54 protein-coding genes, 3 tRNA genes, 2 pseudogenes and 1 riboswitch (1 of these 60 running past the window's edge) are annotated in these 55,703 nt (G+C 64.4%); of the genes and pseudogenes, 30 read left to right on the forward strand and 29 right to left on the reverse strand.

The genetic code is table 11. The annotated features are described in order from the left end of the window. From LV82_RS00005 to gcvT, 8 genes and pseudogenes are all read right to left on the reverse strand, one after another. Positions 1-269: pseudogene (locus LV82_RS00005) on the reverse strand (IS110 family transposase); the annotation flags it as partial. A gap of 84 nt (positions 270-353) precedes the next feature. Continuing rightward, positions 354-1,244: pseudogene (locus LV82_RS00010) on the reverse strand (IS3 family transposase); the annotation flags it as partial. A gap of 279 nt (positions 1,245-1,523) precedes the next feature. Then, a tRNA-Ala gene (locus LV82_RS00015) sits at positions 1,524-1,599 on the reverse strand. A gap of 139 nt (positions 1,600-1,738) precedes the next feature. After that, positions 1,739-2,185: a thioredoxin family protein gene (locus LV82_RS00020; RefSeq protein WP_104068684.1), complete on the reverse strand. Its 447-nt coding sequence runs from the start codon at positions 2,183-2,185 to the stop codon at positions 1,739-1,741. Between the two features lie 64 nt (positions 2,186-2,249). Beyond that, the gene (locus LV82_RS00025) at positions 2,250-2,567 is read right to left on the reverse strand and encodes a DUF3775 domain-containing protein (protein ID WP_104069240.1); all 318 of its coding nucleotides are present in this window, start codon (positions 2,565-2,567) and stop codon (positions 2,250-2,252) included. A 104-nt stretch (positions 2,568-2,671) separates the two neighbouring features. Further along, on the reverse strand, positions 2,672-5,521 hold the full coding sequence (gene gcvP, locus LV82_RS00030; RefSeq protein WP_104068685.1) for an aminomethyl-transferring glycine dehydrogenase: 2,850 nt from the start codon (positions 5,519-5,521) through the stop codon (positions 2,672-2,674). Positions 5,522-5,531: 10 nt separating this feature from the next. Further along, a complete protein-coding gene (gcvH, locus tag LV82_RS00035) occupies positions 5,532-5,891 on the reverse strand; it encodes a glycine cleavage system protein GcvH (RefSeq protein ID WP_104068686.1) in 360 nt (119 codons plus the stop codon). A 17-nt stretch (positions 5,892-5,908) separates the two neighbouring features. Continuing rightward, positions 5,909-7,036, reverse strand: coding sequence for a glycine cleavage system aminomethyltransferase GcvT (gene gcvT, locus LV82_RS00040; protein ID WP_104068687.1), 1,128 nt, complete (start codon positions 7,034-7,036; stop codon positions 5,909-5,911). Positions 7,037-7,181: 145 nt separating this feature from the next. Beyond that, positions 7,182-7,280, reverse strand: a riboswitch (glycine riboswitch). 99 nt (positions 7,281-7,379) lie between these two features. On the opposite strand from gcvT, the gene LV82_RS00045 reads away from it, so the two are divergent. Beyond that, positions 7,380-7,967, forward strand: a complete 588-nt coding sequence (locus tag LV82_RS00045) for a gamma-glutamylcyclotransferase family protein (RefSeq protein ID WP_104068688.1) — start codon at positions 7,380-7,382, stop codon at positions 7,965-7,967. Here LV82_RS00045 and gltX read toward each other — a convergent pair. Beyond that, positions 7,957-9,279, reverse strand: a complete 1,323-nt coding sequence (gene gltX / locus LV82_RS00050; RefSeq protein WP_104068689.1) for a glutamate--tRNA ligase — start codon at positions 9,277-9,279, stop codon at positions 7,957-7,959. The two genes, LV82_RS00045 and gltX, sit on opposite strands and share 11 nt — an antisense overlap. 74 nt (positions 9,280-9,353) lie before the next feature. Here gltX and LV82_RS00055 point away from each other — a divergent pair, with 74 nt between their 5' ends. From LV82_RS00055 to LV82_RS00075, 5 genes are all read left to right on the forward strand, one after another. Next, positions 9,354-9,761 carry a metallopeptidase family protein gene (locus tag LV82_RS00055; RefSeq protein ID WP_104068690.1) on the forward strand — a complete coding sequence of 136 codons (408 nt, stop codon included), beginning with the start codon at positions 9,354-9,356 and terminating at the stop codon, positions 9,759-9,761. Between the two features lie 25 nt (positions 9,762-9,786). Next, a complete protein-coding gene (locus tag LV82_RS00060) occupies positions 9,787-10,152 on the forward strand; it encodes a CidA/LrgA family protein (RefSeq protein WP_104068691.1) in 366 nt (121 codons plus the stop codon). Continuing rightward, positions 10,145-10,861: an LrgB family protein gene (locus LV82_RS00065; RefSeq protein WP_104068692.1), complete on the forward strand. Its 717-nt coding sequence runs from the start codon at positions 10,145-10,147 to the stop codon at positions 10,859-10,861. The genes LV82_RS00060 and LV82_RS00065 overlap by 8 nt, the downstream gene beginning before the upstream one ends. Before the next feature lie 75 nt (positions 10,862-10,936). After that, complete coding sequence (locus LV82_RS00070) at positions 10,937-11,869, forward strand: MBL fold metallo-hydrolase (RefSeq protein WP_104069241.1); 933 nt, start codon at positions 10,937-10,939, stop codon at positions 11,867-11,869. Between the two features lie 50 nt (positions 11,870-11,919). Continuing rightward, positions 11,920-12,864 (forward strand): 1-phosphofructokinase family hexose kinase, encoded by a 945-nt coding sequence (locus tag LV82_RS00075; protein WP_104068693.1) that lies wholly within the window; start codon positions 11,920-11,922, stop codon positions 12,862-12,864. Here the strand turns inward: LV82_RS00075 and wrbA are convergent, their stop codons facing one another. Beyond that, entirely contained in the window at positions 12,865-13,458 is a 594-nt protein-coding gene (gene wrbA / locus LV82_RS00080) for an NAD(P)H:quinone oxidoreductase (protein ID WP_104069242.1), read from the reverse strand. It abuts the gene before it with no gap. Between the two features lie 102 nt (positions 13,459-13,560). Then, on the reverse strand, positions 13,561-15,219 hold the full coding sequence (locus tag LV82_RS00085) for an NAD+ synthase (RefSeq protein WP_104068694.1): 1,659 nt from the start codon (positions 15,217-15,219) through the stop codon (positions 13,561-13,563). A 190-nt stretch (positions 15,220-15,409) separates the two neighbouring features. Between LV82_RS00085 and LV82_RS00090 the strand changes: the two genes are divergently transcribed. From LV82_RS00090 to LV82_RS00125, 8 genes are all read left to right on the forward strand, one after another. Next, a complete protein-coding gene (locus LV82_RS00090; protein ID WP_170063322.1) occupies positions 15,410-16,855 on the forward strand; it encodes an MORN repeat-containing protein in 1,446 nt (481 codons plus the stop codon). Positions 16,856-17,138: 283 nt separating this feature from the next. Continuing rightward, positions 17,139-18,698: a 2-isopropylmalate synthase gene (locus LV82_RS00095; RefSeq protein ID WP_104068696.1), complete on the forward strand. Its 1,560-nt coding sequence runs from the start codon at positions 17,139-17,141 to the stop codon at positions 18,696-18,698. A gap of 182 nt (positions 18,699-18,880) precedes the next feature. Then, positions 18,881-19,915, forward strand: coding sequence for a rod shape-determining protein (locus LV82_RS00100; protein ID WP_104068697.1), 1,035 nt, complete (start codon positions 18,881-18,883; stop codon positions 19,913-19,915). Between the two features lie 34 nt (positions 19,916-19,949). Continuing rightward, positions 19,950-20,885 (forward strand): rod shape-determining protein MreC, encoded by a 936-nt coding sequence (gene mreC / locus LV82_RS00105; protein WP_104068698.1) that lies wholly within the window; start codon positions 19,950-19,952, stop codon positions 20,883-20,885. Further along, a complete protein-coding gene (locus LV82_RS00110; protein WP_104068699.1) occupies positions 20,878-21,417 on the forward strand; it encodes a rod shape-determining protein MreD in 540 nt (179 codons plus the stop codon). The genes mreC and LV82_RS00110 overlap by 8 nt, the downstream gene beginning before the upstream one ends. Further along, positions 21,414-23,357: a penicillin-binding protein 2 gene (gene mrdA, locus LV82_RS00115; RefSeq protein ID WP_104068700.1), complete on the forward strand. Its 1,944-nt coding sequence runs from the start codon at positions 21,414-21,416 to the stop codon at positions 23,355-23,357. Before LV82_RS00110 ends, mrdA begins: the two co-directional genes overlap by 4 nt. Next, the gene (rodA, locus tag LV82_RS00120; protein ID WP_104068701.1) at positions 23,354-24,493 is read left to right on the forward strand and encodes a rod shape-determining protein RodA; all 1,140 of its coding nucleotides are present in this window, start codon (positions 23,354-23,356) and stop codon (positions 24,491-24,493) included. The genes mrdA and rodA overlap by 4 nt, the downstream gene beginning before the upstream one ends. 3 nt (positions 24,494-24,496) lie before the next feature. Then, positions 24,497-25,435, forward strand: coding sequence for a 2-hydroxyacid dehydrogenase (locus tag LV82_RS00125; protein ID WP_104068702.1), 939 nt, complete (start codon positions 24,497-24,499; stop codon positions 25,433-25,435). Between the two features lie 5 nt (positions 25,436-25,440). Here the strand turns inward: LV82_RS00125 and LV82_RS00130 are convergent, their stop codons facing one another. Continuing rightward, positions 25,441-26,235: an SseB family protein gene (locus LV82_RS00130; protein ID WP_104068703.1), complete on the reverse strand. Its 795-nt coding sequence runs from the start codon at positions 26,233-26,235 to the stop codon at positions 25,441-25,443. After that, positions 26,216-26,836, reverse strand: a complete 621-nt coding sequence (locus tag LV82_RS00135) for a uracil-DNA glycosylase family protein (RefSeq protein ID WP_104068704.1) — start codon at positions 26,834-26,836, stop codon at positions 26,216-26,218. The genes LV82_RS00130 and LV82_RS00135 overlap by 20 nt, the downstream gene beginning before the upstream one ends. 181 nt (positions 26,837-27,017) lie before the next feature. On the opposite strand from LV82_RS00135, the gene LV82_RS00140 reads away from it, so the two are divergent. The 5 genes from LV82_RS00140 (at position 27,018) to LV82_RS00160 (ending at position 31,737) form a co-directional block, all read left to right on the forward strand. After that, positions 27,018-28,271 carry a Na+/H+ antiporter NhaA gene (locus LV82_RS00140; protein ID WP_104068705.1) on the forward strand — a complete coding sequence of 418 codons (1,254 nt, stop codon included), beginning with the start codon at positions 27,018-27,020 and terminating at the stop codon, positions 28,269-28,271. 136 nt (positions 28,272-28,407) lie between these two features. Continuing rightward, a complete protein-coding gene (locus LV82_RS00145) occupies positions 28,408-29,061 on the forward strand; it encodes an ABC transporter ATP-binding protein (RefSeq protein ID WP_104068706.1) in 654 nt (217 codons plus the stop codon). Beyond that, entirely contained in the window at positions 29,045-30,601 is a 1,557-nt protein-coding gene (locus LV82_RS00150; RefSeq protein WP_104068707.1) for a KpsE/RkpR family capsule polysaccharide export protein, read from the forward strand. The genes LV82_RS00145 and LV82_RS00150 overlap by 17 nt, the downstream gene beginning before the upstream one ends. 19 nt (positions 30,602-30,620) lie before the next feature. Next, positions 30,621-31,454, forward strand: a complete 834-nt coding sequence (kdsA, locus tag LV82_RS00155; protein WP_104069243.1) for a 3-deoxy-8-phosphooctulonate synthase — start codon at positions 30,621-30,623, stop codon at positions 31,452-31,454. A 208-nt stretch (positions 31,455-31,662) separates the two neighbouring features. Beyond that, positions 31,663-31,737 (forward strand) — tRNA-Gln (locus LV82_RS00160). Positions 31,738-32,234: 497 nt separating this feature from the next. Here LV82_RS00160 and LV82_RS00165 read toward each other — a convergent pair. Together LV82_RS00165 and LV82_RS00170 are read right to left on the reverse strand one after the other, a co-directional pair. After that, a tRNA-Pro gene (locus LV82_RS00165) sits at positions 32,235-32,311 on the reverse strand. Between the two features lie 57 nt (positions 32,312-32,368). After that, complete coding sequence (locus LV82_RS00170; protein ID WP_104068708.1) at positions 32,369-33,340, reverse strand: DMT family transporter; 972 nt, start codon at positions 33,338-33,340, stop codon at positions 32,369-32,371. A 127-nt stretch (positions 33,341-33,467) separates the two neighbouring features. Between LV82_RS00170 and LV82_RS00175 the strand changes: the two genes are divergently transcribed. Next, the gene (locus tag LV82_RS00175) at positions 33,468-33,917 is read left to right on the forward strand and encodes a lytic transglycosylase domain-containing protein (protein ID WP_104068709.1); all 450 of its coding nucleotides are present in this window, start codon (positions 33,468-33,470) and stop codon (positions 33,915-33,917) included. Between the two features lie 76 nt (positions 33,918-33,993). On the opposite strand, the gene LV82_RS00180 is transcribed toward LV82_RS00175, so the two are convergent. Next, entirely contained in the window at positions 33,994-34,452 is a 459-nt protein-coding gene (locus LV82_RS00180; protein ID WP_104068710.1) for an Lrp/AsnC family transcriptional regulator, read from the reverse strand. A 138-nt stretch (positions 34,453-34,590) separates the two neighbouring features. Between LV82_RS00180 and ald the strand changes: the two genes are divergently transcribed. After that, positions 34,591-35,703, forward strand: coding sequence for an alanine dehydrogenase (gene ald / locus LV82_RS00185; RefSeq protein ID WP_104068711.1), 1,113 nt, complete (start codon positions 34,591-34,593; stop codon positions 35,701-35,703). 70 nt (positions 35,704-35,773) lie between these two features. Here the strand turns inward: ald and mscL are convergent, their stop codons facing one another. From mscL to pyk, 6 genes are all read right to left on the reverse strand, one after another. After that, positions 35,774-36,172 carry a large-conductance mechanosensitive channel protein MscL gene (mscL, locus tag LV82_RS00190; RefSeq protein ID WP_104068712.1) on the reverse strand — a complete coding sequence of 133 codons (399 nt, stop codon included), beginning with the start codon at positions 36,170-36,172 and terminating at the stop codon, positions 35,774-35,776. Positions 36,173-36,368: 196 nt separating this feature from the next. Next, positions 36,369-38,777 carry a phenylalanine--tRNA ligase subunit beta gene (gene pheT, locus LV82_RS00195; RefSeq protein ID WP_104068713.1) on the reverse strand — a complete coding sequence of 803 codons (2,409 nt, stop codon included), beginning with the start codon at positions 38,775-38,777 and terminating at the stop codon, positions 36,369-36,371. A gap of 106 nt (positions 38,778-38,883) precedes the next feature. Then, on the reverse strand, positions 38,884-39,966 hold the full coding sequence (gene pheS, locus LV82_RS00200; protein ID WP_104068714.1) for a phenylalanine--tRNA ligase subunit alpha: 1,083 nt from the start codon (positions 39,964-39,966) through the stop codon (positions 38,884-38,886). Positions 39,967-40,125: 159 nt separating this feature from the next. Beyond that, positions 40,126-40,488, reverse strand: a complete 363-nt coding sequence (gene rplT, locus LV82_RS00205) for a 50S ribosomal protein L20 (protein ID WP_104068715.1) — start codon at positions 40,486-40,488, stop codon at positions 40,126-40,128. Positions 40,489-40,499: 11 nt separating this feature from the next. Continuing rightward, positions 40,500-40,700, reverse strand: coding sequence for a 50S ribosomal protein L35 (gene rpmI / locus LV82_RS00210; RefSeq protein ID WP_104069244.1), 201 nt, complete (start codon positions 40,698-40,700; stop codon positions 40,500-40,502). Positions 40,701-40,811: 111 nt separating this feature from the next. Then, positions 40,812-42,257, reverse strand: coding sequence for a pyruvate kinase (gene pyk, locus LV82_RS00215; RefSeq protein ID WP_104069245.1), 1,446 nt, complete (start codon positions 42,255-42,257; stop codon positions 40,812-40,814). Positions 42,258-42,390: 133 nt separating this feature from the next. On the opposite strand from pyk, the gene LV82_RS00220 reads away from it, so the two are divergent. The 3 genes from LV82_RS00220 to trhA all read left to right on the forward strand — a co-directional run bounded on the left by LV82_RS00220 (position 42,391) and on the right by trhA (position 44,199). After that, complete coding sequence (locus tag LV82_RS00220) at positions 42,391-43,134, forward strand: N-formylglutamate amidohydrolase (protein ID WP_104068716.1); 744 nt, start codon at positions 42,391-42,393, stop codon at positions 43,132-43,134. A 19-nt stretch (positions 43,135-43,153) separates the two neighbouring features. Further along, complete coding sequence (locus LV82_RS00225; RefSeq protein WP_104068717.1) at positions 43,154-43,474, forward strand: DUF1244 domain-containing protein; 321 nt, start codon at positions 43,154-43,156, stop codon at positions 43,472-43,474. A gap of 74 nt (positions 43,475-43,548) precedes the next feature. After that, on the forward strand, positions 43,549-44,199 hold the full coding sequence (gene trhA, locus LV82_RS00230) for a PAQR family membrane homeostasis protein TrhA (protein WP_104068718.1): 651 nt from the start codon (positions 43,549-43,551) through the stop codon (positions 44,197-44,199). 9 nt (positions 44,200-44,208) lie between these two features. Here the strand turns inward: trhA and LV82_RS00235 are convergent, their stop codons facing one another. From LV82_RS00235 to dgcA, 3 genes are read right to left on the reverse strand one after another with little or no spacing between them, the layout of a single operon-like run. After that, entirely contained in the window at positions 44,209-45,072 is an 864-nt protein-coding gene (locus tag LV82_RS00235) for a D-amino-acid transaminase (RefSeq protein WP_104068719.1), read from the reverse strand. A gap of 58 nt (positions 45,073-45,130) precedes the next feature. Then, complete coding sequence (locus tag LV82_RS00240) at positions 45,131-45,763, reverse strand: glutathione S-transferase family protein (RefSeq protein WP_104068720.1); 633 nt, start codon at positions 45,761-45,763, stop codon at positions 45,131-45,133. Between the two features lie 4 nt (positions 45,764-45,767). Then, complete coding sequence (gene dgcA, locus LV82_RS00245) at positions 45,768-46,733, reverse strand: N-acetyl-D-Glu racemase DgcA (RefSeq protein WP_104068721.1); 966 nt, start codon at positions 46,731-46,733, stop codon at positions 45,768-45,770. Positions 46,734-46,907: 174 nt separating this feature from the next. Here dgcA and LV82_RS00250 point away from each other — a divergent pair, with 174 nt between their 5' ends. Then, positions 46,908-47,864, forward strand: coding sequence for an L-malyl-CoA/beta-methylmalyl-CoA lyase (locus tag LV82_RS00250; protein WP_104068722.1), 957 nt, complete (start codon positions 46,908-46,910; stop codon positions 47,862-47,864). An 82-nt stretch (positions 47,865-47,946) separates the two neighbouring features. Next, positions 47,947-48,906: an acetyl-CoA carboxylase carboxyltransferase subunit alpha gene (locus LV82_RS00255; RefSeq protein ID WP_104068723.1), complete on the forward strand. Its 960-nt coding sequence runs from the start codon at positions 47,947-47,949 to the stop codon at positions 48,904-48,906. A 58-nt stretch (positions 48,907-48,964) separates the two neighbouring features. Here the strand turns inward: LV82_RS00255 and LV82_RS00260 are convergent, their stop codons facing one another. Next, complete coding sequence (locus LV82_RS00260) at positions 48,965-49,711, reverse strand: DUF1013 domain-containing protein (RefSeq protein ID WP_104068724.1); 747 nt, start codon at positions 49,709-49,711, stop codon at positions 48,965-48,967. A 126-nt stretch (positions 49,712-49,837) separates the two neighbouring features. Here LV82_RS00260 and LV82_RS00265 point away from each other — a divergent pair, with 126 nt between their 5' ends. Further along, positions 49,838-50,467: a ribonuclease T2 family protein gene (locus tag LV82_RS00265; protein ID WP_104068725.1), complete on the forward strand. Its 630-nt coding sequence runs from the start codon at positions 49,838-49,840 to the stop codon at positions 50,465-50,467. Positions 50,468-50,556: 89 nt separating this feature from the next. Beyond that, positions 50,557-51,549, forward strand: coding sequence for a type I glyceraldehyde-3-phosphate dehydrogenase (locus LV82_RS00270; RefSeq protein WP_104068726.1), 993 nt, complete (start codon positions 50,557-50,559; stop codon positions 51,547-51,549). 3 nt (positions 51,550-51,552) lie between these two features. Here the strand turns inward: LV82_RS00270 and LV82_RS00275 are convergent, their stop codons facing one another. Genes LV82_RS00275 through puuE form a run of 3 tightly spaced genes read right to left on the reverse strand, consistent with a single transcriptional unit; the run spans position 51,553 to position 54,298 of the window. Then, positions 51,553-52,038, reverse strand: coding sequence for an ureidoglycolate lyase (locus LV82_RS00275; RefSeq protein ID WP_104068727.1), 486 nt, complete (start codon positions 52,036-52,038; stop codon positions 51,553-51,555). Next, a complete protein-coding gene (locus tag LV82_RS00280; RefSeq protein ID WP_104068728.1) occupies positions 52,035-52,886 on the reverse strand; it encodes a bifunctional allantoicase/(S)-ureidoglycine aminohydrolase in 852 nt (283 codons plus the stop codon). The genes LV82_RS00275 and LV82_RS00280 overlap by 4 nt, the downstream gene beginning before the upstream one ends. Beyond that, the gene (puuE, locus tag LV82_RS00285; RefSeq protein WP_104068729.1) at positions 52,883-54,298 is read right to left on the reverse strand and encodes an allantoinase PuuE; all 1,416 of its coding nucleotides are present in this window, start codon (positions 54,296-54,298) and stop codon (positions 52,883-52,885) included. The genes LV82_RS00280 and puuE overlap by 4 nt, the downstream gene beginning before the upstream one ends. Before the next feature lie 152 nt (positions 54,299-54,450). Between puuE and uraH the strand changes: the two genes are divergently transcribed. After that, a complete protein-coding gene (uraH, locus tag LV82_RS00290; RefSeq protein ID WP_104068730.1) occupies positions 54,451-54,810 on the forward strand; it encodes a hydroxyisourate hydrolase in 360 nt (119 codons plus the stop codon). 116 nt (positions 54,811-54,926) lie between these two features. Continuing rightward, positions 54,927-55,703, forward strand: partial view of a deoxyribose-phosphate aldolase gene (gene deoC, locus LV82_RS00295; RefSeq protein ID WP_104069246.1) — the 5' portion only. 189 nt of this gene lie beyond the right edge of the window; 777 of the gene's 966 nt are visible here — the first part of the coding sequence; the start codon lies at positions 54,927-54,929; the stop codon falls past the right edge of the window.

Here is a 55,703-nt window from a genome sequence, read left to right on the forward strand (position 1 = left end):
TTCTTCTGACGCTTGACGAACGGTTTTACATAGGTTGCCGGCACAAGCCGCACCTCGTGGCCATGTCGTTGCGCCACCCGGCCCCAGTGATGGGAAGTTGCGCAAGCCTCCATGGCCACGATGCAGGTTGGCTGTTCGGTCAAAAGCGCGGCCAACCGTGTCCGCGATAGCGCCCGATTGTATAGAACCGTCCCATCCGGCCCGACCGCACAGACCTGAAAACTGCCCTTCGCCAAGTCGATCGCCAGCATGCTGATCTTCGTCGCCATCGATGTGCCCTCCAAAATTGGTTCCTATAGAACCGTCATGGCATACAAGATGCCGTTGGTGGGGGCATCCACCGCATCAGTTCAGCCAGGCCGCGAGACGTCCAATGTGGCGTCGTTGGTATAGGCCCAGAGATCGAGGTCACGAGAGATGAATTCGCTGCCGTTGTCGATCCTGATCGTTCTCGGATAACCGATCTTTCCACAGACCCGTTCGAGCGTCTGCACGACATCTTCGCCCCGATAGCTGAACCGCGGATCAGCCGTACGACAAAGGCGCGCGTGCGTGTCGACAACGGTCAGGATACGCAGCTTCTTGCCCAAGTCGAGCTGGTCGTAAACGAAGTCCATCGCCCAGACATCGTTTGGTCCAACGGCTTCCTGACGGTCTTCGCGCAGCTTCGCCTTCACCCGCCGTTTCGGGTGCTTGTTCTAGAGCTTCAGGCCCAACTCATTGTAAATCCTGCGGATCTTCTTCATGTTGATCACCCGGCCCTCGCGTCTCATCAGCACGTGGACGTGCCTGCAACCACAGCGCACACGCGTTTCTGCAATCTCCTTGATCCGCCTCTCGACGGCAGCCTGGTCCGTGCGCCGGGACTTGTAGTGGTAGGTGGATGTGTCGAAACAAATGCCCCACAAGCCTTCCGGATCGACACGCCCCAATCAACGCACATCCCGATCACGATCTCGCGCAAACGGCCAGGCTTCAGAGCTTTCGCCGAATGACATCCTGCAACACCTCGCGGTCCAAGGTGAGGTCGGCCACTATCTTTTTCGGCCGGGCATTCTCGTCCTCAAGCGCTTTCAGCCGGCGCATCTCGTCCGGCAACAAGCCGCCGTACTTCTTCTTCCAATTGAAGTAGGTCGCCTGACTTATCCCAGCCTTGCGACAAATCTCCGCGATGGGCGTGCCTTGCTCGCCCTGCTTCAGGATGAAGGCCTGTCTCGCGCCTCTGTGAACCTCAATGCTTTCATGCGACTCCGCTCTTTTCCCAGCCAGGAAAGCTTAGCGGAAAACTCCAGCTTCAAACGATCCAGTTTTCAGGGGGCAGAGCAACCCAAGGATCAACCAGCGAATCAGCCCCTGCCGGCAGAGCCACACCCAAGCCAACGCCTTCCGGAACCGTCACGCAGACGCAGCCATCCAAGCGATTTCTGAAGCAAAAGTTGTAGCAAAAATTGTAGCAAAGACGGCCCAAAACGGACGCATTTTCTGCTAAGCCATTAATTTTTAGAGATATTTTTCAACATGCATGGTGGAGCAGAGGGGAATCGAACCCCTGACCTCGTCATTGCGAACGACGCGCTCTCCCAACTGAGCTACTGCCCCGCACCGGCGCCCATTTGCCCAACGGCGCGGGCAATGTCAAGCGGGTCTGGATGATGACAAACAGAAATCTGGCGGAAAAATCGACAGCGCCCCGGCCGCGAACGGCCGGGGCTGTCTCGGGTGTTGCAATCCCGCGTCGTCAGACTTTTGCCGGGGCATGCGACCGTACGAAGGCTTCGATATCCGCCGCGGGGCGCGCACCGGGCAGCCGCGCGATCTCGCGCCCCTTGTGCCACAGAATCAGCAACGGGATACCCCGGATGCCCAGCTTCTGGCCGATCTGCGGAAAGTCCTGGGTATTGATCTTTGCGAAACGAACCTGGCCCTCCAGCGCCTGGGCAGCCTTGGCGAATTCCGGGGCCATCATGCGACATGGACCGCACCAGGGTGCCCAGTAATCGATCAGGATCGGCAGGTCGTCGGTCGCAGTCGCCTTTTCGTGGATCACCGGGTCGATCTCGGCAACGCGTCCGCTGACCAGGCTTTCACCGCAGACGGCGCATTTGGGACCCTCTGCCAAACGCTCTGCGGGGAAACGGTTTGCCTGCCCGCAGGCCGTACAGGTCAGTCTGATGTTCTCGGCCATGGCCTTGCTCCTTCATATTCGTGTTGACGAATATATTTGGCCCCGAGGTCCGCTTTGCAAGATGTCACAACAAATCCTCTTCGGCCCCGCCGACATCCACGCCCAGCGCTTCCAGCCCCGCCTCGAGATTCTCGGGCAGATGGGGCATTCCCATCAGATAGTCGGCGGTCGGCGTCGTGGCCTCGGTACGCGCGGTTGCAATCGCCTCGGCAAGGTCTTCGGGTTCGAAACTGCCCCGGCCGATCCAGGCGATCGCTGTCAGCTCGGCCTGTTCGTCCTCATTCAGCGCGCTGATGAACGCGATCAGCTCGGCGCGCCCCGCCCGACCCTCGCGGGCCAAAAGGATCACCTGCGCAACCTTGTCGATGGAAATATCAATCATTCCGACGCCCTTTCCTGTTCGGCCCGACCAGGAAAACAGCATACACGCCGCGGCGCCTTGTCCGGGATCAAATGAAAGGGCCGCCAAGCAGGCGGCCCGAACGATCATTCCGCGGCTTCGGAATAGCTTTCCAGCGGCGGACAGGTGCACACCAGGTTGCGGTCGCCATAGACATTGTCCACGCGCCCGACCGGTGGCCAATACTTGTCAACGCGGAAGGCGCCGGGCGGGAAGCAGCCGCGCTCGCGGCTATAGGGCCGGTCCCAATCGCCGATCAGCGCATTGACCGTATGCGGCGCATGTTTCAGCGGATTGTTCTGCCGATCCATCTCGCCACGCTCGATCGCGGCGATTTCCTCGCGGATATCCAGCATCGCGGTGATGAAGCGGTCCAGCTCGGCCTTGGTTTCGGACTCGGTCGGCTCGATCATCAGCGTTCCGGGCACCGGCCAGCTCATCGTCGGGGCGTGGAAGCCGTGGTCGATCAGGCGCTTGGCGATGTCCTCGACCGTGATCCCGGCCGTTTCGGCGAATGCGCGCGTGTCCAGAATGCATTCATGCGCCACCCGGCCATTGCGTCCCTTGAAGAGGATCGGATAGGCCCCCTCCAGCCGCTTGGCGATGTAATTGGCGTTCAGGATCGCGACCTTCGTCGCCTGGGCCAGCCCTTCGCCCCCCATCAGCAGGATATAGGCCCAGGAGATCGGCAGGATCGAGGCCGAACCCCATGGCGCGGCACTGACAGTTCCCGGCGCATCCTCGGCCAGTGGGTGCCCAGGCAGATACGGCGCCAGATGCGCCTTGACCCCGATCGGCCCCATGCCCGGACCGCCCCCGCCATGCGGAATGGCAAAGGTCTTGTGCAGGTTCAGATGGCTGACATCCCCGCCCAGATCGCCCGGCCGCACAAGGCCGACCATGGCGTTCAGGTTGGCCCCGTCGATATAGACCTGCCCGCCGTATTCATGCGTGATGTCGCAGATCTCGCGCACGGTTTCCTCGAACACGCCATGGGTCGAGGGATAGGTGATCATGCAGGCGGCCAGATTCTGGCCCGCCGCGGCGGCCTTGGCGCGAAAATCCTCGACATCGATATCACCATTCGGCGCCGACTTGACGACGACGACCTTCATGCCGGCCATCTGGGCCGAAGCCGGGTTGGTTCCGTGCGCCGAGACCGGGATCAGGCAGATGTTCCGATGCCCTTCACCCCGCGCGCGGTGGTAGGCCTGGATCGTCAGCAGACCGGCATATTCCCCCTGCGCGCCCGAATTGGGCTGCAGACTCATCGCGTCATAGCCCGTGATCTCGCACAGCTTCTGCGACAGGTCGCGGAACAGCTCGGCATAGCCCTCGGCCTGATCGGCGGGCGCAAATGGATGCAGGTTGGCAAATTCCGGCCAGGTCATCGGCATCATCTCGGCCGCCGCGTTCAGCTTCATCGTGCACGAACCCAGCGGGATCATGGCACGATCCAGCGCCAGATCGCGGTCGGCAAGGCGACGCATGTAGCGCATCATCTCGGTCTCGGCCCGGTTCATGTGAAAGACCGGGTGGGTCAGATAAGCGCTTTCCCGCAACAGGCTGTCAGGCACGCGCCAGGGAACGTCGAATTCGTTGTCCGCACGCTCGATCCCGAAGGCGCGCCACAGGCGTTCGATCGTCATCCGCCGCGTCGTTTCGTCGACCGAGATCCCGACCTTCGTCTTGCCCACCTTGCGCAGGTTGATGCGCTGGTCACGCGCGGCCTTCAGGACGACCTCCTGCAAGGGGCCGACATCGACGGTGATCGTGTCGAAGAAATGTTCGGGTTCGACCTTGAACCCCGCGGCCTCGAGCCCGCGCGCCACGCGCACCGTCTTGCGATGGATACGCTGCCCGATGGCCTTGAGCCCTTCAGGCCCGTGATAGACCGCGTAGAAGGACGCGACATTGGCCAGCAATGCCTGCGCGGTGCAGACATTCGATGTGGCCTTTTCACGCCGGATATGCTGTTCGCGCGCCTGAAGCGAGAGCCTGTAGGCCCGGTTGCCCTGGGCGTCGATCGAAACGCCAACGATACGGCCCGGCATCTGCCGTTTGTAGGCATCGCGACATGCCATGTAGGCCGCATGCGGCCCGCCATAGCCCATGGGAACGCCAAAACGCTGGGTCGAGCCGACGGCGATGTCGGCCCCCATGGCTCCGGGCTCCTTCAGGACCGTCAGCGCCATGATGTCGGCGATCATGATGCCGATCGCGCCGGCCGCGTGCAGACGTTCGATATGCGGCGTGAAATCCGTCAGATGCCCATAGGTCCCGGGATACTGGAAGATCGCGGCAAAGACCTTTTCGGGATCCAGATCGGCCGGATCGCCGATGATGACCTCTATGCCCAGCGGCGCTGCCCGGGTCTTCATGACGGCAATGTTCTGCGGGTGGCAGTTTTCGTCGATGAAGAAGGCACTGGCCCTGGACTTGGCGACCCGCTGGGCCATGGTCATGGCCTCGGCCGCGGCAGTCGCCTCATCCAGCAGCGAGGCATTCGCCACTTCCAGCCCGGTCAGATCGCAGACCATGGTCTGGAAGTTCAACAGCGCCTCCAGCCGGCCTTGGCTGATTTCGGGCTGATAGGGGGTATAGGCCGTGTACCACGCGGGATTTTCAAGGATGTTCCGCTGGATCGCCGGCGGGCAGACCGTGCCGTAATAGCCCTGCCCGATCATCGAGGTGAAGACCTGGTTCTTCCTGGCCACCTGCCGCATGAACCACAGAAGCTCACGCTCGGACTTGGGCTTGCCGAAATCCAGCGGCTTTTCCTGACGCAGGCTTTTCGGAATCGTCTGGTCGATCAGCTCGTCCAGATCCTTCACCCCGAGCACTTCGAACATCTCCTCCATCTCGGAGGGCGACGGCCCGATATGCCGGCGGTTGGCAAAGTCATAGGGCTTGTAGTCGGTCGGGGCAAAGGCCATGGGCTGTCTCCTATCCGATCATCGCCTTGTAGGCGTCCTCGTCCATGAACCCGTCCAGCTTCGACGGATCGGCGGGGCGCATCTTGAAGAACCACGCCTTGCCCAGCGGGTCTTCGTTGACCAGCGCCGGGTTGTCGACGATCTCCTGATTGATCTCGACGATCTCGCCGTCCAGCGGCGCGCGAATGTCTGATGCGGCCTTGACGCTTTCGATCACGACGATCTCATCGCCTTCGGATACGGCGCGTCCTGCTTCCGGCAATTCGACATAGACGACATCGCCCAGCTGTTCCGAGGCGTGCTGGGTAATGCCGACGACGACCAGATCGCCCTCGGGCCGCAGCCATTCATGATCTTCGGTGAATTTCATGGGTCCGTTCCTTCTGGTTAACGCTTGTAGCTGGGTTGGTGGAATGGCAGTGCCGCGATGCGGGCGGGCACGCGGCGACCGCGCAGCTCGGCATGGATAATATCGCCTTCGCACAGGTCCGCCGGCAGATAGGCCATGGCGATCGGCGCGCCGACCGATGGACCGAATCCACCCGAGGTCACCTGCCCGATGGGCTCGCCCCCGCTGTCGGCGGCAAAGAGCTGCGTGCCTTCCCGAATGGGCGCACGCCCCTCGGGCCGCAGGCCGACACGGCGGCGCGCAGGCCCGGTCTCCAGCTCGGACAGGATCCGTTCCGCCCCCGGGAATCCGCCCTCGCGCGCGCCGCCCCTGCGACGCGCCTTCTGGATCGCCCAGGCAAGACTGGCCTCGACCGGGCTGGTGGTTTCGTCGATGTCGTGCCCATACAGGCACATCCCGGCCTCGAGCCGCAGCGAGTCCCGCGCGCCCAGCCCGATCGGGGCCACTTCGTCCATGTCCAGCAGTTTCCGGGCAAGTTTTTCGGCGAACCCCTCGGGAACCGAAATCTCGAACCCGTCTTCGCCCGTATAGCCCGAGCGCGAGATCCACAGCTCGACCCCGTCCCAGCGACGGATCGCAACGTCCATGAAGCGCAGATCGACCACGTCGGGCACAAGCCGCGCCATTGCCGTTTCGGCCGCGGGACCCTGCAAGGCCAGAAGAGCACGTTCGGTCACCGCCGCGATATCGCATGTATCCGAAAGATGCGCGCGAAGATGGGCAAGATCGGCATCCTTGCATGCCGCGTTCACCACGACGAAAAGATGATCACCACGATTGGCGACCATGAGGTCATCCAGGATGCCGCCCGTCTCGTTGGTGAACAGCGCATAACGCTGCCGCCCCTCGGCCAGGCCCAGCAGATCGACCGGCACCAGTCGTTCAAGCGCCAGCGCGGCGTCCTCGATACGGCCCGATTTCGGCGCCAGCAGGATCTGCCCCATATGGCTGACATCGAACAGGCCGGCCTGCGCGCGCGTGTGCAGATGTTCCTTCAACACGCCCATCGGGTATTGCACGGGCATTTCATAACCCGCGAAAGGCACCATGCGCGCGCCAAGTTCGACATGAAGATCGTATAGAACCGTGCGTTTCAGGTCGGCCATGCCGCCCGTCCTCCCTCTTGCGCCGGTTCGATTGCCCGGCATCGGTCACGGGCGACCCAGGTCACCCCTCGCGATGCCCCCTCTGTCCTTTCGCCTGAGATCGTTATCCCTTCGGCGCCCCTTCCGGGGTCTCTCCAGAGTTCCAAAGCCGGACCGGTCCTTGCGCCTGAGAGTTTACCGGGGCGGTTGCTCCTTCGGCACCAAGGCGGCCTGGCACCGCCATGGATTCTCCCTGATCCGACATGACGGGCATACCCTACGCGGGGCCTTTCAGGCAAGAGGCATACAATCGCATGCTGCGCGCCCCTTGCGCAGAACAGCCCCCCGGGCGAAGACTTGCGCCATGGAAGTTTCCCGCCACCCCGCATTCTTTGGCTATGGATCGCTGGTCAACCGGGCCACGCATGACCATTCGCCCGCGGTTTCCGCCCGGCTGAGCGGCTGGCGGCGCATCTGGCGACAGACGCGCCTGCGGCCGTGGCCGTTCCTGTCTGTCGAACCCCATGCAGGCACCCGGATCGAGGGGTTGATCGCGGCGGTTCCCGGCGCAGACTGGGCAGCGCTGGACCGGCGCGAGGCGGCCTACGAAAGGACGAAACTGCCGCCTGACAGCCTGACCGGCGCCCCGGGCTGGGCCACGGGGGTCGAGATCTACGCGATCGCCCCCCGACAAGGCGAAGACGCCCCGCGGGGACCGATTCTGCTCAGCTATCTGGATGTGGTGGTCCAAGGCTTCCTGCGCGAATTCGGACCGGATGGCGCGGCGCGGTTCTTCTCGACAACCGCGCATTGGGGGCCGGTTCTCGACGATCGTGCAGACCCGCTTTACCCGCGCGGTCAAAGGCTCGGCATGGCTGAACGCGCCATCGTCGATGACCACATCGACGGGCTGGGGCTTGCCCGGCAAACGCGCCGGGCGTTCAGACCCTAGCCCGCACCTTCTGCAACAGCGGCATCAGTTCGGCCATGTCGGGGCCATGCGCCTGCCCGGTCAGCGCCAGCCGAAGCGGCATGAACAGCGCCCGCCCCTTGCGGCCGGTACGCTGCTTCACGGCCGCAGTCCACTCGGCCCAGGTCGTATCGGTGAAGGGCGGTTCAGGCAGCAGCTCCAGCGCCTCGCGCACGAAGGCCTCGTCCTCGGGGGCGATCACCGGTTCCGCGCCATCGCGGCACAGCGCCCACCACTGGCCCAGCTCGTCCAGCGTGGTGATGTTCTGCGAAGCGACCTTCCAGAACCGCTCGGCCAGATCGACGGGCACGCCCAGCGCCAGGATACGGTCGCGCACGGCCTCGAAAGGAAGCGACTGGTTGCGCTGGCGGGTCAGGGGCCAAAGGTCCTCGGGGTCGAACTTGGTCGGCGCCGCGCCGAACTGCGACAGATCGAACCCCTCGGCCAGCTCGTCAAGCGACATCTTCAGCTCGACCGGCTGCGAAGAGCCAAGCCGCGCCATCATGCTCAGCAGCGCCTCGCGGGCGACGCCACGCTCGCGCAGATCGCGCAGGCTCAGCGTTCCAAGGCGCTTGGACAGCGCTTCGCCGTGCGGCCCGGTCAGCAGCGAATGATGCGCGAATGCCGGAGGCTCTCCGCCGATCGCGCGCATGATCTGGATCTGCGTGGCCGTGTTGGTCACGTGGTCTGCGCCGCGCACGATATGGGTGATGCCCATGTCGATGTCATCGACCGACGAGGCAAAGGTATACAGCACCTGCCCGTCGGCGCGGATGAGAACCGGGTCGGACACGCTGGCCGTGTCGATCGACACGTCGCCCAGGATGCCGTCGTGCCATTCCGTGCGGCCCTGATCCAGCTTGAACCGCCAATAGCCCGGCCGTTCGGCGCGAAGCCGGGCCTTCTCCTCCTCGCTCAGCGCAAGACCGGCGCGGTCATAGACCGGCGGACGCCCCATCGCGAGCTGCTTCTTGCGCTTCAGCTCAAGTTCCGTTGGCGTCTCGAAGACCTCGTACAGGTGGCCCGAGGCCCTCAGCTGGTCGGCGACCTCGGCATAGCGGTCCAGCCGGTCGGACTGCCGCTCGACCCGATCCCATGTCAGGCCCAGCCATTCCAGGTCTTCCATGATCGCGTCGGCATATTCCTGCTTCGACCGCTCGCGGTCGGTGTCGTCCAGCCGCAGGATGAAGGTGCCGCCCGCCTTGCGGGCGATCAGATAGTTCATCAGCGCCGTGCGCAGATTGCCGACATGGATATGCCCGGTGGGCGAGGGCGCGAAACGGGTCACGGTCATGGGATGCCTCCTGTCGCGCTTCCTCTTTCACACGGCGCGCATTTTGTCCATATGATGCACGACAAGGAGGCCGCATGAACGACTGGCTGGGGCGCACGGCGCCCGACGTGGAAACGATCGAACGCATGGCGCGCGCGGCGGTGGACGAACTGCCGCCGCAGTTCCGCGCACCCGCGCGCGAGGTGATGATCCGGGTCGAGGAATTCCCGCCCGAGGAACTCCTGGACGAAATGAACATCGAAAGCCCGTTCGAACTGACGGGCCTGTATGACGGCATTCCCTTGACGCAGAAGTCGGTGATGGATGTCGTGGACAGGCCCGACATGATCTGGCTGTTCCGCCGCCCGATCCTGGACGAATGGGCCGAACGCGGCGATGTCACGCTGGGGCAGCTGGTCGCGCATATCATGGTGCACGAACTGGCCCACCACTTCGGCTGGACCGACGAACAGATTGCCCGGATCGACAGGTGGTGGGAATGACCGGCGCGATCGCGGGTTCCCGGCCATGATTCACGCCCTGCTCGTGATCCTGTCGTGTCAGCTGGTAGGCGAGGTTCTTGCGCGGCTATTGCCCTTTCCCCTGCCGGGGCCGGTCATCGGCATGATGACCCTGCTTGCGGGCCTTGCACTTTCGAAGCGGCTGCTCGCGCTGATCCGTCCGGCCGCGCAGGGGGTCCTTGCGCATCTGTCGCTTCTGTTCGTGCCCGCGGGCGTCGGGGTGATCGGCCATCTTGCGGGGCTCGGAGGCCATGCCATCGGCCTGCTCGTGGCGACCGTCGTCTCGACCGCGCTGGCGATTGCCGCCGGGGCCTGGACATTCCTTCTGGTCGCGCGGCTGACCGGACAGCAGGGGGCCGATGGCGATGACTGACCTCGTTTCCTTCTGGTCCTACCTGTCGCAAGGCCCGCTGCTGTGGCTGACGCTGACGCTGGCCGCCTACACGTTGGGCGATGCGCTGTTCCGGGCGTCGGGGCGCAGGCCCTATGTGAATTCCGTCATGGTCGCGGTGGCGATCCTCGCCGCGATCCTGTGGCTTACCGCCACGCCCTATGCGACCTATTTCGAAGGCGCGCAGTTCGTCCACTTCCTTCTTGGTCCGGCGACCGTGTCGCTGGCGCTGCCGCTGTTCGACAACCTGCCCCGTCTGCGACGCTCGCTTCTGCCCGTGGCGGCGGCCATTCTGGTCAGCTCTGTCGTGGCAAGCGGCTCGGCATTGGCGATTGCGGTGGCATTCGGCATCACGGGCCCCGAACTTGCGTCGCTTGCACCGAAATCGGCAACGGCCCCGGTTGCGATCGGGATCGCCGAAAGCGTCGGCGGCCTGCCGACATTGACGGCCGTTCTGGTGATCTTCACCGGCATCACCGGCGCGGTGATCGCCACGCCCTTGCTGAACGCAATGGGTATCCGCGACTGGCGGGCGCGCGGCTTTGCGGTGGGCGCGGCGGCGCACGGGATCGGCACCGCGCGCGCCTTTCAGGTTCACCCCGTCGCCGGCGCGTTCTCGGCTCTTGCGATGGCGCTGAACGCCATCGTCGCGTCCTTCGTGGCCCCCTTGGTCCTGACCCTTTTTCGCTAGACAACACGCAGTTGTGAACTGGTCATCATCCACCGGCAAGCTACCTTGCAAAGGCACTTCAGGATGGAGCACGCCATGACCACCACCAAACCCGACACGACACGACGCAGCCTGCTGATGGCCGGCCTCGCCGCCCCTTCCCTGGCGCTGAGCCCGCGGCTGGCCCATGCCAAGGCCGAGATGAAAGGCATGGCGATTCCGCCCTACACGCGGTTTCGCCTCGGCGCTTTCGAGGTCACGACCCTTCTGGCCGGCACGCGGCCGGTCGAGAACCCGCATTCCATCTTTGGCCTGAACGTGGACGACGCCACCTTTGCCGAGGCATCCACCGCCGCGCGCATCCCGACCGATGTGGCGCAGTTCTTCTTTACCCCGACGCTGGTCAATACCGGTAACGAGCTGATCCTGTTCGATACCGGCCTGTCGCCCGACGGCATCACGGCTGCGCTGGCCGCTGCGGGCTACACGCCCGACCAGGTCGATACGGTCGTCATCACCCACATGCATGGCGACCATATCGGCGGGCTGATGGGCGAAGGCGGCCCGACCTTTGCCAATGCCCGCTACGTAACCGGCGCGGTCGAGCACAATCACTGGTCGCAGGCGGGCAATGAAGGCTTCGACACCAAGGTGCGCCCGCTCAACGACCGGATGAGCTTCCTTGACGATGGCGGCGCGGTCGCTCCGGGCGTCACGGCAATCGCCGCCTTTGGCCACACGCCGGGGCACATGGCCTATATGCTGGAAAGCGAGGGCAAGAGCCTGGTCCTGATCGTTGACACGGCCAATCACTATGTCTGGTCACTGGCCTATCCCGATTGGGAAGTGAAGTTCGACATGGACAAGGCCGCGGCCGCCCAGACGCGGCGCAGACTGCTGGGAATGCTGGCCGCCGACGGGTTGCCGTTCATCGGCTATCACATGCCCTTCCCGGCCACCGGCTATGTCGAGGCGGCGGGCGACGGGTTCCGTTATGTCCCGACCAGCTATCAGCTGATGCTGGGCTGACCCTTGCGCCGCGGGTGTCGTGCGGTCACTCTTCGGCACGGGAGGCCCGAATGACCCCGATCCTGACGGTGACGCTGAACCCCGCACTGGACATCTCGACCTCGGCCGAAAGCGTTCGGCCGGGGCCCAAGCTGCGCTGCGCCGACCCGCGCATCGATCCGGGCGGCGGCGGCATAAATGTCAGCCGCGTCATCCGTCGGCTGGGCGGGCGCAGCACGGCCTTCATTGCCATCGGCGGCGCGACAGGCGAACGCCTGGCCGCGGCGCTGGTGCGCGAAGGGCTGACGCCCAGTGCATGGCCCGCGCCGGGCGAGACCCGCGAAAGCATCGCGGTGACCGATCGCTCGACGGGCGAACAATACCGCTTCGTCCTGCCCGGTCCGCATTGGAACCGCAAGCAGGCCGATGCCGCGCTTGCCGCCATCGTCACTGCGGCTCCGCAGGGGGCTTTCGTCGTGCTCTCGGGCAGCCTCCCGCCGGGCATGGCGCCCGACCTGCCGCTGCGGCTGGCCCGCCGGCTGAAGAAAGCGGGTGCGAGGCTGATCCTTGATACATCCGGGGATGCGCTTCGCCAGGCCGCGCGCGGGCCGCAGGCGGTGTTCGTGCTGCGCATGGATCAGGACGAGGCCGAGGATCTGGCGGGGCGCGCGCTGCCAGACCGGGCCGCAAGCGCGGCCTTCGCGCGCGATCTGGTGCGCTCCGGCGCGGCCGAGATCGCGATCGTCGGGCGCGGGGCCGAAGGGTCGGTCATGGTAACGCGCGACGGGGCCTGGTTCGCGCCGGCCGCCAAGGTGCCCGTCGCCAGCAAGGTCGGCGCGGGCGACAGTTTCATGGCGGCCTTCACGCTGGCCTTGGCGCGCGGAAAGCCCCTGCCCCACGCGCTCTCCGCCGGGATGGCCGCGGCCTCGGCCGCCGTGATGACCGAGGCCACGGAATTGTGCCGCCCTGCCGACGCAAGACGCCTGATCGCGTCCTGCCCGGCCGAGCCGGTCTGATCAGCCGACCAGCTTGCGCGTCATCTCGACCAGCCGCCGTGCCTGATGCGCGACCGCTGCGCGGCCCTTGTCATCGAACTCGCCCGCCTTGGCCGAGTAGCCATAAGGATTGCCGCCGGCATCGAATATCGACTGGTCGGTATAGCCCGGCGGCACCAGAACCGCGCCCCAGTGCATGGCCGAGGTGTAAAGCGACAACAGCGTCGCCTCTTGCCCCCCATGCAGGTTCTGGGCGCTCGTCGTTGCGGTGAAGGTCTTGTTGGCCAGCGCCCCCTTCATCCACAAGGGCCCCAGCGTGTCGATGAAGGCGCGCAGCTGGCTGGCAACCACGCCATAACGCGTCGGCGCCGAAAAGAAATAGCCGTCAGCCCATTCCATGTCTTCGGGGCTGGCAACGGCGATGTCCGACATGCTTTCCAGCTGTGCCTTCCACGCGTCCTGCGAATTCACGACCTGCGGCGGCGCAGTTTCGGCGACACGACGCAGGCGGACCTCTGCCCCCGCCTCGCGTGCGGCGTCAGCTGCGCAGGTCGCGATGGCGTGGTTCGTGCCATAGGTCGAATAGAAGATGACTGCGATTTTCGGCGTACTCATGGTGGCCTCCCTTTCAGTTTCCGGGAAACCATAATGCATCGTGCCGAAATCCGTTTCCCTGCATGGCGAACCGGCCCTGTGCATCCATGCACAGGGCGGGCGTCACGAAGGGTCGCGCCAGCGATTGACGATCGGATAGCGGCGATCCAGCCAGAAGGCCTTGCGGGTCAGCCGCGTCCCCGGCGCGGACTGGAAGCGCTTGTATTCCGACAGATAGATCAGCCGTTCCACCCGCCGGACGGTATCGCGATCAAACCCCGCGGTCACGATTTCGGCCACCGACTGGTCGCCCTCGATCAGCCGCTCGAGGATCGCGTCCAGAACCGCATAGGGCGGCAGGCTGTCCTCGTCCTTCTGGTCGGGGCGCAACTCGGCGCTGGGCGGCTTGTCGATCACGCGCTGGGGAATCACTTCGCCCGCCGGGCCCTTCATCCAGGGTCGGTGATTGGCATTGCGCCAGCGGCAGGTCTGGAAGACGCGGGTCTTGTAGAGATCCTTCAGCGGATTGTAGCCGCCCGCCATGTCGCCATAGATCGTGGCGTAGCCCACCGCGACTTCCGACTTGTTGCCGGTGGTCAGCAACATCTCGCCGAACTTGTTGGACAGGGCCATGAGGAGCAGGCCGCGCAGGCGGGACTGGATGTTTTCTTCGGTGATGTCGGGCTCGCGGCCGGCGAAGAGCGGCGCCAAAGCCTCGGTCACCGCCGCGCGCGGCCCCGAAATCGGGATCGTGTCCAGCCGGCAGCCCAGATTGGCGGCCACGGCACGCGCATCCTCGAGCGAATGGGCCGATGTGTATTCCGAGGGCAGCATCACGCACCGCACGGCTTCAGGCCCCAGCGCATCGGCCGCAATCGTCGCAACCAGCGCCGAATCGACGCCGCCGGACAGGCCAAGCAGCACGCGCGAGAACCCGGTCTTGGCCAGGTAGTCGCGCAAGGACAGCACCATGGCATGATAATCCTGCTCCCATTCATCGGGCATCGGGTCAAGCTCGGCGCGCCGGGCGCGCCAGCCGTCTTCGGTGCGCTCGAAATCGATGTGACGGATGCACGCGTCGAACAGCGGGAATTGCGCCGCCAGCTCGGCCGAGGGGTTCAGCACGAAGCTGCCACCGTCAAAGACCTGGTCATCCTGGCCGCCGACCATGTTCAGATAGACCAGCGGCAGGCCCGTCTCGACCACGCGCGCGACCATGACGTTCATGCGCAGCTCGTGCTTGTTGCGCCAATAGGGCGAACCATTCGGCACCAGCAGGATCTCGGCCCCGGTTTCGGCCAGCGTCTCGGTCACGTCGTCGTACCAGGCATCCTCGCAGATGGGGGTGCCGATGCGGATGGGCCCCACGCGATAGGGGCCGCTGACCGGAGCCGCCCGGAACAGGCGCTTTTCGTCGAATACCCCTTCATTGGGCAGGTGATGCTTCAGGATGCGGGCCGCGATCTGGCCGTCCTGCAGGACGTAATAGGCGTTGTAGAGCCCGCTGTCGTCCCGATACGGGCCACCGATGCCAAGCGCCGGTCCATCCGCGCATTCCCGGGCAAGCCGTTCGATCGCCGCCATGGCGTGGTTCACGAAAGCGGGCTTCAGGACCAGATCCTGCGTCTGGTAGCCGGTGATGAACATCTCGGTCAGGGCAACCATCCCGGCACCGGCGCGCTGGCCTTCCTGCCATGCCGTGCGGGCAAGATCGGCATTCGCATCGATGGCCCCCACGGTGGGGTTCAACTGGGCAAGGGTCAGGCGAAAGGTCTGGGTCATCGGCTTGGCTCCTGCAGGCATGCGCCGGACCTACTTAGCAGACCTGCCGCCGAGGGAAAGCCGCCGATCGGCCCATGCGTGGCTTGTCATGGGGGCTGGCGAACTCTAGGCTTGCCTGACGGGACCGGGCTCGTGCCGCGCAGGGTTGGCCCCCGGAGAATGTTGCTATGTCCACAGCGGAACGGATGGCATGCGAATTTCACAAGTGATGCTGATCGGGCTTTTGCCGATCTTCATGCAGGCCGAAGCCGCATGGGCACAGGATGTCGTCATCAAGGAATATGACGACGGCGGCATCTACGAAGGCACCTTCAGGGACGGCAAGCAGCATGGGCGTGGCACCTACCGGCTGCCCAACGGTTACGAATATACCGGCGACTGGGTCGAGGGCGAGATCATGGGCCAGGGCGTGGCCCGCTATCCCAACGGGTCGGTCTATGAAGGCCAGTTCGTCAAGGGCAAGCCGCATGGGCGTGGCAAGATCACCTTCGCCGATGGATCGACCTATGAAGGCGAATGGAAGGATGGCGAGATCGACGGCGAAGGCACGGCGGTCTACGAGAACGGATCGACCTATACCGGCCAGTTCCGCAAGGCCCTGCATCATGGCAAGGGTCGCATGGAAAGCCCCAGCGGCTATGTCTACGAAGGCGACTGGGTCAACGGCGTGAAGGAAGGCCAGGGGCGCATCACCTATCCCGATGGCGCCGTGTACGAAGGCGGGATGCTGCGGGGCCAGCGCGCCGGTCAGGGCAAGCTGACGCTGCCGAACGGCCTGACCTACGAGGGCGGCTGGGCGCGGGGCGAGATGAACGGTCAGGGCCGCCTGGTTCAGCCCAATGGCGACGTTTACGAAGGCGACTTTCTGAACGGCAAGCGCCACGGACGCGGCAAGGTGACCTATGCCAATGGTGACGTCTACGAAGGCGAGTTCGCAAACGACAAGCGTCACGGCAAGGGCACGTTCCGCGGCGCGGATGGATTTACCTATGAAGGCGACTGGGTCGAGGGCCGGATCGAGGGCACGGGCCGGGTTACCTATCCCGACGGTTCGGTCTATGAGGGACAGTTGCGCAAGGATCTGGCGCATGGACGGGGCAAGATCACCTATCCCGACGGCTCGACCTATGAAGGCGAGTGGAAGGATGGCGTGATCGAGGGCCAGGGCATCGCGCGCTATGCCAACGGGCTGGTCTATGAGGGTGGATTCGTCAACGGCAAGAACCACGGCCAGGGCCGGATGACCTATCCCGACGGCTATTCCTACGAAGGCGAATGGCGCGACGGCCAGCGCAATGGCCAGGGCAAGGCCACCTACCCGGACGGCACCGTCTATGTCGGCCAGTTCCTGAACGGCAAACGCCATGGGCAGGGCGAAATCGTCATGCCGGATGGCTTCCGGTATGTCGGCGAATGGAAGAATGGCGAGATCGACGGCAAGGGTGTTGCGACCTATCCCAACGGCGATGTCTATGAGGGCAGCTTTGTCGCCGGCAAGCGTCAGGGCCAGGGCGTCATGCGTTATGCCTCCGGCCAGGTTGCGTCGGGCAACTGGACCGAAGGTGCGCTGACCGAGCCCGACCCGGCCGGGACCCAGGCCGACGCGCCCACGGACCAGCCCGCACCCGCCCAGTGACGCGCGTCCCGGAAATCTTTCTGCACGACCACCCCGCGCACCGGAAAAATCGTTCTGCCGCACGAGCATTTTTTCTCTTTTCCTTTCGCGCGGCATCCGTATAGTCGCGCCCATGACACGGGAACCGCATATCGCCACCTGCAAGGCCGCCGCCATCGCGCCGCGCCTGCTGCCCCGTGACCTGCTTCTGCTTAGCTGCCTCTGAGCGTGCCGTTTCGGCGCGACCGCTCAGAGGTATCCGATCGCGCCGGACAAGCCAGGGCAGAAACAGAGAGATCATGACATGACCGACAAGACCACCCAGGAACGCGTGCTGATTTTCGACACCACGCTGCGTGACGGCGAACAATCGCCCGGCGCGACCATGACCCATGAAGAAAAGCTGGAGATCGCCGCGCTGCTGGACGAGATGGGCGTCGACATCATCGAGGCAGGCTTCCCGATCGCCTCGGAGGGCGATTTCGAAGCGGTTTCCGCGATCGCAAGGCAGACGAAGAACGCGGTGATCTGCGGTCTGGCGCGCGCAAACTTCAAGGATATCGACCGCTGCTGGGAGGCCGTGCGCCATGCAAGGCGCCCGCGCATCCACACCTTCATCGGCACGTCGCCCCTGCACCGGGCAATTCCGAACCTGGACCAGGACCAGATGGCCGAGCTGATCCACGAAACGGTCAGCCATGCCCGCAACCTGTGCGACGATGTGCAATGGTCGCCCATGGATGCAACGCGGACCGAGCATGACTATCTGTGCCGCGTGGTCGAGATCGCGATCAAGGCCGGCGCGACCACCATCAACATCCCCGATACCGTGGGATATACCGCGCCGCGCGAATCCGCCGCACTGATCCGCATGCTGAAGGAGCGCGTCCCCGGGGCCGATACGGTCGTGTTCGCGACGCATTGCCATGACGACCTGGGCATGGCGACGGCCAACGCGCTGGCCGCGGTCGAGGCAGGTGCGCGCCAGATCGAATGCACGATCAACGGCCTGGGCGAACGGGCGGGCAATACCGCGCTGGAGGAAGTCGTGATGGCGCTGAAGGTGCGCAACGACATCATGCCTTTCTACACCAACGTGGACACGACAAAGATCATGAACATCTCGCGCCGCGTGGCCGCGGTGTCGGGTTTCCCCGTCCAGTACAACAAGGCGATCGTCGGCAAGAACGCCTTTGCGCATGAAAGCGGCATCCACCAGGACGGGATGCTGAAGAATTCACAGACATTCGAGATCATGCGCCCCGAGGATGTCGGGCTGTCCTCGACCAGCCTGGTTCTGGGCAAGCATTCCGGCCGCGCCGCGCTGCGCGCCAAGCTGCGCGATCTGGGCTATGAGCTGGCCGACAACCAGCTGAACGACGTCTTCGTCCGCTTCAAGGCACTGGCCGATCGCAAGAAGGAAGTCTATGACGACGACCTGATCGCCCTGATGACCGATCAGACATCCGAAGGCACCGGAGCCCATCTGCAGGTCAAGTTCCTGCGCGTCATCTGTGGCACCGAGGCACCGCAATCGGCTGACCTGATCCTGACGATCGACGGAGAGGATCATCAGGTCACCGCCCAGGGGGATGGCCCGGTCGATGCGACGTTCAACGCGATCAAGAAGCTCTTCCCGCACGAGGCGCGGCTGGCCCTCTATCAGGTTCACGCGGTGACCGAAGGCACCGATGCGCAGGCGACCGTTTCGGTCCGGCTGGAAGAAGGCGGCAAGATCGTGACGGGCCAGGCATCCGACACCGATACGGTCGTGGCCAGCGCCAAGGCCTATGTCAGCGCGCTGAACAACCTGATCGTCCGGCGTGCCAAGACACGGCCCGAAGACGCCGAAAAGTTGACATAGTGAAATTCATGGCGCCGTTCGACGTCGCCAAACCGGACATGATGTTCGATTAATGAAATCCGGCGGAATGTCGCAAATGACATTCCGCCGCCCCCTTTCGCAATTTTTCTGCCCGCCCTATAAGGGTTCCGGCCCGTCGCAACCGAGTCGTCGGCCGAATTCAGCACGAAGTGGGGAAGAACATGGCATTGGGTGGGCTGTTTTCGTCAGACATGGCGATCGATCTCGGCACGGCGAACACGCTTGTCTACGTCAAGGGCAAGGGGATCATCCTGAACGAACCGTCGGTCGTGGCGTATCATGTCAAGGACGGTCGCAAGCAGGTACTGGCGGTTGGCGAAGACGCGAAGCTGATGCTGGGCCGGACGCCCGGCTCGATCCAGGCGATCCGTCCGATGCGTGACGGTGTCATCGCCGATTTCGACGTCGCCGAAGAGATGATCAAGCATTTCATCCGCAAGGTGCATCGCCGCACGACATTCTCGAAGCCCAAGATCATTGTCTGCGTTCCCCATGGCGCCACCCCCGTCGAAAAGCGGGCGATCCGCCAATCCGTGCTGTCGGCCGGCGCGCGCCGGGCGGGGCTGATCGCGGAACCCATCGCCGCGGCCATCGGCGCCGGCATGCCGATCACCGACCCTACCGGCTCGATGGTCGTCGATATCGGCGGCGGAACGACCGAAGTCGCCGTGCTCAGCCTTGGCGATATCGTCTATGCCCGATCGGTGCGCGTGGGCGGCGACCGGATGGACGAGGCGATCATTTCCTATCTGCGTCGTCAGCAGAACCTGCTGATCGGCGAAAGCACCGCCGAGCGGATCAAGACGTCGATCGGCACGGCCCGCATGCCTGACGACGGGCGCGGTGCCTCGATGGTCATTCGGGGCAGGGACCTGTTGAACGGCGTGCCCAAGGAGGCCGAGATCAGCCAGGCCCAGATCGCCGAGGCACTGGCCGAGCCGGTGCAGCAGATCTGCGAGGCCGTGATGTCGGCACTGGAAGCCACGCCGCCCGACCTGGCGGCCGATATCGTCGATCGCGGCGTCATGCTGACCGGTGGCGGCGCGCTGCTTGGCGATCTGGACCTTGCCCTGCGCGAACAGACCGGGCTTTCGATCTCGATTGCCGACCAGTGCCTGAACTGTGTCGCGCTGGGAACCGGCAAGGCGCTGGAATATGAAAAGCAGCTGCGCCACGTTATAGACTACGACAGCTGAGCCGCAATGCGGCCAGCGACAGCGGAGAGGACCCTTGGCCCGGGACCGTAGGGGAGACGACATCTACACCCGACCCCTGCGCCGCATCCTGATCGGGGCGCTGGCGCTCATTCTGCTTGGGCTGTTCCTGCTGTGGCGGATCGACTCTCCAAGGGTCGAAAGATTGCGCGTGGCCATCGTTGACCGGGTCGTTCCCAATCTTGACTGGGCGATGGCGCCCATCACGCGGCTTTATGCCATGGCCGAAGGCTTCCGCTCCTATGCCGCACTTTATGAGCAGAACCAGGAACTGCGCCGTGAGCTGCAGCAGATGCGCGCGTGGAAGGAAGCCGCGCTGCAGCTCGAGCAGCAGAACGCCAAGCTGATGGCCCAGAACCAGCTTCGCCTGGACCCCAAGCTGACCTCGGTTTCCGGTGTCGTGATGGCCGACAGCGGCTCGCCCTTTCGGCAGTCGGTCCTGCTGAACGTTGGCGCCAGCGACGGCATTCAGGATGGCTGGGCCACGACCGACGGACTTGGTCTTGTCGGGCGCATTTCCGGCGTGGGGGAAACCACGTCGCGCGTTCTTCTGTTGACCGATGTCGCCAGCCGCATCCCGGTGATCATCCAGCCCAGCGGACAGCGGGCGATCCTGGCCGGCGACAACAGCGCCGCACCGCTGATCGAGTTCGTCGAATCCCTCGAAAAGGTGCGCCCGGGCGATCGTGTCGTCTCGTCGGGCGATGGCGGCGTCTTCCCCGCCGGGCTGCTGGTGGGTCAGGTCGCGCTTGACCGAAACAAGCGTCTGCGCGTTCGTCTGGCGGCCGATTATGAACGGCTGACCTTCCTGCGCGTGTTGCGGTCACGCCCGATCGAACGCATCACCGACCCCGGAGACCTTGTCGTCCCGCCTCAGGTTCCCAGTGCCGCAGGCGCGCCCGCTGGGGCGATTCCGCCGACCGGCAAAGGGGTGGAGGGCGCCGATGGTTGACCCCCGCCTTGCCTCGCGCCTCGCGCACCGCGCCGCCTATCTGGTCCTTGCGGCGGTATTGATCGTCTTGCGTCTGCTTCCGCTCTCGACCCAGCCTTCCGCCTGGCCCCTGCCCGATCTGTTGCTTTGCCTGACTCTGGCTTGGCTCTTGCGACGGCCCGATCACGTACCCGCATTGTCGATCGTCGCCGTACTGCTGATCGAGGATCTTCTGACCCTGCGACCGGTCGGGCTTTGGCCCCTGATCATTCTGTCGGTGACCGAGATCCTTCGCAGTCGCAGTTCGGGATTGAGGGATCTGCCCTTCGTGGTCGAATGGATGGTCGTCGCCGGAGCCGTGTTCCTGGCCGGCCTGATCGACTGGGTGGTTCTCGCACTTGCGCTTGCTCCCCAGGTCGGGCTGGGGCCGACCATGGTGCAGGCCGCGCTGACGGTGATGGCCTATCCGGCCGTCGTGGCGGCTCTTGCTGTTCTGCTTGGGATACGCCGCATTGGCGACACCGATGCCCCGACACGGCGGAGGCTGACATGAAGCGTGCCGAGCGCCAGATCCTGGAAAGCCATCGCCGCATCGGGCGACGCGCGATGATGCTGGGCGGCATCCAGGCCGCGCTGATCGGAACGCTTGCCCTGCGGCTGCAGCATCTGCAGCTGGACCAGGCTGACCAGTTCCGCCTTCTGGCCGAGGAAAACGCCATCAAGGTTCGCCTGATCCCACCGGTGCGCGGCCTGATCCTGGACCGGCGCGGAACCATCGTCGCCGGCAACGAGCAGAACTATCGGGTAACCGTCATCGCGGACGATGCGGGCGATCTGGAGGCGGTCCTCGACCGTCTCGCGCGGCTCATTCCCCTGGACCCCGAGGATCGTGCTCGCACGATCAAGGAGGCTCGGCGCACGCCAACCCTGCCGGTGACGGTCGCCGACCGCCTGACCTGGGAGGAATTCAGCCGGGTTGCCGTCAACTCCCCCGCCCTGCCCGGGATCACGACCGAGGTCGGTCTGTCGCGCAATTATCCCTTCGGACCGGATTTCGCCCATGTCCTTGGCTATGTCGGCCCGGTCAGCGATTACGATCTGTCGCGGATCGAGGATCCCGACCCCCTGTTGCGCATCCCCCGTTTCCAGATCGGCAAGCTGGGCGTGGAGGCCAAGCTGGAGACGCTGCTGCGCGGCAAGGCCGGCTCGCGCCGCGTCGAGGTCAATGCCGCCGGGCGGGTCATGCGCGAACTGGGGCGCAAGGAGGGCGATCCCGGCGCGAATGTCCAGTTGACGATCGACCACCGGCTGCAGAACTTCGTGCAGGCGCGGCTGGGAGACGAAAGCGCCGCGGCTGTCGTGATCGACATACAGACGGGCGATATCGTCGCGATCAATTCCTCGCCCAGTTTCGATCCCAACCTGTTCGTGCGCGGAATTTCTTCGGCCGATTATCGTGCGTTGATGGAAAACGACCACCGCCCTCTGGCCGACAAGACGGTTCAGGGGGCCTACCCGCCGGGATCGACATTCAAGATGATCACGGCCATGGCCGCGCTGGAAGCCGGGGTAATCTCGCCCGGCGAAACGGTCTATTGCCCGGGATACACGACGCTTGGCAACAGGCGGTTTCACTGCTGGCGGCGCGGCGGACATGGAGAGGTCTCGCTGACCAAGAGCCTGGAGCAATCCTGCGACGTCTATTACTATGAGATTGCCCAGCGCGTCGGCATCGAACGCATCGCCGAGATGGCGCGGCGAATGGGGATCGGGACGCGCTTTGACCTTCCGATGTCGGCGATCAGCGAAGGTCTGGCGCCAGATCGCGAATGGAAACGCGCGAAATACGGCACAGACTGGCTGATCGGCGACACGCTGAACACCGCGATCGGCCAGGGTTTCGTGCTGGCCTCGCCGCTTCAGCTGGCCGTGATGACGGCGCGTCTGGCCTCGGGCAAGGCGATCACGCCCCGGCTGGTGCGTGCGATCGACGGCGTCGAGCAGCCCGTCATGCAGCCCGGGGATCTGGGCGTATCGGATGCCGTCTTGCGCGGTGTGCGCAAGGGCATGTTCGAAGTAAGCAATTCCCGCCGCGGCACGGCCTATGCGTCGCGCATCGTGGATGACCAGATGCGCATGGCGGGAAAGACGGGCACCAGCCAGGTTCGCAACATCACGGCGGCCGAGCGTGCACGCGGCGTGACAAGCAACAAGGATTTGCCGTGGCACCGCCGCGACCACGCGCTGTTCGTCTGCTTTGCCCCGTTCGATGCGCCGCGTTACGCGGTTTCGGTGGTCGTCGAGCATGGTGGCAGTGGATCGGCCGCCGCCGCGCCTATCGCGCGTGACATCCTGCTGCAAGCGCTCTATGGCGGCCTCCCGCCTCTCGAAGCCTATCCGGAAAACCAGCGCGCCCAGATCGAGGAGATGCGCGCGCGGCTCAGGCTGTTGCCCGAAGAGCCCGCGCCAAGCGGCGGGAGGTCGCGGGCATGACCTATCTCGAGAATCGCATCCGGCATGTCCCGACGGGCTTTCGCAAGGTCCTGCATCTGAACTGGCCTCTGATCCTGCTTCTTGCCGCGATTTCCTGCGTCGGCTTCCTGATGCTGTGTTCCGTCGCGGGCGGCCGGATCGAAACCTGGGCAGAACCTCAGATGAAGCGGTTTGTCGTGGGCATGATCGGCATGTTCGTCGTGGCCTTCACGCCCATCTGGGTCTGGCGATCGCTTTCGGTTCCGGCCTATTTGGCGTGTCTTCTTTTGCTGATCGCCGTCGAATTCTTCGGCAGCATCGGCATGGGCGCGCAGCGCTGGATCGAGCTGGGCCCGGTCCGGATCCAGCCGTCCGAGCTGATGAAGATCGCCCTGGTCATGCTGCTTGCGGCCTATTACGACTGGCTGGACATCGACAAGGTCTCGCGCCCGCTGTGGGTGGCCATTCCGGCGGCACTGATCCTGCTGCCGACCTTCCTGGTGCTGAAGCAACCCGACCTTGGTACCGCGATCCTGCTGGTCGCCGGGGGCGGTCTGGTCATGTTCCTGGCCGGTGTCAGCCTGTGGTATTTCGGCACGGTACTGGCCCTTGTCGTTGCGCTGGTCTTTGCGGTGATGGAAAGCCGCGGCACCGAATGGCAGCTGCTGAAGGACTATCAGTACAAGCGTATCGATACCTTTCTGGATCCCGGTTCGGACCCTCTTGGCGCGGGTTACAACATCACGCAGGCGCAGATTGCGCTGGGCTCGGGGGGCTGGGCCGGCAAGGGCTACATGCAGGGCACGCAAAGCCGGCTGAACTTTCTGCCCGAAAAGCATACGGACTTCATCTTCACCACGCTGGCCGAGGAATTCGGCTTTGTCGGTGCGATCTCGCTTCTGTCATTGTACGTGCTTGTGCTGATCTTCTGCTATCAATCCGCCCTTGCCACGAAGGATCGCTTTTCCTCGCTGCTGATACTTGGGGTCGGCGGGACGTTCTTCCTGTTCTTCATGGTCAACATGGGGATGGTGACCGGGCTGATGCCCGTCGTGGGGGTGCCGCTGCCGCTGGTTTCGTACGGAGGCACCGCGATGATCATCCTTCTGGGCGCCTTCGGGCTTGTGCAAAGCGCTCATATCCACAGGCCAAGATAGGACATGCGCCCAACCGTTCTCTTTGCCGGACGTCCCGATGACTGGCCCGTCTATGCCCCTGCCCTGCGCGCGGCATTGAAGGCGGCAGAATTGGATGCCGAACTGGTTCACCATGCGGACGACCCCGCGCGGGTCGACTACATCGTCTTTGATCCGAACGGGCCGATCACGGATTTCAGTCCGTTTGTCCGCTGCAAGGCGGTTCTGAACCTTTGGGCGGGGGTGGAGCGGATCGTCACGAACCCGACCCTGTCCCAACCCTTGTGCCGGATGGTCGATGACGGGTTGCGCCAGGGCATGGTGGAATATTGCGTGGCCCATTGCCTGCGCCACCATCTGGACATCGACCGCCATGTCCTGAACCAGGATGGCGTATGGCGAGGGAGCGATCTGCCACCTTTGGCCACGGAACGGACGATCGGCATTCTAGGCCTTGGTCAGCTTGGGGCCGCCGTCGGTCAGGCGCTGGCTGGCCTGGGATTCGACGTCGCGGGCTGGAGCCAGAGCCCGAAGGACATCGCGGGGATCGCCTGTGCCAGCGGGCCCGAGGGTTTGAACCAGGTGCTCGGCCGCGCCGAGATCCTGATCCTGCTGCTGCCGCTGACAGATCGGACCCGTCATATCCTGAATGCAAGAACCCTTGATCTTCTGCCCAGGGGCGCGGTTGTGATCAATCCCGGCCGGGGTGCGCTGATCGACGACACCGCCTTGCTGGAGGCGCTGGGGAACGGCCGCCTGCGTCACGCCACGCTGGACGTGTTCACCACCGAACCCTTGCCACCCGATCACCCCTTTTGGGCGCATCCGCAGGTCACGGTCACGCCGCACATTGCCGCCGTGACACGGCCAGAAAGCGCCGCCCGCGTCATTGCCGAGAACATTCGCAGGGGCGAGAGGGGCGAGCCGTTCCTGCATGTCGTGGACCGTGCCCGGGGGTATTGAGGCCCCTATTTCAGCCGTGGCGGACGCTTTGGGTCCATGCCGGGCGCGGCGGGGCCCAGGATCTGTGCCGTCTCTTCCTTGGGTTCAGGCAGATCGAAGCGCAGTGAAACGGCCTGGAATCGCGGCAGAAGGGGCGAATCCTGCGGCAGGAAGACCACGTCCAGCGTGGCCTGATCGACACCCGAAAAGATGACAGCCTCTGACACCGCCTTGGCCAGGGGCTGCTCGGCCCGCGCGGGTGCGCCCTGAAAAGCCAGCAGATGGCCCGACCGCCCGTCCTTGTAGCGCACCCATACCAGATGCGCGGCGCGCGCAAGGCCGGCGAGGCCCGCAAGCTTGGCATCCAGCGCCTGCAGCAAGCGATCGGGCAGAGCCGACGGCGGCGCGATTTCGGTCGGAATGCCGGTCCGGGCATCCGGCCGCTGATCCAGCATCTGCACCAGCCATTGCAACGCATCGGCCGGCAACAGGGCCTCGGACGGTGCGACGCCGAGATTCAGGCCCAGCCCCACGCCCTCATCGGCCAGCAGCCGCACAAGAACCCGGCCCGGCAGGGCCACATGCGCCGCCGGTGCCCGGGTGAAGTCAACAAGGCGTTCCTCGGTGTCGAAGGCCAGGGCAAAGCGCCCGTCATCAAGCGTCAGTATTCGTGGTTCGGCCCTGTCGTCGACAGCTTCCCGCTCCAGAAGGAGATACATCTCGGCATCCGCCAGGGCTTCGTAGAAGTGCAGGCGTGCCGCATCATCCTCGGGTGCGTCCCCCATCGCCGAATGCGCCCGGTCAAGCCGTGTCTGCGTCATCGTTCAACACCTCGTTCAGCCGCGCCCGCAAGACCGGTAGCAGCTCGGCCTCGAACCACGGGTTCCGTTTCAGCCATGCGGTATTGCGCCATGACGGATGAGGCAAGGGAAAGATCGATGGGGCATGATCCCGCCACGCCGCCACCGTGCGCGCAACCCCTGCCCGCGCGGCCTGCCCAAGATGCCAGCGCTGGGCATGAGCGCCGACGGCGATGATCAGCCGAAGATGCGGCAAGGAATCGATGACCTGGGCCCGCCACAACCGGGCGCAGGCTGCGGGGGGCGGAAGATCGGACCCCGCATCATCATAGCCGGGAAAGCAGAACGCCATCGGCACGATCGCGATGCGCCGCTGGTCATAGAACGTGTCGCTGTCGATCCCCAGCCATTTGCGCAGCCTGTCGCCCGACGGATCCGTGAATGGCCGGCCGCTTTGGTGAACACGCAATCCGGGCGCCTGGCCTGCGATCAGAACACGTGCCGAGGGCTGGAACCAGATCACCGGCCGCGGGGCATGGGCCGTTGCCGTGCGCGCGAACCGATCGGCGCAATGCCGGCAGGACCTGATCCGGGCATGAAGTGAATCGACCTTTTCAGACATGGATGCAGCATGACGGCACGAACCGGCAGGCGCAACGGGACGGCTGTGCACAAGCCGGTGCCCCCGAAAGGAGGCGCTGCGCTGGCGGCCATCCTGGCTGCGGCGTGCGATACCGGCCGGTTGCCCCGACGCGCCCGACGGACTAACCGTTGAAGGCGGCCGCGCAAGGGATGATCGACGGATGTATCGCGTCTGGAATTTCGCAACGAGCCACTCGCTTCTGCTGATCCTCGGCGCGGCGATCGCACTTGCATGGGCCAACATCGACCAAACCGGCTACCAGGACTTCGTCAACCTTGTGATCGCCGATCACTTCTTCATCGGCCATCCGGGCGAGGAAGGCGGTCAGGCCGAGCGGACATTGACGCTGGACTTCCTGGTCAACGATCTTCTGATGTCGTTGTTCTTTGCCGTTGCCGCCAAGGAGGTCTGGGAGGCGGTCATCCTGAAGAACGGCGCGTTGCGCGGGCGCAAGGCGCTGACGCCGCTGATCGCCACCGCGGGCGGCATGTCCGTGCCGGTCGCAATCTATCTGTGTCTGGCCGCGACCCTGGGAATCTTCGATACGGTCAGCCGCGGATGGGCAATTCCAACTGCCACGGATATTGCCTTTTCCTATTTCGTCGGGCGGCTGGTCTTTGGCGCGCGCCACCCCGCGATCCGCTTTCTGCTGTTGCTTGCAATTGCGGACGATGCCGGCGGACTTTTCATTCTGGCGATCTTCTATCCGGGCGACGATCTGACGCCTGCATGGCTGTTGCTGTCGCTGGGGGCTGCGGCGGCGACGTTCGTTCTGTTCAACTGGCTGCCCCGACATATGGACCGGGGGGACCCGCTGCGCCGGTGGCAGACCTGGGTGGCCCGGAAGCTTGACTTCTGGCCCTATCTTGTCGCCGGCTGCGTCAGCTGGTTCGGTTTTCAGCAGGCCGGCGTGCATCCGGCACTTGGACTGTTGCCCATCATCCCGGCAATCCCGCATGCCGATCGCGCTTTCGGATATTTTGCCGAGGCCGAGCGATACCTGACTGACCCGCTCAACCGTATTGCGCATCGCCTGAAGACGCCTGTTCAGATCATCCTGTTCTTCTTTGGCCTTCTGAATGCGGGCGTCCAGCTTGCTGCATTCTCTGAACCAACCTGGCTGGTCTTGTGTGCGCTGATGATCGGCAAGCCTCTGGGCATATTCCTGTTCGGCTGGTTTGCCGCCGAACTGTTGCGGTTTGGTCTGCCCAAGGGAATGCGGCTTGCCGATCTCGCTGTTCTGGGATGCGTCGCGTCAATCGGATTTACGGTCGCGCTGTTCGTGGCAACGGTCGCGTTCCCGGCGGGACCAGTGCAGGACGCCGCGAAGATGGGGGCGCTTCTTTCGCTGTCATCGGGATTGGTGGCGATCCTGGCCGGCAGGGCGTTCCATGTCGAACACGCGGGAAATTGACCGCCGGGCGCGTCAGAAGGCCGTTGCGGCGCATGACCGCTCGGCCTTATTGCGGGCATGATTGCGATGTAACTGCAAAAATTAACGATCAGCCCCTACATTGGGTGTGACAGGTTTGACGTGGCTGTAACGAGCGATGCTGGAATTCGAGAATGTCAGCAAGTCCTTCTGGACGGGCAAGACGCGCAAGGTGATACTCGACCGCGCGACCTTTCGGGTCGAGCTTGGCCGTTCCCTGGGTATTCTTGCGCCCAATGGTACGGGCAAGACCACGTTGATCAACATGATGGCCGGCATCGAAAAGCCCGACGAAGGCGTGATCCGCAAAAGCTGCCGCGTCTCTTTCCCGCTGGGTTTCATGGGGGGCGTCGTACCGAAGCATACCGCCTGCGAAAACGCGCGCTTCATCGCCCGGCTCTATGGCATGGACCCCGATTACGTCGAAGCCTTCAGCCGGTGGCTGTCCGATATCGGCGAGTATTTCGACATGCCGGTTGCGACCTACAGTTCGGGCATGCGGGCGCGGTTCACCTTTTCGCTGTTGCTGGCGATGGATTTCGACATCTATCTGATCGATGAGGGGATGCCCGCCGTCACGGATGCCGAGTTCAACCGAAAGGCCGGCTCCATTCTTGCCGACAGGCTGAAGACCAAGACGGTAGTGATCGTCTCGCACCAGCCGCGGACACTGGAAAAGTTCTGCCGCCAGGCTGCCGTCCTGCGCAATGGCAGACTGCATTTTTTCGACACTCTGGAAGAAGCGAAACGGATGTATGACTACACCACCTAGGGCAAAACGGTTCCGTCTGCGCCCGGAAGAGGGCGCGCTGAAGCGGCGCGCGCAGAACGTGCTGCCCGAGGACGAAGTCGATGACGGCTTTGGTGACCGGGTATTCCCGACCGCCGCGGGCACCGCGGAAGGTACCGACGACCCGGAACTGGCCGCCATCAGGGATGAGGGGCTGAGTGCCCGTCAGCTGCGCACGGCGCGGCGGGTGGCACAGAAGAACGGCCTCTCGTTCACCTCTGATTTCGACGCGGTGCGCCAGTTGCGCAAACGCGGCATCGACCCGTTCCAGCCCTCGGCGCTTCTGAAGATCGTCGACGGCCGCCAATCGACCGACGAGGTCCACCTGCCGCAGAAAGTGCCCGACACGCCCGTTCCCGCCCCCCTGACAGAGGCCGAGCGGGCCTCGGAGATCCTGGAGATCCAGCGCGATATCGTGCGGCGCAGACGGCGGCGGCTGATGATGCTGTTCGCGCGGCTGGCGGTCCTGGTCTTCTTGCCGACGCTGATTGCGGGGATCTATTATTTCCGTATCGCGACGCCACTTTATGCGACGCATAGCGAATTCGTCATTCAGCAATCGGAAAACCCCGCTGCCGGCATCGCGTCGATGTTCCGCGGAACGCAGTTCGCCACTGCGCAGGATTCGATCGCGGTGCAAAGCTATCTGCAATCACGTGACGCGATGATGCGGCTGGACCAGGACCACGGCTTCAGGGCGCATTTCTCGCAACCCTTGATCGATCCGCTGACCCGGCTTGAGCCCGACGCCACGAACGAGGAAGTCTATCGGCTTTACCGAAAGATGGTGAAGATCAGCTATGACCCGACCGAGGGCATCGTGAAGATGGAGGTCGTGGCCGCGGATCCCGAAACCAGCAAGCGTTTTGCCGAGGCCCTGATCGGCTATGCCGAGGAACAGGTCGATCAGCTGTCGGCGCGTCTGCGCGAAAATCAGATGAAGGATGCCCTGGCCGGCTATCAAGAGGCCGAGCGCCGCGTTCTGGAAGCCCAGGCACGAGTCCAGACCTTGCAAGAGGAAATGGGCGTTCTGGACCCGTTGACAGAAAGCAACGCCCTGATGGGGCAGATCAGCAGTTTCGAGATCGAATTGCAGAAAAAGCGGCTGGAGCTGGAACAGCTTCTTGACAACCCGCGCCCCAACCAGGCGCGCGTCGATGGTGTGCGCGGCGATATCGAACGGCTGGAGCGGCTGATCACGCAGCTGCGGTCGCAACTGACACAGGGCGGCGACAGTTCGGCCTCTCTGGCACAGGTGATGGGCCAGCTGCGCATCGCCGAGGCCGAGCTGGAGACGCGGCAGATGCTGCTGGCGCAGGCCGTGCAGCAGCTTGAAACCGCCCGGCTCGAAGCCAATCGGCAGACGCGGTACCTTGAAACATCGGTTTCACCTGTCGCGCCGGACGAACCCGCCTATCCGCGGGCGTTCGAAAACACGCTCTTGGCCTTCCTTCTGTTCAGTGGCATCTACCTGATGCTTTCGATCACTGCCTCGATCCTGCGGGAACAGGCCACCACGTAAGGGAATGGACATGACCGCGATGAAGGATGTGACCATCGGCGGGCTGACCGTCGGCAACGACAGGGCTTTGACACTTATCGCGGGCCCCTGCCAGCTGGAAAGCGCCGATCACGCGCAGATGATCGCCGGGCGTATGGCCGAGGCCTGCGCCGCCGTCGGGGCACAATACGTCTTCAAGGCCAGCTACGACAAGGCGAACCGCACCTCTCTGGACGCGCGACGGGGGCTGGGAATCGAAGCGGGATTGCGGGTTCTCGAGGGCGTCCGCAAGGCGGTCGGGGTCCCGGTTCTGACCGACATCCATGACGCTGAACAGGCCCGGATCGCCGCCGAGGTGGTCGATGTGATCCAGATCCCGGCGTTCCTGTGCCGGCAAACCGATCTTCTGCTGGCAGCCGGCCGCACCGGCTGCGTGGTGAACGTCAAGAAGGGCCAGTTCCTGGCCCCGTGGGACATGACGAAGGTCGTCGAAAAGATCGAAAGCACCGGGAACCGGAACATCCTGCTGACCGAACGTGGCGTCAGCTTTGGCTACAATACGCTGGTGGCCGACATGCGTTCGCTGCCGATCATGGCGCGCACGGGTTACCCCGTGATCATGGACGCCACCCATTCGGTCCAGCAACCCGGAGGCCTCGGGTCGGCCTCGGGCGGGCAGCGGGAGTTCGCCCCGGCAATGGCGCGCGCGGCCGTCAGTCTGGGGATTGCGGGCGTCTTCATCGAAACGCACGAAGATCCCGACCGCGCGCCATCCGACGGGCCGAACATGATCCCGCTGGACCAGATGCCGAAGTTGCTGGAAACCCTGATGGCGCTGGACGCAGTCGCCAAGGTCGATCCTCTTCGGGTCTGAAAGCCCCCCGGTCATCGGGTTCCATTGCAGCCGCCCATTCTGGGCGGCCTTCTTCATGACTTGGGAACCGACCTGCGGCGCCATGCAATCCTGCGCATCCACTTCCCCGGCAAAGGATGCACCCGGAATTATCCACAACTTTCCGTCCAAAAACCTGCCGAATGGGTCTTGCAGCCCGCCGCGCGCTTTTGTATGTCAGCCGCACCGTTGGGGCGTGGCCAAGTGGTAAGGCAGCGGTTTTTGGTACCGTGTACCGTAGGTTCGAATCCTACCGCCCCAGCCATTTTTCTTCCTGACATCTCCAAGATCCCTGAATTCCAGCCATCTGGGCCGTGACGCCGAATTCGGGAGCCCCGCGCGTCAGGTGTGACGCAGGGCACAAGCCCCGGCATTGGACGTTCCCTGCGGATGACAACTTGCCCAATAGGCTGTGCGCTGACGCCACGCGCGATACTCTTGAAGCACGGGGCAATGCTGCGCAGCGACCGCCCCGCATCCCCAGGATTTCTGATCCCTTGCAACGGGATGGCCTGGGACAGGCCTTCCGGATGTCAGCGCGCCGAACAAGCATTTGAAACGAAACAGAACCTCATTGGGCCAGATGAACATCTCGCGGGAACTGGCGCCGGGAGTCTGACGTAAACGAATGCCGCCTTATAGGCCGAAGCTGGCGGTGCCCATCCCTTCGGGAACGGCGCGGGCCCTGGCTGGAATGCGTGCCAGACAATGGACGCACCCCCATGGACCATCACGGAGTGCGGGATATTCTTGTCCGAAAAATGGTCGGAGCGAGAGGATTCGAACCTCCGACCCCCTGCTCCCGAAGCAGGTGCGCTACCAGGCTGCGCTACGCTCCGACCGTGGGGGCGAATTACCCACTTTCCTTCGGTTTTGCAAGGGGGTGATGGTCAAAATCATCGGTCGCGCGATCCCGGCATCAGAACGCGCTGCAACAGGCTGACGCGCGGGGAAATCGTCTCGGCCCGGCTGCGGGTTTGCAGGACCGGCCGGTTGGCAGAAGCGCCCGCGCGCCCCTCACGCCAGACGATGTAGATACCCGAGGCAATAATGATTCCCGCCCCAATGATGGTCGGGGTATCCAGCTTCTCGTCGAAAAGCAGATACCCATAGACCGTCGCCCAAAGGATCTGCGAATACTGCATGGGCGCAACGACAACGGCCTCGCCGGCGCGATAGGCCAGGATGATCAGGAAGGACGCCGTCAGACCGAAGACCGCAATGACGGCCAGAAGTCCAAGATGTTCGATCGGCATCGGCCGGTACACGAATGGCAGCGCCATCCCCATGGCGATGACGTTCCCCACCATCGGAAACAACAAGAGCACGACCGGGCGTTCATCCTTGCCGATTCGACGCACGATGACCGAGGCAAGCGCGCCGCAGAAAGCGGCCAGAAGCGCCGCAGCATGGCCAGGCGACAGTTCCGACTGGCCTGGCCGCATCACGACCAGAACGCCGATCAGCCCCGCGATCACGGCAAGGGTCCGGCGGATGCCGACCTGCTCGCCCAGGATCGGAATCGCCAATATCGTGATCAGCAAAGGGGCCGAAAACAGGATCACATAGACCTGCGCCAACGGCAGCGTCGAAAAGGCATAGAAGGCTGACACACCCGTTACGACGGTGCACGCGGTGCGCAGGATGACCCAACCCGGGTGCCGCGGCTTCAAACTGGACGCCCGGGCATCCGCAAGCAGTATCACCGATACGATCGGGAAGCTCAGCAATGCCGCGAAAAAGACGATCTGAATGGCCGAGTAATGTTCGCCCAGCACCTTCACCACGACGTCATGCGTCGCGAAGATCCCCATGGCGATCAGCGCGGTGACCGCTCCTCTCACGTTGTTGGTGGCGATCTCGGCCATCCTGAATGTCCTCGCTTGGCAACACGCCGCCGATTGATCGCCCCGGAAGATACGATTGGCAAGAGCGGTATTGAGCCTGCGCGCCAACACCCGCATTCTGCCACGACAAGCAAGGACAGAGCAGCGGATGATCACCCGACGCTCGATTTTGGCAGGCATGTCGGCCATGGCAATAGGCGGCTGCGGACGCCGGGAAGAGGTCACACGACGCCCGGCTTCCGGGCGCGGCGACCTGGATGCCCTGATCGCCCGGTATGCCCGGAAATACGATATTCCCGAAAGTCTGATGCATCGCGTCATAAGGCGGGAAAGCAATTACAATCCGAAGGCACGGAACGGGCCCTATTACGGATTGATGCAGATCCACCCTCAGACCGCGCGAACGATGGGCTATCGCGGCGCCCCCGAGGGTCTGCTGGACGCCGAAACGAATCTGAAATACGCGGGCAAATATCTGCGCGGGGCATGGCTCGTCTCGCGAGGCGATCCCGACAAGGCCGTGATGTGGTATTCCCGCGGCTATTATTACGAAGCCAAACGGCTGGGCCTTCTGAAGGAGACCGGCCTGCGCGGCTAGGCGTGGCCGATGGCCTGAACGGATTGTCCCGGGGGCCTGGCACCCGCACCGGGCGGGCCCCAGGTTGTATTGGGGCTCACACGGGCACGGCTGTCGTCTGCCGAACGGTTCGCAACGCGAAGGACGAATGCATCTGCGCCACGCCGGGCAGGCGGGCCAGGTATTGCCGGTGGATGCGTGCGAAATCTTCGGTATCCTGGGCCACGACTTTCAACAGGTAATCAGCCGATCCGGCCATCAAGTGACATTCCAGGATGTCGGGCACCTGCATCACGGCACGCTCGAAAGCCTCAAGCACCTCATCGGTCTGGCCTGACAGCGTGATCTCGACAAAGACGGTCGTCGGCCGCCCCAGCCTGCGCGCATTCACCAGCGCGACATAGCCCGAGATGAAGCCTTCCTCCTCCAGCCGCTGGACGCGGCGGTGACAGGCCGAGGGCGAGAGATTCACCTTCTCGGCCAGCTCGGCATTCGTGATGCGGCCGTGGCGTTGAAGCACGGACAGGATTCGGCGGTCTGTCGCGTCCAGTTCCATATCTGCGCACGATCCTTCTGCATTTCTGACGTTTATTCGAATAATTTGCCGTTTTCTTGTGAAATAGCCAGAGCATTTTCAAAGCAATTCCATCCATTCTCTGGCATTCTGCCGGACATCCATGAATGGGAGGAAGCGATGAAGATCGGTTGCCCGAAAGAGATCAAGCCCCAGGAATTCCGAGTCGGCATGACCCCTGCCACGGCGCAGGAAGCCGTGCGCGCGGGGCATGAGGTTTACATCGAGACCAATGCCGGCCTTGGCGCCGGCTTCCCCGACGAGGATTATGTCGCCGTCGGCGCGAAAATCCTGCCGACCGCGGAAGAGGTATTCGCCACCGCCGAGATGATCGTGAAGGTCAAGGAACCTCAGGCGGTCGAACGAAAGATGTTGCGCAAGGGACAGGTTCTGTTCACCTATCTGCACCTCGCGCCGGACCCCGAGCAAACCCGCGGCCTGCTTGAGTCGGGGGCGACCTGCATCGCCTATGAAACCGTGACCGACGATCGCGGTGGCCTGCCTCTGCTGGCGCCCATGTCCGAGGTCGCGGGCAAGCTGGCGCCTCAGGTGGGTGCGTGGACGCTGCAAAAGGCCAATGGCGGCCGCGGCGTTCTGATGGGCGGCGTGCCCGGCGTAGGCCCGGCACGTGTTCTGGTGATCGGTGGCGGCGTGGTCGGCACCCATGCCGCGCGTGTCGCCGCTGGCATGGGCGCCGATGTGACGGTCATGGACCGCTCGATCCCGCGCCTGCGTTACCTGGACGACGTCTTTGGCGGCCTGTTCAAGACCTCCTATGCCTCGGGTGTAAACCTGATCGACTTGGCGCGCGAGGCCGACATGATCATCGGCGCGGTCCTGATCCCCGGCGCGGCAGCGCCCAAGCTGTTGTCACGCGACCAGCTGAAACTGCTGAAGCCCGGCGCGGTTCTCGTGGACGTGGCCATCGACCAGGGCGGCTGCTTCGAAACCTCGCGCCCCACCACGCATCAGGACCCGATCTACGAGGTGGATGGCATCATGCATTACTGCGTGGCCAACATGCCGGGCGCGGTCGCGCGCACCTCAACCATCGCGCTGACCAATGCGACGATGCCCTTCATGCTGGCCTTGGCCAACAAGGGCTGGCGTCAGGCCTGCGCCGACGATCCCAACCTGCTGAACGGCCTGAACGTGCATGAAGGCAAGCTGACCTACAAGGCTGTGGGCGAGGCCCTGGGCATTCCCACCGTCGATCCGCGCTCGGTCCTGTAATCGCCGAGCCCATCATGAAACGACAAAGCCGGGCCCGATGGCCCGGCTTTTCCTTTCCAGCACGCCGCCCTTACTTGCGGTTCACAAGCGCGTCACGGATCTCGATCAGCAGATCCTTTTCGGACGGGCCCGTATCGACCGAGGGCGCGACATCATCGGGCTTTTCGGCCGCTGCCTTGATGCGATTGACCGCCTTGACCAGCAGGAACACCACCCAGGCGATGATCAGGAAGTTGATCACGGCCATGATGAAGTTGCCATAGTTGAAGCTGGCCGCGTCGGGCCCGTCACCCAGCGGGATCTTCAGGTTGGAAAAGTCGATCCCGCCCGTAAACAGGGAAATGATCGGGTTGATCAGATCCTCGACCAGCGATGAAACGATCGCGGTGAACGCCGCGCCGATGATGATACCCACCGCCATGTCCATGACATTGCCCTTGGCGATGAAGTCCTTGAATTCCTGAAGCATGAAGTGCCTTTCAATTGTCCCTACATCCAATCCGCGCATTCCTGGGGCGCTGGATCAGGCGCGATGATAACATGCTTCAATTCGCTCTTGGTGGGGAAAAGCGCAGCGATTTGCCCACTTGACAGCCGGGCCCAAGCGGACGCCCGAGGCCGCGCCCGCCCTGCTGGACAGGCACGGCCGCCATTCCGGGACATCTTCAGGCGCGCAGGATGCCGCCCGTGGCCTTGGCGACCTTCTCGACGATCCTGGCGCTGACGGCCTCGATATCCTTGTCGGTCAGGGTGCGCTCCCTGGGCTGCAGACGCACCGTGATCGCGACCGATTTCTTGCCCGGTCCCATCTGGGCTTCGGCCTTCTCGCCCGTGAACTGGTCAAAGACCCGGACGCTTTCGATCAGCGCCTTGTCTGCGCCCTGGGCGGCGTTGACGATTGTCAAGGCTTCGACGTCCTGGTCCACCACGAAGGCAAAGTCGCGCTCGACCGCCGGCAGGTCCGACCAATTGGCCGCGGGCCGGGTGGTGCTGCCGGATTTCGGGAACGGCACCTTTTCAATATGGATCGTGAAGGCAACTGCCGGCCCCTTGATGTCCATATCCTTCAGCACACGCGGGTGCAGCTCGCCAAAGGTGCACAAGGCATTCGGCCCCAGCGCGATCACCCCCGCACGGCCCGGATGCCACCAGGGCGCCACCTTGCGGTTGATCTGCGCCCTTGCCGGAGCGCCGATGGCCGACAGGACGGCCTCGGCATCGGCCTTGGCATCGTACAGATCGACGGGACGGCGCGAGCCAAAGGGATCGCGCGGCGCACTTGCCCCGACCAGCAGCCCGGCCGCCATCAGGGCCTGGTCTCCCGGCTCGCCGCCAGTGAAGACGGGGCCGACCTCGAACAGGGCAAGATCCATGAAGCCGCGCGCCTGATTGCGCGCCGCCGCCTGCAGAAGCCCCGGCAGCAGGTCCGGCCGCATATGCGTCATCTGCGAGGAAATCGGGTTTTCGATCCGCGTCTCGTCGCCGCCACCACCGAACATCTCCGCCGACCGGCTGTCGATGAAGCTGTAAGTGACGCACTCATTGTAGCCCAGCGCCGCCAGCGTCCGCCGCGCCACGCGCTCGCGGCGCTGCATCGGCGTCAGGATCGGGCGCGGCACACCGGGATTGGGCCGGTACAATGGCTTGCCTTCAAGCCGCGTCAGCGAGGCGATGCGTGCGACCTCCTCGACCAGATCCGCCTCGCCCTGGATGTCGGGCCGCCAGCTTGGAGGAGCCGCCATGTCGCCATGGAAGGTGAAGCCCAGCTTTTCCAGCGTCTCGCGCTGGGTTCCCTCGGGAATGTCCATTCCCACCAGGCTGACGATCCGGCGCGGGTCGAATCGATAGGCGCGATCATCCCGCGGCACGGCGCCGTCCATGACGATCTCGGACGCCTCGCCGCCGCAGATATCAAGGATCATGCGCGTCGCGGCCTCCAGCCCCGGCAGGGTGAATTCCGGGTCCACGCCGCGTTCGAAGCGATAGCGCGCATCGGAATTGATGCGCAGCGCGCGGCCCGTCGCGGCAATGGTGATCGGATCCCAATAGGCGCTTTCAAGGAATACATTGACCGTATCCTCGGTACAGCCGGTCGCTTCCCCGCCCATGATGCCGGCCAGGCTTTCCACGCCATTGTCGTCGGAAATCGCCATCATGCCGGGTTGCAGGACATAGGTCTTTTCGTCCAGCGCGGCGAATTCCTCGCCGCCCTGCGCGGGGTGAATGCGCAAATGGCCGCGCACCTTGTCTGCATCGAAGACATGCAGCGGACGGTTCTGGTCGAAGGTGAAGAAGTTCGTGATATCGACCAGCGCCGAAATCGGGCGCAGACCGATGGCCTTCAGCCGTTCCTGCAGCCATGCCGGCGATTGCACGTTGCGCACACCGCGGATCAGGCGTCCGGCAAACAGCGGGCATCCCTTTTCACGCAGCGCCGGATCGATCGTGACGCCGATCGGGCTGGGGAAGCTGCCCGCGACGGGCTCGATCGTCTGGGGTTTCAGCGTACCAAGGCCGCGCGCGGCCAGATCGCGGGCAATGCCGCGCACGCCCAGCGCGTCGGGCCGGTTCGGGGTGATCTTGATGTGGATCATCGGATCGACGACGCCCGGACGGTTGCGCGCCAGCCAGTCGATGAATTTCTCGCCCACCTCGCCCGAGGGCAGCTCGATGATGCCGTCATGTTCGTCCGACAGCTCCATCTCACGCTCGGAACACATCATGCCGTGCGATTCCACGCCACGGATCTTGCCCACGCCCAGCGTCAGATCGATGCCGGGGACATAGTCGCCAGGCTTTGCCAGAACGACCGTGATGCCCGCGCGCGCATTCGGCGCCCCACAGACGATCTGTTTTTCGCCCTCGTCCGTCAGCACCCGGCAGACCCGCAGCCTGTCGGCATCGGGATGCTGTTCGGCATGCAGGACACGGGCCAGCGTAAAGGGCGCGAGCTTCTTCGCGCGATCGACGACCTCTTCGACCTCCAGCCCCAGATCGGTCAGCGCCGCAACGATCTCGTCCAGCGTGGCCTCTGTGTCCAGATGGTCCTTCAGCCAGGAGAGGGTGAATTTCATCTTTGTCTCCCACCCGTCATGGAAGCCAGGGACTTGCCTGGCATGTTCGATTTCAGTTGCAGAGGCATCCGCACCACGCCGCGCGTGGCGCGCCCGGTCGTGCCTCTCACCCACTCACTCCCGCATGCAGCGTCGGCACGTTCAGGGCAGAAAACCCGTAATGGCGCAGCCAGCGCAGGTCGGATTCAAAGAAAGCGCGCAGGTCCGGAATGCCGTATTTCAGCATCGCAAGACGGTCGATTCCCAGACCGAAGGCAAAGCCCTGCCATTCGTCGGGATCGATGCCCCCGGCACGCAGCACCTTGGGATGGACCATGCCCGAGCCAAGGATCTCCATCCAGTCGTCGCCTTCGCCGATCTTCAGTTGCCCGCCCTGCCACGAGCAGCGGATATCGACCTCGGCCGAAGGTTCGGTAAACGGGAAGTGGCTGGCACGGAAACGCAGCTCGACCCGGTCGACCTCGAAGAAGGCGCGGCAGAACTCCTCGAGCACCCATTTCAGGTTGGCCATGCTGATGTCGCGGTCGATGGCCAGCCCCTCGACCTGGTGGAACATCGGCGTGTGGGTCTGGTCCATGTCCATGCGATAGACCCGGCCGGGCGCGATCACCCGGATCGGGGCGCCGTGGGTCTGCATCGCGCGGATCTGGACGGGCGAGGTATGCGTGCGCAGGACATGCGGCGGGCGGTCATCGTCCGCCGCGCGGTGCATGAAGAACGTATCATGCTCTTGCCGCGCAGGATGTTCCGGCGGGATGTTCAGCGCATCGAAATTGTACCAGTCGGATTCGATCTGCGGCCCCTCGGCGACCGAAAATCCCATATCGGCAAAGATCGCGGTGATCTCCTCGGTCACCTGACTGATCGGGTGGATCGTCCCCTGACGGCGCGGACGTCCCGGCAGGGTGACATCCAGCCATTCGGATTTCAGACGCTCTTCCAGCGCCGCGTCTTCCATCGCTGCGCGGCGCGCCTTCAGCGCGGCGTCGATCTCGTCCTTCAGGCGATTCAGCGCCGCGCCGGTCCTCTGCCGCTCCTCGGGCGCCATGCGGCCCAGTTCCCGCATCTTCAGGCTGATCTCGCCCTTCTTGCCCAGCGCAGCGACACGGATTTCCTCCAGCGCGGCCGGGTCGGGCGCCTGCGCGATCCGTTCCAGGTAGTTCTGCCTCAGCGCGTCAAGACCGTCCATCTGCCTCTCCGTCAGTTGCGGCATTCCCCTAGCACGGAGCGGCGAAAAAAGGGAAGCCGCCGCGCGGGTCGCGATGCCGTTTTTCATGTTGCCGGACGCGAAAACCCCGCGGCTTGCGGGCCGCGGGGTCATTCGCTGTCCCTTCGATCCGCTGACGGATCAGGCCATGGCGGCCTTGGCCTTGCCGACGATCGCCTCGAAGGCGGCCGGTTCGTGCACGGCCAGATCGGCCAGGACCTTGCGGTCCACCTCGATCCCGGCCTTGGCCAGCGCGTTGATGAAGCGCGAATAGGTCAGATCGGCATCGATCGCGCGAACGGCCGCATTGATCCGCTGGATCCACAGCGAGCGGAAATTGCGCTTGCGCTGCTTGCGGTCGCGCGTGGCGTACTGGTTGGCCTTGTCAACGGCCTGGGTCGCCGTGCGGAAGTTGCGCGAACGGGCGGAGTAGTAGCCCTTGGCCTTCTTGATGACCTTGCGATGACGGGCGTGCGTGACAACGCCGGATTTGACGCGAGCCATGTCTTATCTCCTCAGCGGTCGTAGGGCATGTATTTCTTGACGATCTTGGCGTCGCAATCGGCCAGCACCATGGTGCCGGTCGCCTTGCGGACGAAGTCCGTCGAGCGCTTGATCATGCCGTGCCGCTTGCCGGCGACGCCAGCCTTGACCTTGCCGGAGGCCGTCATCTTGAACCGCTTCTTCGCAGCGGACTTGGTCTTCATCTTGGGCATTTCCATCTCCTGTTCAGAGTTGTCGCGCGACTCGGCAATGCCACGGGCCGGCCTCGCGGGATATATGAGACGCGGCGTATAGCGCCGCCCGCCCGGCTTGGCAAGGGGGCATCATTCCGGATCGGTGCGGAAGATCAGCCTTTCGTCACAGGGCGCAACACGCAGGATGTTCGTCGTGCCCGTCACGTTGAACGGCACGCCGGCGGTGACGACGATCTGGTCCTTTTCGGTCGCGAATTCGTACTCGCGTGCCGCGCGGGCGGCCTGGACGACCGCCATCTTGAACCGCTCGACTTCGGGCGAGCGCACGCAATGCACGCCCCAGGTCAGACACAGCCGACGCAGGGTAGCGACCACCGGGGTCAGCGCAATGATCGGCACGGCGGGCCGCTCGCGCGCGACCAGGCTGGCCGTGGTTCCCGACTGGGTGAAGCAGCAGATCGCGTGAATGTCGGTCGCCTCGGCGATCTCGCGTGCGGCGGCGACGATCCCGTCGGCCACCGTCTCGCGCCGGATGTGGCGCGAAGCCTCGATTTCCTCGCGATAGATCGGATCCGCCTCGACCGAACGGGCAACGCTGTCCATGGTGGTCACGGCTTCGATCGGGTATTTGCCGGCCGCACTTTCCGCCGACAGCATGACCGCATCGGCGCCTTCGTAGATCGCGGTCGCGACGTCCGACACTTCGGCCCGGGTCGGCATCGGGCTGTCGATCATCGATTCCAGCATCTGTGTGGCCACGATCACCGGCTTGGCGGCAGACCGCGCCTTGCGCACCAGCTGCTTCTGGATCGGCGGGACCGAATGCACCGGCAGTTCGACCCCCAGATCGCCGCGCGCGACCATGATCCCGTCCGAGACGGCCAGGATCTGATCGAACGCCTTCACGGCGGCGGGCTTCTCGATCTTCGACAGGATGGCGGCGCGACCGCGCGCAAGTTCGCGCGCCTCGGCCACGTCCTCGGGACGCTGCACGAAGGACAGGGCCAGCCAGTCGACGCCCAGTTCGCAGGCAAATTCCAGATCCGCGCGATCCTTGTCGGACAGGGCGGCAAGGGGCAGAACGACATCGGGCACGTTCACGCCCTTGCGGTTTGAGATCACCCCGCCGGTCGTGACAACGCAATCGGCAAAGTCGGGCCCGCAGGCTTCGACCTTCAGCCGGATCTTGCCGTCATTGACCAGCAGCGTCGCGCCGGGTTTCAGCGCGGCAAAGATTTCCGGGTGTGGCAGGCAGACGCGGGTCGCATCGCCCTCGGCCGGGTCAAGGTCAAAGCGGAACTTCTGACCCTCGGTCAGCTCTTCCTCGCCATTGCGGAAGGTGCCCACGCGCAGCTTCGGGCCTTGCAGGTCCGCCAGAATCGCGATCGGACGCCCGACATCCTGTTCGACCTTGCGAATGATCGCGTGGCGCGCCGCCTGCTCTTCATGCGTGCCATGGCTCATGTTCAGGCGGAACACATCGGCCCCGGCCTCGAACAGCGCGCGGATCGTATCGTAGTCGCTGGAGGACGGGCCGAGCGTTGCCACGATTTTCACATTGCGAAGCCGTCTGATCCCGGCCATGTCTCCGCTCCCGTTATCGCTATCAGGTTGTCTTGCCCTTCTATGGCGCAAATCCCGCGGTTGGGCAACTGGCGCAATCAGCGTGTCTCGGCTATGTAACGCCCGAAATGCAGGATGAATGACAATGACGACGCTCCCCTATCGGATTGTCGGCGAAAATCGCCCTTCGCGCTGGCTGGTCACATGCGATCACGCAACCAACCGCGTACCGGATTGCATCAACGGCGGAGACCTGGGGATCGCTCCGGCGGATATGGAGCGCCACATCGCCTATGACATAGGGGCTGCGGGCGTCACGCGGCGATTGGCGGAAAGACTGAACGCGCCGGCAGTCCTGTCGGATTTCTCGCGTCTGGTCATCGACCCGAACCGCGGCGAGGACGACCCGACGCTGGTCATGAAACTGTATGACGGCACGATCATCCCGGCCAATCGCCATGTCGACGCGGCCGAGACCGAACGTCGTCTGAACGCCTTTCACCGCCCCTATCACGACGCCCTGGAGCGGCTCGCCGCGCGGCGGGACAATACGGTGATCTGCGCGATACACAGCTTCACCCCGCGCCTGAACGGTCGCGCGCACCGGCCCTGGCATGTCGGCATCCTGTATTCGCACCGCGATCCCCGGCTGGCCCTGGCCGTGCTTGCGCGCCTTCGGGCCGAGCCGGACCTGTGCGTGGGCGAGAACGAGCCCTATGGCGGCCATCTGGACGGGGATTCCATCGACCGCCACGCCCTGACGCCGGGCCGGCCGAATGTCCTGATAGAGATTCGCCACGACCTGATCCGGGACGAGGACGGCCAGATCGCCTGGGCCGACCGTCTTGCCCCGATCCTTGAGGCCGCCCTGGCCGATACCCGACTTTGACCCCTGGGGAGGACACGAAATGGACGAACGCACACGTATCGAGATCGAGGCCGCCGCCTTTCGCGCATTGCGCCATCATCTGATGGAAAAGCGCCCGGACGTGCAGAATATCGACCTGATGAACCTTGCCGGATTCTGCCGCAACTGCCTGTCGCGCTGGTACCAGGAAGCCGCGGCCGAACGCGGCATTGCATTGACCAAGGAGGAAGCGCGCGAAATCTTCTATGGCATGCCCTACGAGGAATGGAAGGCGCGCAACCAGACCGAGGCCGATGCCGCAAAACAGGCCGCCTTCGAGAAGGCATTTGCCGAAAACGTCGGAAAGCCCGATCAATCCTGAACGACCGGGCAGGTGACGCTACGGCATGCCCGCAACCCCGCGCGCGGCGCTGCGGCATGTGATAGAATGAAGCGATGAACATCCTGAGCCGACGCATCGAATACAGCCGGGCCGAATTGCTGGCCGACAAGATCGTCCACATTTCGGGCGTGACACTGGCGGCTATCGCGGTGCCTGCGCTGATTGCGACGGCCATCGTCCTGCGCGGCGATTTCGGGGCGGTTCTGGGCGTGACGGTATATGCCCTCTGCCTGCTGGCCATGCTGGGCTTCTCGGCGCTCTATAACACCTGTTTGCACCCGGGCTGGACCTGGCTTCTCAAGCGCCTGGATCACAGCGCGATCTATCTGAAGATCGCGGGAACCTATACGCCTTTCCTGGTACTCTCGGGTCAGGGCATGGGACTGCTCGCCGCGCTGTGGTGCGCCGCGATGGCTGGCGTGGCGTTGAAGATCCTGTCGCCCGACCGCTTCCGCGTGCTTGCGATACTGCTGTACCTGGCAATGGGCTGGGCCGGACTCGCCGCGGGCGGCACGTTCATGGATGCCCTGACGCCGCCCGTACTGACGCTGGTCGTCGTGGGCGGATGCATCTACACCTTTGGCGTCCTGTTCTACCTGGCCGAGGGCCTTCCGTTCCACTATGCCATCTGGCACGTTCTGGTTCTGGCGGCGAGCCTTGTCTTCTACGCCGCCGTGACCGTGCATCTGGTGCAGACGGCGTAGGAACCTGCCTCAGATCGCCGTTTTCAGGCTTTCGTCCAGATAGATATCGCGCAGGCGCCGCGCGACCGGACCGGGCGTTCCGTCGCCAAGACGCACACCGTCGATCTCGACCACCGGCATGACGAAGGCCGAGGCCGAAGTCACGAAGGCCTCATCGGCCGCCTGCGCCTCTTCGATGGTAAAGGGCCGCTCCTCGACCTCCATCTGCGCCTCGCGGGCAAGGCGCAGGACGGCGGCGCGGGTAATTCCGTGCAGGATCTCCTGCGACAAATGGCGCGTGATGATCCGGCCATCCCTGACGATATAGGCGTTGTTCGACGTGCCCTCGGTCACGAAACCGTCCTCGACCATCCAGGCATCGTCGGCCCCGGCCTTTTTCGCCATCATCTTGCCCATCGACGGATACAGCAGCTGCACCGTCTTGATATCGCGGCGGCCCCAGCGGAGGTCGGGGATCGAGATCACCTTCCATCCCGCCCGCGCGGCCGGATTGTCAGCCAGCCCCGGCTTGGACTGGGTGAAAACAACCAGCGTCGGCCGCGCCGTGCCCGGCGCGGGATAGGCAAAGTCGCGGTCGCCCGGATTGCCGCGTGTGACCTGCAGATAGATCAGCCCGTCGTCGACTTCGTTCCGCGTCACCAGATCACGATGGATCTGCAGAAGCTCGTCTTCGCCCGCCGGCGCCTCCATGTCGAGCGCGTCGAGCGACCGCTTGAGCCGCGCCATGTGCCCGGCGAAATCGATCAGCCGACCGCCAAGGACCGTGGTCACCTCGTACACGCCATCGGCCATCAGGAAGCCGCGATCGAAGATCGAAATCTTCGCCTCTTCCTCGGGCACGTAGTCTCCGTTGACATAAACGATGCGGCTCATCGCAGGCTCCCATTCTTCTCGTTCTCTTCCGGCCAGGCAAATGCCCGCGCCCCCTGTCTCACACCTCGTCGGCCGGCACAATCCAGGGCTCGGCCCGCGCCGCCGCTTCCCATTCCTGCCAGGCCGGCAGGCCCTTCATCGCCGCCGTGAGCGCGCGCACCGCCGGATGATCGCTGAGCTCGTAGATCTCGAGCCGGTTGACCACCGGTGCGAACATCGCATCGGCATTGCTGAACGCGCCAAACAGGAACGGCCCGCCCGAAGCCTCAAGGCTCTCGTCCCACAGCTGCTCGATCCGTGCAACATCGTCGCGCACCTCGTCAGACACCGCCAGAGGCGCCGGCGCGCGGCCAAAATTCATCGGGCATTCTCTCCTGAGCGCGCCAAAGCCGGCATGCATCTCGGCCGCCGCGGCCCGCGCCCGGGCGCGCGCATCCGCCGCCTCGGGCCACAGCCCCGGCGCAAGCTCTGCCGCCCATTCCATGATCGCCAGCGATTCGGCAATGACCAGATCGCCCTCGACCAGCACCGGCACCCGCCCCGTGGGCGAAACCGCCTTGATCGCCGGATTGCCGGCCTCGTCGTCGAAGGGGATCAGCTCCTCCTCGAACGCGAGCCCCGCCACCCGCATCGCCAGCCACGGCCGCATCGACCAGGACGAATACTTCTTGTTGCCGATGATCAACCGCATCCCGTTACCCCCAGAGCGCCGCATCCGGAGGATACGCGCGCGCACCGTCATAGCGCAAGGCATGCTCACGGTCGCGCGCGAGCCACAGGGGCCCGTCCAGATCCACCAGATCGGCCCCCTGCGCCACCAGCACCGCGGGCGCCATGGCCAGTGAAGATCCGACCATGCAGCCCACCATGACGCCGAAGCCCATCTTGCGTGCGGCCGTGCGCAGCGCCAGCGCCTCGGTCAGACCGCCGGTCTTGTCCAGCTTGATATTGACCATGTCATACTTGCCGACCAGCCCGGTCAGGCTGGATCGGTCATGGCAACTTTCGTCGGCGCAGACGGGCAAGGGCCGGTCGATCTCGGCCAGGATGTCATCCTGGCCGGCCGGCAGGGGTTGCTCGACCATGCGCACACCAAGCCGCAGCAGATGCGGCGCCAGCTCGGTATAGATTTCGGGCGTCCAGCCCTCGTTGGCATCGACGATGATCTTCGATCGGGGGGCGCCCGCGCGCACGGCCTCAAGACGTGCCATGTCCCCCTCGGAGCCAAGCTTGATCTTCAGGATCGGCCGGTGCGCCTGACGCGCAGCGGCCTGCCGCATGCGCTCGGGCGTGTCCAGCGACAGGGTGAAGGCCGTCGTCACGGGGCCGGGTGCAGGCAGACCGGCGATCTGCCAGACCCGCCGCCCTTCGATCCTGGCCTGCAGATCCCACAATGCGCAATCGACCGCGTTGCGCGCAGCCCCCGGTGGCAAGAGCGTCTGCAACGAATCGCGATCAAGCTCCTCGGGCAGACCGGCGATTGCCTCGGCGACGCTGTCCATGCTTTCACCATAACGCGCATAGGGCACGCATTCGCCCCGACCGCGGGCGTCGCCATCGCGGATCGTCACGGTCAGCACATGCGCGACGTCACGAGAGCCGCGGCTGATCGTGAAGGTCTCGGCCAAAGGAAAACTGTCGCGTGCAATGTCGATCTGCATGTCGGCCCTGTACAAGTCTGCGCCAATACGCGGCGCATGATCCGCATTCCGGGCCGGGGCGCAATGGGGATGGCGCAGTCATGCTGCGGATGCGAAAGGATGCTTGCGCAGCGCGGCGCAATATTCTACCCCTTGGGAAGCCAATGACGAAACATCGTTACCCAGGGAATTTCCATGAGCTTTCGCATCCAGCCCCCCGCCCCGGCCCGCCTGAACCGTTGCCAGCTTTTCGGTCCCGGCTCACGCCCGGCAATCTTCGAAAAGATGGCAAAGTCGGAAGCCGACGTGATCAATCTCGATCTCGAGGACTCGGTCGCCCCGGATGACAAGGATCAGGCGCGGAAGAACGTGATCCAGGCGATCGGCGACATCGACTGGGGCGACAAGTATCTTTCGGTGCGCATCAACGGGCTGGACACACCGTGGTGGTATCGCGACGTGGTCGATCTTCTGGAACAGGCGGGCGAACGGCTGGACCAGATCATGATCCCGAAGGTCGGATGCGCAAGCGACGTCTATGCCGTCGATGCGCTGGTCAGCGCCGTGGAACAGGCGCGGGGCCGATCGAAGCGGATCACGCTGGAGGTCATCATCGAATCGGCGGCGGGCATCTGTCATGTCGAGGAAATCGCCGCTGGCAGCCCCCGACTTCAGGCGATGAGCCTGGGCGCTGCCGATTTCGCGGCCTCGATGGGGATGCAGACCACGGGCATCGGCGGCACCCAGGAAAACTATTACATGCTGCGTGACGGGCAGAAATACTGGTCCGATCCCTGGCACTGGGCGCAGGCGGCCATCGTCGCGGCCTGCCGCACGCACGGGCTGCTGCCGGTCGATGGACCTTTTGGCGACTTCTCGGACGACGAAGGGTTCATCGCCCAGGCCAGACGCTCGGCCACGCTGGGGATGGTCGGAAAATGGGCAATTCATCCGCGTCAGGTCGCACTGGCCAACCAGGTCTTTTCGCCCTCGCCCGAGCAGGTGGCCGAAGCGCGCGAGATCCTGGCCGCGATGGAAAAGGCCAAGACCGAAGGCGCGGGCGCAACGGTCTACAAGGGGCGCCTGGTGGACATCGCCTCGATCCGTCAGGCCGAGGTCATCGTACGGCAGGCGGAAATGATCGGCAGATAGGCAGGCGATTCGCGCCCTCAGAACGGTTGCATTGACTGGCCGGGGCGGTCATATACACCGCTGACCCGGAAGAGAGGGCGCGATGAACTATCTGGATTTCGAAAAGCCTCTGGCCGAGATCGAGGGCAAGGCCGAAGAATTGCGTGCGCTGGCACGCAAGAACGAAGGCATGGATGTGTCCAAGGAGGCCGAAGCGCTGGACCGCAAGGCGGCCGACCTTCTGCGCGACATGTATCGCAACCTGGACCCGTGGCGGAAATGCCAGGTCGCGCGCCATCCAGACCGGCCGCATTGCCGCGACTATATCGAGGCGCTGTTCACCGAATACACCGCACTGGCGGGTGACCGAAACTTCGCCGAGGACAAGGCCGTGATGGGGGGGCTTGCGCGCTTCAACGACCGTCCGGTGGTCGTGATCGGGCAGGAAAAGGGATCGGACACCAAGTCGCGGATCGAGCACAATTTCGGCATGGCCCGCCCCGAGGGCTATCGCAAGGCGATCCGGCTGATGGACCTGGCCGACCGGTTCCGCCTGCCGGTCATCACGCTGGTGGATACGCCCGGCGCCTATCCGGGCAAGGGGGCCGAGGAACGCGGCCAGTCCGAAGCCATTGCCCGCTGCACCGAGAAATGCCTGCAGATCGGCGTGCCGCTGATCTCGGTCGTCATCGGGGAAGGCGGCTCGGGCGGCGCCGTCGCATTGGCCACTGCCAACCGCATCGCGATGCTGGAACATTCGGTCTATTCGGTAATCTCGCCGGAAGGCTGCGCCTCGATCCTGTGGAAGAACGCCGAAAAGATGCGCGAGGCCGCGAATGCCCTGCGCCTGACGGCGCAGGACCTGTCGAAGCTGGGCGTGATCGATCGCGTGATCGAAGAGCCGATCGGCGGCGCGCATCGTCACCGCAAGGAAACGATCGAGCGTGTCGGCCGGGCCATCGCCGAGATGCTGGACGAATTGTCGGGGATGAAACCGGCCGAGCTGGTCAGTGCCCGACGGCAGAAATTCCTGTCGATGGGATCCAAGGGACTGGCAGCCTGACCCCGACATTCGCGGACGGCAAATGAAAACCCCGGGTCGAGGCCCGGGGTTTCATGTTTCAGCGATCTTCGTCCTCGTCCTCGTCGTCGTCGGGCAGGTTGAAGAAGGCGTCCGCATCCGAATAATCGCGCGGATCGGTCTTTTCCTTCGCATCCTCGTCACCGGACAGCGAGAAGTTCTCGAGCCCCGCGATCGAACTTGGCATCTTCGGTTCGGGCGCCATGCCCAGCGACTGTTCGGTCGAAACAAGCTTGCGCCGTTCGTCGTCGGACATGACGGAATCGCGCTTCTTGGCGGCCTTCTGAACCTCGCGGTCCAGCTCGGATTGCTTGCACAGGCCCAGCGCAACCGGATCGATCGGGGTCAGGTTGTTGATGTTCCAGTGCGTCCGGTCACGGATCGACTGGATCGTGGGCTTGGTGGTGCCGACCAGCCGTGCGATCTGGGCATCGGCAAGTTCGGGGTGGAACTTGATCAGCCACAGGATCGCCGCCGGACGATCCTGGCGCTTGGACAAAGGCGTATAACGCGGGCCACGGCGTTTTTCCTCGCCAACGGCGGCGGGGTTGTGCTTCAGCTTCAGCCGGTAGTTCGGATCGGCCTCGCCCTTGCGGATTTCCTCGGCGTCCAGCTGGTTGTTCGCGACCGGGTCGAAGCCCTTGACGCCCGCAGCCACGTCGCCATCGGCGATGCCCTGCACTTCCAGCTCGTGCAGGCCGCAGAACTCCGCGATCTGCCGGAAGCTGAGTGTCGTGTTGTCCACAAGCCAGACGGCCGTCGCCTTTGGCATGAGCGGTCTCGACATCGGGTGTCTCCTTTACATATCTCTCCCGTGGCCGGGAAACGGCCGCGACCTTGCAGGGTCGCATTTCCTCGCTTTCGGGGAATTGGGTGGGTATATAGACCCTCGCATCGACGAAAGGAAGAGAAAATGCGCCTTGCCCTTGCCCTGATCCTGTTTCCGCTGGCCGCCATGGCGCAGCAGCACCGGGCGGGCGATTTCGACTATTACGTCATGGCCCTTTCATGGTCGCCGACATGGTGCGCGATCACCGGCGATAAGCGGGGCGAGGACCAATGCGACCCGCGTCACGACCACAGCTTCATATTGCACGGGCTGTGGCCACAATACGAACGCGGCTGGCCCAGCGATTGCCGCACGCCTGCCCGGGACCCCAGCCGCGCCGAGACGCGCGCCATGGCCGACATCATGGGATCGTCCGGCCTTGCCTGGCACCAATGGCGCAAGCATGGCCGGTGCACGGGTCTGTCGGCCGACGACTATTTCGCACTCTCTCGCAAGGCTTATCAAAGCATCACGATCCCGCCTGTTCTGGACAGGCTGGACCGCGACGTGCGCCTGCCCGCCCAGGTGGTCGAGCAGGCATTCATCGAGGCCAATCCCGGGCTTGACCCGCAGATGATCACCGTGACCTGCGAACAGGGCCGAATCGACGAGGTCCGCATCTGCCTGACCCGCGACCTGACGCCACGCCCCTGCGGGCGCGACGTCGCGAGCGACTGCCGCATGCGCGATGCGCTGATGGAGGCCGTGCGCTGATCCGCGGTCAGGTGTAACCGTCACAATCCCGTCCTTTCTTGCGCTGTCGGCCGCCGCTACACCTGTGCAGAATCTTGCGAGGTCAGGACATGACGATACGGGTTGCGCTGAACGGTTTCGGGCGGATCGGACGGTCGGTCCTGCGCGCCTGGGCGCGCGACAGGGCGCGGTGGCCGATCGAGATCGTCGCGGTCAATGACATCGCCGATCCCGGCATGGCGGCCTATCTGTTCGAATACGACTCGACCTTTGGCCCCTGGGCCGGCGAGGTAAGGCTGGAACCCGGCGCGCTGGTCGTGGATGGCCATGCGCTGCGCCTGAGCCAGAGTCCCGACCTTGGACAGCTGGATCTTTCGGACATAGATGTCGTGATGGAATGCACCGGCCTGGGAGGAGAACGCAGCTTTGCCGAGGCCGGCCTGCGCGCAGGGGCGCGGCGGGTGCTGGTGTCGGGGCCGTCGGACTCGGCGGATGCGACCGTCGTTCTGGGCGCCAACGAGTCCGATCTGCGCCCCGAACACCGGATCGTTTCGAACGCATCCTGCACCACGAACGCACTTGCCCCGCTGGCACGGCTGGTGGACCAGGCATGGGGCATCCAGACCGGCTGGATGACGACCATCCACTGCTATACCGGCAGCCAGCCGACGATCGATGCACCAAGACAGGACGCGGCGCGCAGCCGGGCGGCGGCGCTGTCGATGGTGCCAACGACGACTTCGGCGCAGCGGCTTCTGGGGCGGGTACTGCCGGAACTTTCCAGTCGTATCGAGGCGGCCGCGGTGCGTGTGCCCACCCACTCGGTTTCGGCCATCGATCTGGCCGTCCTGACGCGGGCGCACCCCGACCGCGAGACGGTCAACGAAACCCTTCGTCAGGCCGAAGGTGTCATTGGCTGGACCGACCGGCCGCTGGTGTCCTGTGACCTGCGGGCACGGCCGGAAAGCATCGTGATGGCCCTGCCCGAAACCCGCGTGACCCAAGGCGGAATGCTGCGCCTGTTTGGCTGGTACGACAACGAATGGGGCTTTGCGAACCGGATGCTGGACATGGCCGCCCGGATGGGTGCCCTGCCCCTGTGACATTCAGCCGGGAAGAACCGTCCACGCGACGTCATAGCGATATTCCTGCAGATTGTCGCCCGGACCGATCCGGTCGATCACGGCGAACAACCCTGGCGCGGCCAGCGGCGTCAGAACCCCGTGCCAGGTGCCGCGCAGAAAGTTGATTCCCTGCGCCCCGGTCGTCAGAAAGGCGCGCGGGTCGCCCGGCCGACCGTCGCGATCCGGCGCCACGATGACAAGGAAGGGGTCCGCGCTCATCGGAACGAAGGCCTGACTGCCCAGAGGGTGCCTTTCGACAAGGTCAAACTGGTAGGGCAGCGCACGCGGCCGGGCCTGGAAGATCGAGATCCCCGCGCGCCCATCCACACCGAAGTCCAGCCGCGCCAGGTCGTGGAACCTGTGGCACATGCCCTGATTGATCAGCAGCGAGGGGCCCCGTGCCTCCAGAACATCACCAAAGGGGGCAAATGCGTCGGCCGTCAGCGGCTCGACCCGGATCGTGCTCATCCCGGGCTTCCTGCCCCGAACGCCCCCGGCCCGCGCAGGCGCGGATGGCGGTTCACGTCCTTGTACAGAAGATAGCGGAACGGGTCCGGCCCGGCCGCATAACATGCCTGCGGGCAAAAGGCCCTCAACCACATGTAATCGCCTGCCTCGACCTCGACCCAGTCGCGGTTCAGCCGATAGACGCCCTTGCCCTGCAGGACATACAGACCGTGTTCCATGACATGCGTTTCCTCGAACGGGATGACGCCGCCGGGCTGGAAGGTCACGATATTCACATGCATGTCATGGGCCATGTCCATGGGATCGACAAAGCGCGTCGTGGCCCAGCGCCCCTGCGTTCCCGGCATGGCAACGGGCGCGACATCCTGATCGCGCGTCACGAAACTTGCCGGCGTCGCGATCCCTGGCGCGGGTTCATAGAGCTTTCGAATCCAGTGAAAGCGCAAGGGGACGCCCCCCGAGTTCTGAACTTGCCATGCGCTTGCGGGGGCGAGATAGGCATAGCTGCCGGGTCCCAGATCATGCGCCTGTGCCCCCAGCGTCAGCTGCCCCGCCCCTTCGGTGACGAACAGCACGCCTTCGGCGCCGGCGTCGGGCTCGGGCGTATCCGAGCCACCGCCCGGCGCGACCTCCATCACGTAATGGGCAAAGGTTTCGGCAAACCCTGTCATCGGCCGCGCAATGATCCAGACGCGCGTATCCCGCCACCCCGGCAAGAAGCTGGTCACGATATCCGAGAAGCATCCGCGCGGGATGACGCAATAGGCTTCGGTGAACACGGCGCGTCCGGTCATCAGCGAGTCCTGCGGCGGCAGGCCACCCCTTGGCGCGTAGTAGGACGACGTCATCTTGGCAGCATCTCCTTCAGGCGCAACAGGGCGATACGCTCGACCTGGGCGCAGGCCTCGGCAAATTCGGCTTCGCTGTCCTGGTCCAGCCGACGGCGGAAGGCGGCAAGGATCGATGGCTTGTCGTGATCCCGCACGGCGATGATGAAGGGAAATCCGTGGCGTGCCCGATAGGCGTCATTCAGGCGCGTGAATTCGGCGCGCTCGTCGTCGGTCAGCGCATCAAGACCCGCGCTGGCTTGCTCCTGCGCCGAGTCCGGGGTCAGTCGGCGCGCCTGCGCCAGCTTTCCGGCAAGATCGGGATGCGCATTCAGCACGCCCAGGCGCTGCTCGCGGCTGGCCGAACGGAACACGCGCGCCAGCGCATTGTGCAGCCCGATGGCACTGTCATGGGCCGGGCCCAGCTCCAGTTCCCAGGCCCGCTCGGCAATCCACGGTGAATGTTCGAAAACCCCGCCGAAGCGCGCAACGAAGTCTTCGCGGCTCATTCGGCTTGGGCGGTCAAGGACGACCGGCGGGTGATGTTCCGCCCAGTGGCGCGCAATGTCGATGCGGCGGGCAAACCAGACGCCTGGGCGCGCGGTGGCATATTCGAGGAACCGCTTCAGCCCCGCGATCCGCCCGGGCCGGCCGATCAGGCGGCAATGCAGGCCGATGCTCATCATCTTGGGCGATCCGGCATCGCCTTCGGCCAGAAGCGTGTCCAGCGCGTCGCGCAGATATTGATAGAACTGCTCGCCCGTCACGAAGCCCGGCGAGACGGAAAAACGCATGTCATTGGCTTCCAGCGTATAGGGGATCATCAGCTGGTGCCGCCCGTCGATCTCGATCCAGTGGGGCAGATCATCGTCATAGGCGTCCGAGATCCACTCGAAACCGTGTTCGGCCGCAAGGCGCACCGTGTTCATCGAACAGCGCCCGGTATACCAGCCGGTCGGACGGCTGCCGGTGACCTCGGCATGCAGGCGGATGGCCTCGGCGATCTGGCGGCGTTCTTCCTCTTCTGGCATGTCCCGGTGTTCGATCCACTTCAGGCCGTGGCTGGCAATTTCCCACCCCGCCTCGCGCATCGCGGCCACCTGTTCGGGCGAGCGCGCCAGCGCGGTTGCAACGCCATAGACGGTGACGGGCAGGTCCATGCCGGTGAACAGCCGGTGCAGGCGCCAGAAACCCGCCCGCGCGCCGTAGTCGTATAGCGATTCCATGTTCCAGTGCCGCTGCCCCGGCCAGGGCTGCGCACCCGCGATGTCCGACAGGAAGGCCTCGGAGGCCGGATCGCCATGCAGCAGGCAATTCTCGCCCCCTTCCTCGTAATTCAGGACAAGACTGACCGCGACGCGCGCGCCGTCCGGCCAGCGGGCATCTGGCGGGTTGGGACCATAGCCCGAAAGATCGCGCGGATAGCGTTTCACGGCTGCACCTCCTGCATCTGCCCCAGTCATATCGTCTCTGCCCGCCCGCGATTATCAAAAAATCACAGAAGAAGTGATGACCCCGCCTTTCGGTCGCGCGCGGTCGCCGCAACCGCTATGATCCCGCGGAATATCGGATCGGAGGACGTTCCATGGCATCTGGCTATCTGACGACGCATGTCCTTGATACGGCACGCGGCTGCCCCGCGACTGGCCTGCGCATCACGCTGTGGCGCATCGATGGCGACGGCCGGGAAAAGCTGGCGGAAGTCACGACCAACGACGATGGCCGCACAGACGGACCGATCCTGCCCGCCGCGCAGTTTTCCACGGGCCGCTATGAGCTGATCTTTCACGCGGGCGACTATCTGCGGCGGACCGGGCAGGGGATCGCCGACCCGGCCTTTCTGGAGGACATACCGGTTCGCTTTGGCATCGCCGATGCAACATCGCACTATCACGTGCCGCTGTTGCTGTCGCCCTATGGCTATTCGACCTATCGCGGCAGCTGAGCGTGACGTCACGAAATCTGACCAGATGGTAAGATCGGAAGATTGCCAAGATGCGTGCTTGTCGCTAGCGTGAGCGCCCATTGAATTTCCCTGCAAAACGGACCCGAATGTCGCAGATGGCGGATCATGCCCTTTCCAATACGCCGCGCAATGCGGGCGTTCCTCTCCAGACCGATTGGTTCGAATCCGTATCGGTCAACACCCCCGCGGCCCAGCGCCGCGCGGCCACGCTGACCGCACGGCGCAGCCTGAAGAAGGAATGGCAGGCCGCCTGGCTCGTCAACGCGATCCGGTGCATGGATCTGACCACCCTGTCGGGCGATGATACCGAAGATCGCGTCCGCAGGCTGTGCGCGAAGGCGGCGCATCCGGTCGCCGATCACGTGATGAAGGCGTTGGGGCTGGACCGCCTGACGACGGGCGCGGTCTGCGTCTATCCCACGATGGTGGCGGCCGCCGTTCGCGCGCTCGAAGGCACGGGGATTCCCGTGGCCTCGGTCGCGACGGGCTTTCCGGCCGGCCTGATGCCGCTTGATCTGCGCCTGGCCGAAATTCGCTATGCCGTCGATCAGGGTGCATCCGAAATCGACATCGTCATCACCCGCGCCCATGTGCTGGACGGCAACTGGAGCGCCCTGTACGACGAGATCGCCGCGATGCGCGAGGCCTGCGGGCCAGCCCATCTGAAGGCCATCCTGGCGACGGGCGAGCTGAAGACGCTGCGCAATGTCTACAAGGCCAGCATGGTCGCCTGTCAGGCGGGCGCCGATTTCATCAAGACATCCACGGGAAAAGAAAGCGTGAATGCCACCCTGCCCGTCAGTCTGGTCATGGTCCGGGCGCTGCGCGATTACGGCGAGTGGACGGGCTATCGAATCGGGTTCAAACCCGCG

The organism is Albidovulum inexpectatum, from assembly GCF_002927635.1.
In the GTDB taxonomy this organism is placed as follows: domain Bacteria; phylum Pseudomonadota; class Alphaproteobacteria; order Rhodobacterales; family Rhodobacteraceae; genus Albidovulum; species Albidovulum inexpectatum.

What these genes read in the sequence shown, in the direction of transcription:
- LV82_RS00020 (WP_104068684.1), bottom strand. Translation starts at nt 2,185, where the DNA reads ATGGCCGAGAACATCAGACTGACCTGTACGGCCTGCGGGCAGGCAAAC.
- LV82_RS00025 (WP_104069240.1), bottom strand. Translation starts at nt 2,567, where the DNA reads ATGATTGATATTTCCATCGACAAGGTTGCGCAGGTGATCCTTTTGGCC.
- gcvP (WP_104068685.1), bottom strand. Translation starts at nt 5,521, where the DNA reads ATGGCCTTTGCCCCGACCGACTACAAGCCCTATGACTTTGCCAACCGC.
- gcvH (WP_104068686.1), bottom strand. Translation starts at nt 5,891, where the DNA reads ATGAAATTCACCGAAGATCATGAATGGCTGCGGCCCGAGGGCGATCTG.
- gcvT (WP_104068687.1), bottom strand. Translation starts at nt 7,036, where the DNA reads ATGGCCGACCTGAAACGCACGGTTCTATACGATCTTCATGTCGAACTT.
- LV82_RS00045 (WP_104068688.1), top strand. Translation starts at nt 7,380, where the DNA reads ATGGAAGTTTCCCGCCACCCCGCATTCTTTGGCTATGGATCGCTGGTC.
- gltX (WP_104068689.1), bottom strand. Translation starts at nt 9,279, where the DNA reads ATGACCGTGACCCGTTTCGCGCCCTCGCCCACCGGGCATATCCATGTC.
- LV82_RS00055 (WP_104068690.1), top strand. Translation starts at nt 9,354, where the DNA reads ATGAACGACTGGCTGGGGCGCACGGCGCCCGACGTGGAAACGATCGAA.
- LV82_RS00060 (WP_104068691.1), top strand. Translation starts at nt 9,787, where the DNA reads ATGATTCACGCCCTGCTCGTGATCCTGTCGTGTCAGCTGGTAGGCGAG.
- LV82_RS00065 (WP_104068692.1), top strand. Translation starts at nt 10,145, where the DNA reads ATGACTGACCTCGTTTCCTTCTGGTCCTACCTGTCGCAAGGCCCGCTG.
- LV82_RS00070 (WP_104069241.1), top strand. Translation starts at nt 10,937, where the DNA reads ATGACCACCACCAAACCCGACACGACACGACGCAGCCTGCTGATGGCC.
- LV82_RS00075 (WP_104068693.1), top strand. Translation starts at nt 11,920, where the DNA reads ATGACCCCGATCCTGACGGTGACGCTGAACCCCGCACTGGACATCTCG.
- wrbA (WP_104069242.1), bottom strand. Translation starts at nt 13,458, where the DNA reads ATGAGTACGCCGAAAATCGCAGTCATCTTCTATTCGACCTATGGCACG.
- LV82_RS00085 (WP_104068694.1), bottom strand. Translation starts at nt 15,219, where the DNA reads ATGACCCAGACCTTTCGCCTGACCCTTGCCCAGTTGAACCCCACCGTG.
- LV82_RS00090 (WP_170063322.1), top strand. Translation starts at nt 15,410, where the DNA reads ATGCGAATTTCACAAGTGATGCTGATCGGGCTTTTGCCGATCTTCATG.
- LV82_RS00095 (WP_104068696.1), top strand. Translation starts at nt 17,139, where the DNA reads ATGACCGACAAGACCACCCAGGAACGCGTGCTGATTTTCGACACCACG.
- LV82_RS00100 (WP_104068697.1), top strand. Translation starts at nt 18,881, where the DNA reads ATGGCATTGGGTGGGCTGTTTTCGTCAGACATGGCGATCGATCTCGGC.
- LV82_RS00110 (WP_104068699.1), top strand. Translation starts at nt 20,878, where the DNA reads ATGGTTGACCCCCGCCTTGCCTCGCGCCTCGCGCACCGCGCCGCCTAT.
- mrdA (WP_104068700.1), top strand. Translation starts at nt 21,414, where the DNA reads ATGAAGCGTGCCGAGCGCCAGATCCTGGAAAGCCATCGCCGCATCGGG.
- rodA (WP_104068701.1), top strand. Translation starts at nt 23,354, where the DNA reads ATGACCTATCTCGAGAATCGCATCCGGCATGTCCCGACGGGCTTTCGC.
- LV82_RS00125 (WP_104068702.1), top strand. Translation starts at nt 24,497, where the DNA reads ATGCGCCCAACCGTTCTCTTTGCCGGACGTCCCGATGACTGGCCCGTC.
- LV82_RS00130 (WP_104068703.1), bottom strand. Translation starts at nt 26,235, where the DNA reads ATGACGCAGACACGGCTTGACCGGGCGCATTCGGCGATGGGGGACGCA.
- LV82_RS00135 (WP_104068704.1), bottom strand. Translation starts at nt 26,836, where the DNA reads ATGTCTGAAAAGGTCGATTCACTTCATGCCCGGATCAGGTCCTGCCGG.
- LV82_RS00140 (WP_104068705.1), top strand. Translation starts at nt 27,018, where the DNA reads ATGTATCGCGTCTGGAATTTCGCAACGAGCCACTCGCTTCTGCTGATC.
- LV82_RS00145 (WP_104068706.1), top strand. Translation starts at nt 28,408, where the DNA reads ATGCTGGAATTCGAGAATGTCAGCAAGTCCTTCTGGACGGGCAAGACG.
- LV82_RS00150 (WP_104068707.1), top strand. Translation starts at nt 29,045, where the DNA reads ATGACTACACCACCTAGGGCAAAACGGTTCCGTCTGCGCCCGGAAGAG.
- kdsA (WP_104069243.1), top strand. Translation starts at nt 30,621, where the DNA reads ATGAAGGATGTGACCATCGGCGGGCTGACCGTCGGCAACGACAGGGCT.
- LV82_RS00170 (WP_104068708.1), bottom strand. Translation starts at nt 33,340, where the DNA reads ATGGCCGAGATCGCCACCAACAACGTGAGAGGAGCGGTCACCGCGCTG.
- LV82_RS00175 (WP_104068709.1), top strand. Translation starts at nt 33,468, where the DNA reads ATGATCACCCGACGCTCGATTTTGGCAGGCATGTCGGCCATGGCAATA.
- LV82_RS00180 (WP_104068710.1), bottom strand. Translation starts at nt 34,452, where the DNA reads ATGGAACTGGACGCGACAGACCGCCGAATCCTGTCCGTGCTTCAACGC.
- ald (WP_104068711.1), top strand. Translation starts at nt 34,591, where the DNA reads ATGAAGATCGGTTGCCCGAAAGAGATCAAGCCCCAGGAATTCCGAGTC.
- mscL (WP_104068712.1), bottom strand. Translation starts at nt 36,172, where the DNA reads ATGCTTCAGGAATTCAAGGACTTCATCGCCAAGGGCAATGTCATGGAC.
- pheT (WP_104068713.1), bottom strand. Translation starts at nt 38,777, where the DNA reads ATGAAATTCACCCTCTCCTGGCTGAAGGACCATCTGGACACAGAGGCC.
- pheS (WP_104068714.1), bottom strand. Translation starts at nt 39,966, where the DNA reads ATGGACGGTCTTGACGCGCTGAGGCAGAACTACCTGGAACGGATCGCG.
- rplT (WP_104068715.1), bottom strand. Translation starts at nt 40,488, where the DNA reads ATGGCTCGCGTCAAATCCGGCGTTGTCACGCACGCCCGTCATCGCAAG.
- rpmI (WP_104069244.1), bottom strand. Translation starts at nt 40,700, where the DNA reads ATGCCCAAGATGAAGACCAAGTCCGCTGCGAAGAAGCGGTTCAAGATG.
- LV82_RS00220 (WP_104068716.1), top strand. Translation starts at nt 42,391, where the DNA reads ATGACGACGCTCCCCTATCGGATTGTCGGCGAAAATCGCCCTTCGCGC.
- LV82_RS00225 (WP_104068717.1), top strand. Translation starts at nt 43,154, where the DNA reads ATGGACGAACGCACACGTATCGAGATCGAGGCCGCCGCCTTTCGCGCA.
- trhA (WP_104068718.1), top strand. Translation starts at nt 43,549, where the DNA reads ATGAACATCCTGAGCCGACGCATCGAATACAGCCGGGCCGAATTGCTG.
- LV82_RS00235 (WP_104068719.1), bottom strand. Translation starts at nt 45,072, where the DNA reads ATGAGCCGCATCGTTTATGTCAACGGAGACTACGTGCCCGAGGAAGAG.
- LV82_RS00240 (WP_104068720.1), bottom strand. Translation starts at nt 45,763, where the DNA reads ATGCGGTTGATCATCGGCAACAAGAAGTATTCGTCCTGGTCGATGCGG.
- dgcA (WP_104068721.1), bottom strand. Translation starts at nt 46,733, where the DNA reads ATGCAGATCGACATTGCACGCGACAGTTTTCCTTTGGCCGAGACCTTC.
- LV82_RS00250 (WP_104068722.1), top strand. Translation starts at nt 46,908, where the DNA reads ATGAGCTTTCGCATCCAGCCCCCCGCCCCGGCCCGCCTGAACCGTTGC.
- LV82_RS00255 (WP_104068723.1), top strand. Translation starts at nt 47,947, where the DNA reads ATGAACTATCTGGATTTCGAAAAGCCTCTGGCCGAGATCGAGGGCAAG.
- LV82_RS00260 (WP_104068724.1), bottom strand. Translation starts at nt 49,711, where the DNA reads ATGTCGAGACCGCTCATGCCAAAGGCGACGGCCGTCTGGCTTGTGGAC.
- LV82_RS00265 (WP_104068725.1), top strand. Translation starts at nt 49,838, where the DNA reads ATGCGCCTTGCCCTTGCCCTGATCCTGTTTCCGCTGGCCGCCATGGCG.
- LV82_RS00270 (WP_104068726.1), top strand. Translation starts at nt 50,557, where the DNA reads ATGACGATACGGGTTGCGCTGAACGGTTTCGGGCGGATCGGACGGTCG.
- LV82_RS00275 (WP_104068727.1), bottom strand. Translation starts at nt 52,038, where the DNA reads ATGAGCACGATCCGGGTCGAGCCGCTGACGGCCGACGCATTTGCCCCC.
- LV82_RS00280 (WP_104068728.1), bottom strand. Translation starts at nt 52,886, where the DNA reads ATGACGTCGTCCTACTACGCGCCAAGGGGTGGCCTGCCGCCGCAGGAC.
- uraH (WP_104068730.1), top strand. Translation starts at nt 54,451, where the DNA reads ATGGCATCTGGCTATCTGACGACGCATGTCCTTGATACGGCACGCGGC.